Source organism: Halobacillus alkaliphilus (assembly GCF_900113125.1).
GTDB lineage: Bacteria > Bacillota > Bacilli > Bacillales > Halobacillaceae > Halobacillus > Halobacillus alkaliphilus.
On record NZ_FOOG01000020.1, the window covers coordinates 1 to 57,671 of the forward strand.

The 57,671-nt window shown below is 43.3% G+C and carries 50 protein-coding genes and 1 pseudogene (1 of these 51 running past the window's edge); 21 read left to right on the top strand and 30 right to left on the bottom strand.

Annotated elements, in window-relative coordinates:
* Positions 1-305: 305 nt before the first annotated feature.
* Positions 306-1,760: a UDP-N-acetylmuramoyl-L-alanyl-D-glutamate--2,6-diaminopimelate ligase gene (locus BMZ06_RS11570; protein ID WP_089752198.1), complete on the bottom strand. Its 1,455-nt coding sequence runs from the start codon at positions 1,758-1,760 to the stop codon at positions 306-308.
* A 55-nt stretch (positions 1,761-1,815) separates the two neighbouring features.
* Here BMZ06_RS11570 and BMZ06_RS20430 point away from each other — a divergent pair, with 55 nt between their 5' ends.
* Positions 1,816-2,130 (top strand): hypothetical protein, encoded by a 315-nt coding sequence (locus tag BMZ06_RS20430; protein WP_139205825.1) that lies wholly within the window; start codon positions 1,816-1,818, stop codon positions 2,128-2,130.
* Between the two features lie 586 nt (positions 2,131-2,716).
* Here the strand turns inward: BMZ06_RS20430 and BMZ06_RS11575 are convergent.
* Positions 2,717-3,550 (bottom strand): metallophosphoesterase, encoded by an 834-nt coding sequence (locus BMZ06_RS11575; RefSeq protein ID WP_089752199.1) that lies wholly within the window; start codon positions 3,548-3,550, stop codon positions 2,717-2,719.
* A 383-nt stretch (positions 3,551-3,933) separates the two neighbouring features.
* On the opposite strand from BMZ06_RS11575, the gene BMZ06_RS11580 reads away from it, so the two are divergent.
* Positions 3,934-4,725: a low temperature-induced protein gene (locus BMZ06_RS11580; RefSeq protein WP_175477877.1), complete on the top strand. Its 792-nt coding sequence runs from the start codon at positions 3,934-3,936 to the stop codon at positions 4,723-4,725.
* Between the two features lie 192 nt (positions 4,726-4,917).
* Here BMZ06_RS11580 and BMZ06_RS11585 read toward each other — a convergent pair whose 3' ends face one another.
* Positions 4,918-5,631: a WecB/TagA/CpsF family glycosyltransferase gene (locus tag BMZ06_RS11585; RefSeq protein WP_089752200.1), complete on the bottom strand. Its 714-nt coding sequence runs from the start codon at positions 5,629-5,631 to the stop codon at positions 4,918-4,920.
* A 16-nt stretch (positions 5,632-5,647) separates the two neighbouring features.
* Positions 5,648-6,925, bottom strand: coding sequence for a nucleotide sugar dehydrogenase (locus BMZ06_RS11590; protein WP_089752201.1), 1,278 nt, complete (start codon positions 6,923-6,925; stop codon positions 5,648-5,650).
* Positions 6,926-7,457: 532 nt separating this feature from the next.
* Here BMZ06_RS11590 and BMZ06_RS11595 point away from each other — a divergent pair.
* From BMZ06_RS11595 to BMZ06_RS11620, 5 genes are all read left to right on the top strand, one after another.
* Positions 7,458-8,930 carry an O-antigen ligase family protein gene (locus tag BMZ06_RS11595; protein WP_175477878.1) on the top strand — a complete coding sequence of 491 codons (1,473 nt, stop codon included), beginning with the start codon at positions 7,458-7,460 and terminating at the stop codon, positions 8,928-8,930.
* Positions 8,931-9,759: 829 nt separating this feature from the next.
* Entirely contained in the window at positions 9,760-11,283 is a 1,524-nt protein-coding gene (murJ, locus tag BMZ06_RS11605) for a murein biosynthesis integral membrane protein MurJ (protein ID WP_089752204.1), read from the top strand.
* A 25-nt stretch (positions 11,284-11,308) separates the two neighbouring features.
* The gene (locus BMZ06_RS11610; protein WP_089752205.1) at positions 11,309-12,397 is read left to right on the top strand and encodes a glycosyltransferase; all 1,089 of its coding nucleotides are present in this window, start codon (positions 11,309-11,311) and stop codon (positions 12,395-12,397) included.
* A gap of 123 nt (positions 12,398-12,520) precedes the next feature.
* Positions 12,521-13,543 (top strand): GNAT family N-acetyltransferase, encoded by a 1,023-nt coding sequence (locus tag BMZ06_RS11615; RefSeq protein ID WP_089752206.1) that lies wholly within the window; start codon positions 12,521-12,523, stop codon positions 13,541-13,543.
* Between the two features lie 17 nt (positions 13,544-13,560).
* Positions 13,561-14,436 carry a PIG-L deacetylase family protein gene (locus tag BMZ06_RS11620; RefSeq protein WP_089752207.1) on the top strand — a complete coding sequence of 292 codons (876 nt, stop codon included), beginning with the start codon at positions 13,561-13,563 and terminating at the stop codon, positions 14,434-14,436.
* Positions 14,437-14,724: 288 nt separating this feature from the next.
* Here the strand turns inward: BMZ06_RS11620 and BMZ06_RS11625 are convergent, their stop codons facing one another.
* From BMZ06_RS11625 to BMZ06_RS11655, 6 genes are all read right to left on the bottom strand, one after another.
* Positions 14,725-18,141 carry a hypothetical protein gene (locus BMZ06_RS11625; RefSeq protein WP_089752208.1) on the bottom strand — a complete coding sequence of 1,139 codons (3,417 nt, stop codon included), beginning with the start codon at positions 18,139-18,141 and terminating at the stop codon, positions 14,725-14,727.
* 201 nt (positions 18,142-18,342) lie between these two features.
* Complete coding sequence (locus BMZ06_RS11630) at positions 18,343-19,494, bottom strand: amidohydrolase (RefSeq protein ID WP_089752209.1); 1,152 nt, start codon at positions 19,492-19,494, stop codon at positions 18,343-18,345.
* A 741-nt stretch (positions 19,495-20,235) separates the two neighbouring features.
* Complete coding sequence (locus BMZ06_RS11640) at positions 20,236-21,087, bottom strand: amidohydrolase family protein (RefSeq protein ID WP_089752211.1); 852 nt, start codon at positions 21,085-21,087, stop codon at positions 20,236-20,238.
* A gap of 9 nt (positions 21,088-21,096) precedes the next feature.
* Positions 21,097-24,174: a GNAT family N-acetyltransferase gene (locus tag BMZ06_RS11645; RefSeq protein ID WP_089752212.1), complete on the bottom strand. Its 3,078-nt coding sequence runs from the start codon at positions 24,172-24,174 to the stop codon at positions 21,097-21,099.
* A gap of 856 nt (positions 24,175-25,030) precedes the next feature.
* A complete protein-coding gene (chrA, locus tag BMZ06_RS11650; protein ID WP_089752213.1) occupies positions 25,031-26,230 on the bottom strand; it encodes a chromate efflux transporter in 1,200 nt (399 codons plus the stop codon).
* A 15-nt stretch (positions 26,231-26,245) separates the two neighbouring features.
* Positions 26,246-26,551 (bottom strand): PadR family transcriptional regulator, encoded by a 306-nt coding sequence (locus BMZ06_RS11655; RefSeq protein ID WP_089752214.1) that lies wholly within the window; start codon positions 26,549-26,551, stop codon positions 26,246-26,248.
* Between the two features lie 253 nt (positions 26,552-26,804).
* Here BMZ06_RS11655 and BMZ06_RS11660 point away from each other — a divergent pair, with 253 nt between their 5' ends.
* Positions 26,805-28,046 (top strand): MFS transporter, encoded by a 1,242-nt coding sequence (locus BMZ06_RS11660; protein WP_089752215.1) that lies wholly within the window; start codon positions 26,805-26,807, stop codon positions 28,044-28,046.
* A 94-nt stretch (positions 28,047-28,140) separates the two neighbouring features.
* Here BMZ06_RS11660 and BMZ06_RS11665 read toward each other — a convergent pair whose 3' ends face one another.
* Complete coding sequence (locus tag BMZ06_RS11665; RefSeq protein WP_089752216.1) at positions 28,141-29,247, bottom strand: glycosyltransferase family 4 protein; 1,107 nt, start codon at positions 29,245-29,247, stop codon at positions 28,141-28,143.
* 286 nt (positions 29,248-29,533) lie between these two features.
* On the opposite strand from BMZ06_RS11665, the pseudogene BMZ06_RS11670 reads away from it, so the two are divergent.
* The 3 genes and pseudogenes from BMZ06_RS11670 (at position 29,534) to BMZ06_RS11680 (ending at position 32,434) form a co-directional block, all read left to right on the top strand.
* Positions 29,534-30,512, top strand: a pseudogene (locus BMZ06_RS11670) (glycosyltransferase family 2 protein).
* Positions 30,513-30,539: 27 nt separating this feature from the next.
* Positions 30,540-30,956: a GtrA family protein gene (locus BMZ06_RS11675; protein ID WP_089752217.1), complete on the top strand. Its 417-nt coding sequence runs from the start codon at positions 30,540-30,542 to the stop codon at positions 30,954-30,956.
* Positions 30,956-32,434 carry an ArnT family glycosyltransferase gene (locus tag BMZ06_RS11680; RefSeq protein ID WP_089752218.1) on the top strand — a complete coding sequence of 493 codons (1,479 nt, stop codon included), beginning with the start codon at positions 30,956-30,958 and terminating at the stop codon, positions 32,432-32,434. Before BMZ06_RS11675 ends, BMZ06_RS11680 begins: the two co-directional genes overlap by 1 nt.
* A 483-nt stretch (positions 32,435-32,917) precedes the next feature.
* Here the strand turns inward: BMZ06_RS11680 and BMZ06_RS11685 are convergent, their stop codons facing one another.
* From BMZ06_RS11685 to BMZ06_RS11735, 11 genes are all read right to left on the bottom strand, one after another.
* The gene (locus BMZ06_RS11685) at positions 32,918-33,508 is read right to left on the bottom strand and encodes a hypothetical protein (RefSeq protein ID WP_089752219.1); all 591 of its coding nucleotides are present in this window, start codon (positions 33,506-33,508) and stop codon (positions 32,918-32,920) included.
* 17 nt (positions 33,509-33,525) lie between these two features.
* On the bottom strand, positions 33,526-33,678 hold the full coding sequence (locus BMZ06_RS11690) for a DNA-binding anti-repressor SinI (RefSeq protein WP_089752220.1): 153 nt from the start codon (positions 33,676-33,678) through the stop codon (positions 33,526-33,528).
* Positions 33,679-33,912, bottom strand: a complete 234-nt coding sequence (locus tag BMZ06_RS11695) for a helix-turn-helix domain-containing protein (protein WP_089752221.1) — start codon at positions 33,910-33,912, stop codon at positions 33,679-33,681.
* Positions 33,913-34,149: 237 nt separating this feature from the next.
* The gene (locus BMZ06_RS11700; RefSeq protein WP_089752222.1) at positions 34,150-35,355 is read right to left on the bottom strand and encodes an AraC family transcriptional regulator; all 1,206 of its coding nucleotides are present in this window, start codon (positions 35,353-35,355) and stop codon (positions 34,150-34,152) included.
* 83 nt (positions 35,356-35,438) lie between these two features.
* Positions 35,439-35,579 carry an anti-repressor SinI family protein gene (locus BMZ06_RS11705; protein WP_089752223.1) on the bottom strand — a complete coding sequence of 47 codons (141 nt, stop codon included), beginning with the start codon at positions 35,577-35,579 and terminating at the stop codon, positions 35,439-35,441.
* Positions 35,580-35,845: 266 nt separating this feature from the next.
* Entirely contained in the window at positions 35,846-36,304 is a 459-nt protein-coding gene (locus BMZ06_RS11710; RefSeq protein WP_014644718.1) for an IDEAL domain-containing protein, read from the bottom strand.
* Between the two features lie 601 nt (positions 36,305-36,905).
* Positions 36,906-38,612, bottom strand: a complete 1,707-nt coding sequence (locus BMZ06_RS11715; protein WP_089752224.1) for a phospho-sugar mutase — start codon at positions 38,610-38,612, stop codon at positions 36,906-36,908.
* Positions 38,613-38,644: 32 nt separating this feature from the next.
* Complete coding sequence (gene manA / locus BMZ06_RS11720; protein WP_089752247.1) at positions 38,645-39,604, bottom strand: mannose-6-phosphate isomerase, class I; 960 nt, start codon at positions 39,602-39,604, stop codon at positions 38,645-38,647.
* A 190-nt stretch (positions 39,605-39,794) separates the two neighbouring features.
* Positions 39,795-41,201 carry a sucrose-specific PTS transporter subunit IIBC gene (locus BMZ06_RS11725; RefSeq protein ID WP_089752225.1) on the bottom strand — a complete coding sequence of 469 codons (1,407 nt, stop codon included), beginning with the start codon at positions 41,199-41,201 and terminating at the stop codon, positions 39,795-39,797.
* A gap of 177 nt (positions 41,202-41,378) precedes the next feature.
* Positions 41,379-42,368 (bottom strand): LacI family DNA-binding transcriptional regulator, encoded by a 990-nt coding sequence (locus BMZ06_RS11730; RefSeq protein WP_089752226.1) that lies wholly within the window; start codon positions 42,366-42,368, stop codon positions 41,379-41,381.
* A 176-nt stretch (positions 42,369-42,544) separates the two neighbouring features.
* Positions 42,545-42,784, bottom strand: coding sequence for a hypothetical protein (locus tag BMZ06_RS11735; RefSeq protein ID WP_014644723.1), 240 nt, complete (start codon positions 42,782-42,784; stop codon positions 42,545-42,547).
* A 357-nt stretch (positions 42,785-43,141) separates the two neighbouring features.
* On the opposite strand from BMZ06_RS11735, the gene BMZ06_RS11740 reads away from it, so the two are divergent.
* The 4 genes from BMZ06_RS11740 to BMZ06_RS11755 are packed head-to-tail and all read left to right on the top strand — an operon-like array spanning position 43,142 to position 46,774.
* Positions 43,142-44,437, top strand: coding sequence for a homoserine dehydrogenase (locus BMZ06_RS11740; protein WP_089752227.1), 1,296 nt, complete (start codon positions 43,142-43,144; stop codon positions 44,435-44,437).
* A gap of 1 nt (position 44,438) precedes the next feature.
* Entirely contained in the window at positions 44,439-45,494 is a 1,056-nt protein-coding gene (gene thrC / locus BMZ06_RS11745) for a threonine synthase (protein WP_089752228.1), read from the top strand.
* Positions 45,491-46,414: a homoserine kinase gene (gene thrB, locus BMZ06_RS11750; RefSeq protein WP_089752229.1), complete on the top strand. Its 924-nt coding sequence runs from the start codon at positions 45,491-45,493 to the stop codon at positions 46,412-46,414. The genes thrC and thrB overlap by 4 nt, the downstream gene beginning before the upstream one ends.
* Positions 46,415-46,426: 12 nt before the next feature.
* On the top strand, positions 46,427-46,774 hold the full coding sequence (locus BMZ06_RS11755; protein ID WP_089752230.1) for a hypothetical protein: 348 nt from the start codon (positions 46,427-46,429) through the stop codon (positions 46,772-46,774).
* A gap of 356 nt (positions 46,775-47,130) precedes the next feature.
* On the opposite strand, the gene BMZ06_RS11760 is transcribed toward BMZ06_RS11755, so the two are convergent.
* Positions 47,131-47,613, bottom strand: a complete 483-nt coding sequence (locus BMZ06_RS11760) for a VanZ family protein (RefSeq protein WP_089752231.1) — start codon at positions 47,611-47,613, stop codon at positions 47,131-47,133.
* 153 nt (positions 47,614-47,766) lie between these two features.
* Here BMZ06_RS11760 and BMZ06_RS11765 point away from each other — a divergent pair, with 153 nt between their 5' ends.
* On the top strand, positions 47,767-48,141 hold the full coding sequence (locus tag BMZ06_RS11765) for a hypothetical protein (RefSeq protein WP_089752232.1): 375 nt from the start codon (positions 47,767-47,769) through the stop codon (positions 48,139-48,141).
* A gap of 7 nt (positions 48,142-48,148) precedes the next feature.
* On the opposite strand, the gene BMZ06_RS11770 is transcribed toward BMZ06_RS11765, so the two are convergent.
* Entirely contained in the window at positions 48,149-48,673 is a 525-nt protein-coding gene (locus BMZ06_RS11770) for a sigma-70 family RNA polymerase sigma factor (protein WP_089752233.1), read from the bottom strand.
* Between the two features lie 230 nt (positions 48,674-48,903).
* Between BMZ06_RS11770 and BMZ06_RS11775 the strand changes: the two genes are divergently transcribed.
* Both BMZ06_RS11775 and BMZ06_RS20735 read left to right on the top strand, forming a co-directional pair.
* Complete coding sequence (locus tag BMZ06_RS11775; protein WP_089752234.1) at positions 48,904-49,185, top strand: hypothetical protein; 282 nt, start codon at positions 48,904-48,906, stop codon at positions 49,183-49,185.
* Between the two features lie 88 nt (positions 49,186-49,273).
* Entirely contained in the window at positions 49,274-49,444 is a 171-nt protein-coding gene (locus BMZ06_RS20735) for a hypothetical protein (protein ID WP_175477879.1), read from the top strand.
* A gap of 35 nt (positions 49,445-49,479) precedes the next feature.
* On the opposite strand, the gene BMZ06_RS11780 is transcribed toward BMZ06_RS20735, so the two are convergent.
* Complete coding sequence (locus BMZ06_RS11780) at positions 49,480-50,376, bottom strand: AEC family transporter (RefSeq protein WP_089752235.1); 897 nt, start codon at positions 50,374-50,376, stop codon at positions 49,480-49,482.
* Between the two features lie 222 nt (positions 50,377-50,598).
* Here BMZ06_RS11780 and BMZ06_RS11785 point away from each other — a divergent pair, with 222 nt between their 5' ends.
* Positions 50,599-51,156, top strand: a complete 558-nt coding sequence (locus BMZ06_RS11785) for a transposase (RefSeq protein WP_089752236.1) — start codon at positions 50,599-50,601, stop codon at positions 51,154-51,156.
* A gap of 29 nt (positions 51,157-51,185) precedes the next feature.
* Here the strand turns inward: BMZ06_RS11785 and gnd are convergent, their stop codons facing one another.
* Positions 51,186-52,082: a phosphogluconate dehydrogenase (NAD(+)-dependent, decarboxylating) gene (gene gnd, locus BMZ06_RS11790; RefSeq protein ID WP_089752237.1), complete on the bottom strand. Its 897-nt coding sequence runs from the start codon at positions 52,080-52,082 to the stop codon at positions 51,186-51,188.
* Between the two features lie 189 nt (positions 52,083-52,271).
* Here gnd and BMZ06_RS11795 point away from each other — a divergent pair, with 189 nt between their 5' ends.
* On the top strand, positions 52,272-53,129 hold the full coding sequence (locus tag BMZ06_RS11795) for a MurR/RpiR family transcriptional regulator (protein ID WP_089752238.1): 858 nt from the start codon (positions 52,272-52,274) through the stop codon (positions 53,127-53,129).
* Between the two features lie 243 nt (positions 53,130-53,372).
* Here BMZ06_RS11795 and BMZ06_RS11800 read toward each other — a convergent pair whose 3' ends face one another.
* From BMZ06_RS11800 to BMZ06_RS11815, 4 genes are all read right to left on the bottom strand, one after another.
* Positions 53,373-55,031 (bottom strand): sodium:solute symporter family protein, encoded by a 1,659-nt coding sequence (locus BMZ06_RS11800; protein WP_089752239.1) that lies wholly within the window; start codon positions 55,029-55,031, stop codon positions 53,373-53,375.
* 15 nt (positions 55,032-55,046) lie between these two features.
* Positions 55,047-55,349: a DUF4212 domain-containing protein gene (locus tag BMZ06_RS11805; protein ID WP_089752240.1), complete on the bottom strand. Its 303-nt coding sequence runs from the start codon at positions 55,347-55,349 to the stop codon at positions 55,047-55,049.
* A 31-nt stretch (positions 55,350-55,380) separates the two neighbouring features.
* Positions 55,381-55,566, bottom strand: a complete 186-nt coding sequence (locus tag BMZ06_RS11810; RefSeq protein ID WP_089752241.1) for a hypothetical protein — start codon at positions 55,564-55,566, stop codon at positions 55,381-55,383.
* A gap of 314 nt (positions 55,567-55,880) precedes the next feature.
* Positions 55,881-56,735, bottom strand: coding sequence for a peptidoglycan-binding protein (locus tag BMZ06_RS11815; protein WP_089752242.1), 855 nt, complete (start codon positions 56,733-56,735; stop codon positions 55,881-55,883).
* Positions 56,736-56,853: 118 nt separating this feature from the next.
* Here BMZ06_RS11815 and BMZ06_RS11820 point away from each other — a divergent pair, with 118 nt between their 5' ends.
* Positions 56,854-57,671, top strand: partial view of a CHY zinc finger protein gene (locus BMZ06_RS11820; protein ID WP_089752243.1) — the 5' portion only. Its footprint extends 10 nt past the window's final position; only the first 818 of its 828 coding nucleotides appear in the window; it begins with the start codon at positions 56,854-56,856; the stop codon falls past the right edge of the window.

The window sequence follows — 57,671 nt, forward strand, 5'->3', positions numbered from 1 at the left end:
AACATGACAGGTGAGGCCCCGGAAGGCGCCAGCCTGAGGAGACTCAGCGCATGCCCGCGGAAAGCGAGTCGTTCCCTGGAGCCCCTTCTCCACACAATATCTTGAATTCGAGTCTTCAACTACCCGGCCCTATTGTGCAATATGTCTCTTTTGTAAGACCCAAAGCATCATTGAACAGAGTCATCATAAAAACCCCCGATGCTAATTGCAGCTGCTTTTAACAGGAGAGAATTTACCAATGGTTCGCCTCCTCGGTCTCTTCCTTATGGGATCGAGGGAAGCCGGTCGTTTTAACAAGTACTTTTTTAAGGCTGGTAAGATAAACTTTTAACCATATCTTCATCTGATTCCGCAGGCAGGTCATAGCGTTGCTGGTAAGCTTCATTCCCTTTACCCGTGATCAAAACCCAGTCGCCTGCCTCCGCTAATTCCATAGCTTGCTTAATCGCTTTCGTTCGATCCGTTACAATCCGCCCTTTTTCATTGCCATGTTCATTTTGCAAATGCTGCAGCTCTTTTTCCATATCTTCTTTTGAAACGGAATTTAAATCATCGAACGTGAGAATATAGTGATCACTTAATTCAGAGGTGATCGCCATCATCTCGCGTCGTTTCGTCCGGTCCCGGTCTCCTCTAAAGCCAAAGACGTGAATAACTTTCTCAGCCCCGCCTTGTCTAGCAGTGCTTAAGCAGTGAAAGATGGCATCCGGGGTATGAGCATAATCGATGACAAAGTTCACATCGTGGCGAGTAATGATCTGGAAGCGTCCTTTTACCCCTTCAAAATTCTGAATGGAGCTCAGAATCTCTGCCGGCTTCCTTCCCAATACTTTGGCTGCGGCATAAGCCATCGTTACATTGTACATATTGTGAATCCCGTACATATTCGAATCAATTGACGTGACTTCATTCTTTTCCTGAACCTTTACGCGCGGCGGGTTAAAATTCGATTCCACAATACGGAAGTCACTTCCGCTCATTTCTCCTATACGATAAGTGGATGTGCCATCTTCCTTTAAGATATCCGCCAGTTTTTGTCCCCAGGAGTCATCCGTATTAATCACTGCTTTTCCATCACTTTTCAGCAGATCAAATAACATTTTCTTCGCTTCAAAGTACTCTTCCATAGAATCGTGATAATCCAGATGATCATGGGAGAGGTTCGTGAAAAGAGCGAGATCATAAGCTAACCCTTCGACACGATATTGCGTTAAAGCATGAGACGTGACCTCCATAACCACCACGTCATCATTACTCTCCGATAACATCCGGTTAATTTCCAGGGAATTAGGAGTCGTATGTTGAGATGGATAATCCACCCCATTAATTATGTTATGAATCGATCCAAATAAAGCGCACGAATGGCCCAAAGAGGCTAATATATGCTTGACCAGATAACTTGTCGTCGTTTTCCCATTGGTTCCTGTGATCCCGATCAGTGTTTTATTTCGCGAAGGATAATCATAATATTTACTGCTTATGATTCCTAAAGCCTTCCTAGCATTCTTTACTTGTACATAAGGGACCCCTGGATTTTGGAGGTCTGCTTCTCCTATGATGACAGCTGCTCCTTTTTGAATGGCTTCATCTATATAGGTATGTCCATCTTTCAAAAACCCCTTAATGGCTATAAACAAATACCCTTCCTCTATCTGACTGGTATTATCAGCTAAACCGCTGATTTGCATGGTTTCGTCCACATTCTTATTTATAACTTCTGATTTTGATTCAAGTTCATAGACTAATTCCTGGAGTTTCATGATGGCTCTCCTTTATTTATAAAAATCATATTTTTCATGTAAGACTTGGGCCTGATTGGGCGGTAAGCTGTCTCAATTGGGCCGTCCTACACCTCAATTGAGCCGTCCTCTGCCTCAATTGGGCCGTGCTCCACCTCGATTGAGCCGTCCTCTGCTTCGATTGGGCCGTCCTCTGACTCAATTGGGCCGTCCTCTTCCTCGATTGGGCCGTGCTCTGACTCGATTGGGCCGTCCTACACCTCAATTGGGCCGTGCTCTACCTCGATTGGGCCGTGCTCTACCTCAATTGCGCCGTCCTCTGACTCGATTGGGCCGTCCTACACCTCAATTGAGCCGTGCTCTTCCTCAATTGAGCCGTACTCAAACCTAGTTGCGCCGTGCAACATTTAACTTCAACTTTTCCATAGTCTTATTTAATGAAAAGTTTGTGCAGTTTCTGTGCACCTTTCTCCTTTTAGCACAGGAACCATCGTAACAGTCTCGATCATAAGCCTAACAAAAAGACACCCATCCTAAAGACGAGTGTCTTACCCTTGCACCGTATCTTAACATAGATTGTTTCCTATTATACACCAAATATTAACGGAAACGAGTCTCCTTTAAATATATGGGAAAAAAGGCTTTAGGACGGTGACCTATGAAGGAAGCAGAAAGCCCTGCCCCGGATTTAAAAACGGGAAGATGAAACGCTTTTCCTCAAAAATTCGTAATCCTGTTATCAAGAAATAAATTGGAAATAATGAAAAAGGAGCTGAGTACTGTGAGTAAGCAGCGGAAAAACAAAACTCATAAGAGAGATATTTTAGACCTATTATTCACATTAATCCCCGAGCTGATCTTTTTACCGGTTCGAGTCCTCAAGTGGCTGGGGGAAGGTTTCGCGCGAATCGTCATTAAGCTCCTGAACGCCATCTGAATTTCTGAACGTCATTCCACAGTGAAATGACGTTTGGTGATTAGTTTGCTTCATTAGAATCGGAAATGGTAAGCAGGCTCATCTGGCTCTGATTCCAGAACCGTACGGGAGCGATACTCGTTCCCAATCCGCTATCAATATAGAGCGTTGAACCGGAATCTACTTGATAGACTCCTTTCGTTAGTTCCGGAAATAAGCCTTGATCTGGAGCCACTACTGCGCCAATGAATGGGAATCGAACCTGCCCGCCGTGCGTATGACCGCTCAAAATCAAGTCGGCCTGAATGCCGTCGTACTTAGTCACAACGTTTGGAGAATGAGACAGAAGAATCGTATAAGCGTTGTTATCGATCCCCTCAAAGGCTTGTTTCATATTTTCATGGTCTGTGGAACTGTCTGCGATTCCGGCGATGTTAATCGTAGTGTTCTCCCGCTGGAATGTAACATTGGTATTGTCCAGCATTGTAATGTTTCTTTCCCGAAGCCCCTGGAACAATTCTTCTGTCCGATCATTTTCCCATTCGTGGTTGCCCGATACATAATAAATGTCTTTCTGGATGGCTTTCAATTTCTCTGCCAGGTTAAAAACATGTTGTAACTGCTCGGTACTATGGTCGATCAAATCTCCGGTAATGACAATCAGATCAGGGTTCAATTCTTCAGCTGTACGAACCAGTTTTTCATTTTCGTCGCCGAACACCTTATTATGTAAGTCAGTAATTTGTAATATTTCAAGCTCCTCGCCCTCGGGAAGCTCGCTGCTTTCAACGTTTACATGGTTAACTTTAAATACATTGGTATCGTAGATCGCTTTCCCGATCGAGGCAGCACCTAGTAAGATCATCAATGCTAAGAAACCAAGTCGTATTTTCATGGGGCACCTCCTTGCTCTTTTAAGATTCTCTCATACATCAATGAAGAGTTACTACTAAATTTTTCAAATGATAAGAAATTCACACTAATTCTTTTGGTTTACGAATTGGCAGGTTCAGCTAATTTCTGGGTTTTTTCAGTATGGTTCCGATTCTGCCAATCTTTTTTATTTCTCGGAAAATGCTGCCCTGCCAGTCTCCCGCTTTCCTGAGCGAGAAACAGAGGGTTCTTCCTGAATGAGCCTATCCATTCAGTACTCCAAAAAGCCCAACCAAAGCCGTATTCGTCTTTCCTACTAACGGCTTATTTTTCTTTTTTGAAAGCTTACACCACTTCATTTAGGGTATGGAATATTATTGGAAGAAACAAAAGGAGGCACAATTTATGGATAAGAGAATTATAGGCGGCGTATTTAGTAAAGTGGGAAATGCCGAACAAGCGATTACGGATCTTCAATATCACGGATATGGATCCAACGACATATCTGTTTTTGCAAAAGATAAAAGTAAAGTGGCCGTGTTAGAAGATGAGATGGAAACACCCGTACGCTCCAATAAAGGCGGGCGAGGTAAAAACACTGGTAAAGGCGCAGGTTTAGGTGCGGCATCCGGTGGAATACTGGGTGGAATTGGCGGTTTGATTGCTGGATTAGGTCTGCTGGCCATCCCAGGAATCGGTCAGATTGCTGCTGCAGGTCCAATTGCTGCTGCCCTTACCGGTGCAGGAGTAGGTGCCGGCGGCGGTGGGATCGTTGGTGCGCTAGTTGGCGCAGGCATGTCTGAAAAGGATGCCCAGATGTACGAGAACCATCTGAAAGAAGGAAAAGTCATTGTCATTGTTGAAGCCACACAAGGACTTCAAGACAAAGTTTATCGCGCTTTCCTAACCAATAAGACAGAAAATAAAGCGATGTACCCTGAACCTTACAATAATCACAATCATGATGATCACCATGATTCTGCAGATTCTCATCGAAATCATGATGAGCATTCTCACACGAAACACAACCATGAGCATGACACAGCAGTCAATAGCCATGATGACCATTCGGATTCAACCAAGAACCACGGAAACCCGGATGATCCATTTTCCAATGTAAGGACTCAAGAGTCAGAAAAACGTACTCGAACTTCAGAGAGACACCACTCTACTCACTCAGGTAATAAACGCTCCTAATGAAAGCACACTAAAAGCCGGGAACTTCTGCGAATCAGAAGTTCCCGGCTTTTTTATAATGATGCAATTAAATGCTGTGATGGAATCTCATAAAAGAGCTATTGCACAATCGGGAGCTTTTCTGTAGGAGGCTCAAACTAAAGAGTGCTGGATCGTCTAATGATCCAGCACTCTAACGTACGTTTATGCTTTTTACTTCCGCTCTTTCCAGACCTTATAGAGAAACGTCGGGAGTTTAATCTGACGCTTCAGCCTCCACGGTTCTGTAATTAAACGGTACAGCCATTCAATGCCGAATTTCTGGAAGAATCTTGGCGCTCGCTTCACCCGGCCGGAAATAACGTCAAACGAACCACCGACTCCCTGGAATATCCGTACATCCAGGTCCTTCATGTGATCCACAATCCAATATTCCTGCTTCGGACTTCCTAACGCTACAAAAAGAACATCCGGTTTCGCCTCGTTAATCGTCTGGATCACATGCTCCTGATCCTTCTCATAACCATCGAGTACCCCCGCCACTTTAAGGTTAGGATACCTTTTCAGCAGACCGTCTTTCGCTTTTTCAGCTACTCCTGGCTTTGCTCCATAAAGGAACACCGATTTATCATGGGCCGATGCCTGCTCGCACAAGGCAAGAAGCATATCAATGCCGGTCACGCGGCTTGAGATATCCCCCCGGTTCATCTTTGAAGCGAGCAGAACCCCAACCCCATCAGGAATCTGGTACGTAGCCTTATTTAAAAGGTTCTTTAAATTGGGATCCTCTTGAGCCTGCAGAATCTTCTCTGGGTTAATGGCTACAATAAAGGACTGCCTTCTCTGTTCAATATCAGCTATGATGTTTTGCTTGAGTTCCTCGTAAGAATAACTGCTTACGTCGACTCCTAAGAACTGTTCCTTCATGATTTCACCTGGACCCCTATCCGTTTTTTGAATCTCCCAGTCGTTTCGTGAGAAATCCTGCGTCTTTCCATTGGTCTAACGATAGTGCATTTTTCGTATCAAATACAAGTCTACTTCTCATTTTACCTTGTATGTGTGCAGGGTCAAGCTGTTTAAACTCATCGTGGTCTGTGAGAATGACGACAATATCGGCTCCCTCTAGAGCTTCATCCATGCTCTGGGTCTGGTTGGAAGCGACATTTTCTTTAATATGCGGATCGTAGGAGGAGAAGCTGATGCCTCTCTCAACAAGTTCCAGAATTACTTTCAAGGATGGGCTTTCACGCTGGTCATCGATATTCGCTTTGAAAGAAAGTCCAAACAGAGCCACTTTTGGATCTTGAATGTGCTGCTCTTTCAGGAATGATTCGATTTCTCCAGCTGTATATACCGGCATATGATCATTCGTATTACGGGACAGCTGTATGATCTTCGAAAGATCAGGCTGAATTTCGGCCAGGAACCATGGATCCACGGCGATACAATGGCCGCCGACTCCTGGGCCAGGCGTATGAATATTTACCCGCGGGTGATAATTGGCCAGTTTAATGGCTTCCCATGAATTCACGCCGATTTGATCACTGATTAAGGCCAGCTCATTCGCAAAAGCGATATTCACATCGCGGTACGTGTTTTCAATTACTTTGGCCATTTCTGCCGTAGTGGCATCGGTTAAATGGATATTTCCTTTTACAAAGGACAGGTACAAGTCCTTTGTCATCTCGGAAGACTTCTCATTGATGCCCCCGACAATGCGGTCATTATCCACCAGTTCCTGAAATACTTTGCCTGGGATAACACGCTCAGGCGAATGAGAGACGAATAACTCTTCTCCTATAGTAAGTCCCGTTTCTTCCAATACAGGAAGCATAACGTCTTCTACCGTTCTTGGCGGAACCGTTGATTCTAAAATGACAAGATTCCCTTCCTTTACAAACGGTACAATTGATTCAGTAGCTTTCTTTACGTAATCAAGATTCGCCGTTTTGTCCTCACGAATAGGAGAAGGAACCGCGATGACGAATACATCCGCTTCCGTCGGTTCGAGAGAGGCCGTGAATTTTCCGCTGTCTACTGCTTCTTCCAGCCGCTCCTGCAGACCATTTTCTTCTATATGAAGCTGTTTGGCATTCACCATCTCTACAGCTTTCCGATTTACATCGACACCATGAACCTGGTGACCGTTAATCGCAAACATAACTGATGTAGGCAGGCCGATATAACCAAGCCCAACGACACAGAGTGACTTCTTCATAACCATACTCCCTTTCTCTATCTGAACCATTCCTATTAATATCGTCTTTTATGCGGACGATATTGATGGGGTGTTTTTTTCATTTATCTGCTTATTCCTTTTTAAGAAATAAGGTTGATTTAAAATCCAGGCTGCCTGCTAAATTAATTTATGTATGCCGTTCGGATCGTCATAAAAAAATCCCCGCAAGCGGGCACACTCTATATAGTTCGGTTTCGTTCATACATTTATGACGTTCGGGGAATGCTTTTCCTTTACAGGGCATTTTTAAACATGATATATCCTGATGCAAGCGTTAGATTAAAAGCAAGTTTCTCAACTTCTTATTGTACCTTATTTCTGCTTGGTAAGCTATTATGATCATTTCTTCACATGAATTTATTATACGGCTTTGCGACCTGTACATTCAACTTCTATTACATTCTTATCAATCTTGTAACCATCCCAGATGACGCATAGACAGTCGATTAGTAATGGTTTATACTTCAATATGTCATATCATAGAATATTCCAAACATTGAGGTGGTCACCTTTGCCTAAAATTTTACATAAAGATTTTTACACGAAATTATTACTCTTATTCATTATTTTTCAACCTGCATTAGACATTCTTACGTTCTTATCCATTCGCTGGACAGACTCCAGTTTAACCATCGGTATTGTAGTGCGTGTGCTATTCATGGTCCTTTCCTTATGGTTTATTCTGTTCGGCAATTCGAGCCGGTATAAGAAACCGATCATTCTTTATTTAGCTGCCCTCGCCGCTGCTTTTGGATTTGGACTCGTGTACAATTATTTCGCCAAACCTATTTTTGATCCATTTACAGAACTGCAATTTGTAGCTAAAACCGCTTATTTCTCAATTATGCTAGGCTCTTATTTGCTGCTATTCACAACCATTGAGAAGGTTTCCACCGTTCGTCTTAGAATTCTCCGGGCGATTTCAGCGGCTATGCTGATCGTTTCCATTTCTTTGCTAGTGGCGATCTTAACAGGAACTTCAACGGAAACTTACGAGTGGAATAAGTTTGGCTATAAAGGCTGGTTCTTTGCCGGAAATGAACTGGGTTCGATCGTCTCGATCAGTTTCCCTCTTGTTTACCTTTACGCTTTGTATAAAATTGAAAGATTTAAGAACTCTTACCTTTTTATACCTGTTATGCTGCTTGCCATCGTCTCGATTCTGATTGGAACCAAAGTCCCTTATTTTGCCGTACTTATGGCAGCGGTGATTGTGTTCTTTAGCTACCTTATTTATTGGCTTATTCAATGGAAAAAGAAACAAAATGATTCCTTACTCACGCTGCGCCTTGTGCTTTCTTTCTGTTTCCTGCTTCTGTTTGTAGCTGTTTCCCCTTTTTCTCCCGCGTTCTCTAACGTAGCTGGAGATATTGGAGCCATTGAGGAAAAAACAGCGGAACAAGAAAAGGATAAACCATCGGATACCGGGGATCAGGATCCGGGAGATAAAGAAAGTGAAGGCTCTTCAGAGAGTGATCAAGCTAAACAGGAAGAAGAAGAGAAAGCAAAGCTAATGGATTCGCCGATTCTCGTCATCCTTTTAAGCGCCCGTAATTTATATTTCGCCGAACTCTATCAAGATTATACGAACGCGGACATCGTCCAGAAAACATTTGGCATGGGGTATGCCGGGAACTATACAGCCATGGAAGACAGGAAGTTAATCGAGATGGATTTCTTTGATTTATTCTTCTCTTATGGAATCTTAGGTTTTACCTTAATCCTTCTGCCATTCCTATTTATTATCGGTCTGTTTATTAAGCTGTTGTTCCAGGTCCCAGGCAGGCTGCTGCATCCGGAAAACCTGCTGATTCTCTTATCAATCGGGTTTGGTGCCGGCATCGCCTTTATCGCCGGCCATGTGCTATATGCTCCGGCTGTCAGCATTTATCTGGCTGTGTCTATGTCTCTTCTCATCATCAATATGTTAAAAATGCAAAATGATCACCGGGAAGCGAAAAAACTCGCCTCCTCATCCAAATAGCTTTACCCCGCCGGACATCCTCCTGCTCTACTAAGCAAAGGATGTCCGGTTTTTAGATCATAAACTCTTTTAAAGTTTATTGTTGATTTTTCAGAAGAGTCCAGTTATACAGTCGAGCCCAAGTGTTGAAGACTCGACTTCGAGGCAACCCGGGTCTGTTGCCAAAATATAGCCGGGGGCGGCTACGGAAACAACTCGCTTTCCTACGGGGGAACTGGCAAGCCTCCTCGGTCGCTGTCACTCCCTGTGGGGTCTCGCCTAGCTCCTTCTCCCGTGGGAGTCTCGTCATTTCCTTCGCCACCCCAACCATGAGAGAAGAACAGCCCCTCCTATAGGAGAAGTCAGCATCCAGCATCCGGCATCAGCCTTAAGACCTTCTATAGCAAGGTTCTCATACACCTGGACACACTAGAAACTTAACGGTGCATTTCACGTTTCCTTTTTCATGGAGCAGGCGTGTTCGTAAAGGATTTCGAGCTCTATATATCGCAAGGTCCGGAGGGATGTTAAGCCCGAGGAAGCTCACCACAAGGGATGTTCGAACGACCCTGTATCGTGCAGGGTCGCGGAAAGCGAGTTGTTCCCTGGAGCCCCTTTCTCCATCCAATATAATGAAACTGAGTATCCAACAACCCAACCCGTTCGTGAAATATTTTAAAAATAATCTATTAAGCTTTACCTGACTAAAACATAGAATAGCGGGTTTCTTTCTCTATCCCCCATCTAAATGAAGAATGCGAAAGAATTATGGTAAAATAAAAAGATATGATTTATAGTTGAAATCGTCGAACATCGTAGATTCAAAGTCTAGTCGAAAGAGGTATATCAATTGAAATCAAAACTAGGACTGGCAAGTATACTCTTCATTGGAGCTACACTGCTCCTCAAAGTGTCCGGACTCATACGAGATATGGTGATCGCTTATTACTTCGGGGACAGCTATGTTGCCGATGCGTATCTCGCCGCATTCATTATCCCGAATATGCTGATTTTATTTATGACCAATGGCATGAAAAATGCTCTAGTACCCACCTATATTCAGTCGCTTGAGAAAAATCGCGGCAAAACATACTTAGGACAAGTCTTTAAAGGAACGCTTGTGCTCGCATTCATTCTATCCATTATCGGCATGGCACTCGCTCCGTTCCTGATTCCGCTTCTGTATCCGGAATTCAGTCCCGAGGCAACACAGATTGCCACATGGGTGACGATTATCTTTTTCTCCTGTATTGCCTTTGTAGGCATGAACTCGGTGCTTGAGGCTTTATTCGATGCGGAGAACAAATTTTCCTTATCGATCGTCTCCCAGATTATCGTTATTTTGAGCTCTATCCTGGCTGCCTTTTTATTTGCCAACCAGATCGGAGCCTACTCCCTTGCGCTTGGTTATCTGGCCGGAACGATTCTGTCGCTCATCTTCAAGCTTTACCTTGTGGTTCCGCGGAAGGTCATGGATGTAAAGCAGAAAATTGAATGGCCGGAAGTGAAGCAGTTTTACTGGATCTTTCTTCCTGTCGGTTTGACTGTGGCTGTCGGCCAGGTCAACTTGATGGTTGGTGCGATCTTTGCCTCCGGACAGGGAGAAGGGGCCGTTACGTATATTAACTACGCGAAGAATCTCGTGCACATGCCTCAGGCCATTTTCGGAGTAACGATTGCGACTATTATCTTTCCAATGCTGTCAAAAGCCATTACGAAAGATGATACGCCGCAGTTTAAGAAAGGGATTGAAAAAGGACTCACCACGATGTATCTCGTCCTGCTCCCTTCTGTGATCGGGATGATGCTATTAATGCCGAATCTCATCGAGCTCCTTTACGAACGCGGGGCTTTTAGCAATGAAGCGACGCAGGCCACGACAAATGTCGCCTACCTGTACTTCGGTTCTGTCATCTTTTTCAGCTTGAACAACGTCATTAATAAAGGATTCTACACGATGAATAAAGGTCACCTTATCTTATTCATCAGTATCGGGTCGATTCTGATTAACGTTTTATTCAACTTTTTGTTCGCTTCATGGCTTGGCTATTTAGGCATTCCGCTCGCCGCTTCTCTAATGGCCCTGTTTTATACCGGTGCCTGTCTGATCATTTTTGTGCGATTGGTCGGAGGGATTGATTTTAAATACCTCGCCGTTGATTATGGCAAAATCAGCTTCGCCGTTATCATCATGAGCGGAGCGGTTATTGGAATCCAGCAGCTAATCGGAGGGCTTCCGAACCTCGTTCAGATCATCATCGTTGCGATTGTCGGTGCTGTCGTTTTTGCAGGTGCAAGCTTTATCATGAAAATCAATGCTTTCTTATTCTTACTCAACAACGTCCGGAAACGAGGAAAGAAATCAGAAGCCTGACCGGTCATGGAGAAAGGAGTTTCTTATGAAGAAACGCGTACTCGTTATCAGTAATATGTATCCAAGTAAGCTCAATCCTACTTACGGAATATTTGTGAAGAATCAGGTCGAGGCTCTACGTGAGAAGGGACTGGACATGGATATTGCCGTAAATAAGGATAACCGCGGCGGCAAGAGGAACTTGATTATGAAGTATGGAACGTGGCTGCTCCGCATTTTAACCAAGCTGATTACAAACGGCCGTAAGTATGACGTTGTGCATGCCCACTATATTTTTCCGAGCGGCTTGCCGGCCTTACTTTTTAAAAAGCTGTTCAAAAGCAAGATGATCGTGACGTCGCACGGCGGAGATCTCGATCAGATGGCGAAAAAGAATAAATGGATCGCGTCGATGACGAAGTACATTCTGAAGCAGGCAGATCATGTGATTGTTGTTGGAGAAGCTTTAAAGCGGGAGGTCGTCGGTCAGTACGGGGTATCCCCGGAACGCGTCTCTCTTATTAACATGGGTGTCGACCGGAAGCTTTTTGCCCCGAGAGGTTCGGAGCTGATGAAGCAGGAGTTAAATCTGAGCCCGGATCATTTCCACCTGCTGTTTGTGGGAAATTTGATTAAAGCTAAAGGACTGACAGAGCTCCTGGAAGCCTTCCAGTCTCTTAACGAAGAGCGTCGGAATCTGGAGCTTCATATTATAGGAAGTATGAAGGACGCAGGGTATTTATCCGAACTGAAGGAAAGCGTTCAGCCGGACAACCAAGAGGTGGTTCATTTTCACGGCGTTAAGGACCAGGAAAACCTGGCGAAATGGATGGCTGCTGCTGATTTGTTCGTGCTCCCCTCTTACATCGAAGGATTTGGACTGGTTGCGCTGGAAGCCATGTCCTGTCATACCCCTGTCGTCGCTTCAAATGTAGGCGGTTTGTCTTATCTCTTAAGTGATGAAGCAGGCGTACTCGTTAAACCTGAAGATGCCGCTGCTCTGCGTGACGGGATCGACGAGGTCATTGCCGATCCTGAACAGCGTGTTGCCATGATTCAAAAAGGGGAACAGATCGCTGAAGAGAATAACGAGGAAATCCTGATCAAACGGATTATCGATATCTATAACCAATAAGAACCTCAGAAACTCAAATCATCGTTAAGAGGATTTGAGTTTTCTGTTAGGAGGATACGGTATTTCCCTTTTATTTGATATAATTTATATAGGAACCCCAAAGTGCAGAAAGGAAACATTTACATGACCGTTAGGAAATACCACCCGAAAGACCTGAATCAGATCCAATCCCTTTTCCAAAAAACGTTCAAGCAGGAACGTTCTTATGAGTTATGGAATTGGAAATTTAAACAAAACCCAAAATCAGAATCTCCCTTTATTCTGGTCTGGGAAGAGAACGATACGATTCAAGGGCATATCAGTTTATGGGTGACCGAGGCTTATCTATCCGGTGAAAAATCAACCATCGGCCTGCGTGTCGATACGATGGTTGATCCAGATGCACGCGGAAAAGGCATCTATAAACAACTGAATGAAGCCCTTCTGACCGAAGCGAGCGATGCAGGAATTGATTACATGTACGGTTTCCCCGCTCCAAAAGCGAAGGAATTATTTATCCGATACACAGATGCAGTCCATATGACGGACATGCCTCGCTGGATGTACGTTCAGCGGCCTGTCTCCGTGCTCGCCTCTAAATTCGCGCCGCTGAAACTGCTCAAGCCCCTTGACCTGGCGTATGCGAAATGGAAAAACCCGTATAAGCCAACCTCTTCTTCGCTTCATTGGAAAAACATCTTGGAGTGTGGTCCGGAATTTGACGATCTGGCACGGGAAACACGCCACATCGCCCCGGCTCTTGTAGTAAGAGATGCCGCTTATTTGAATTGGCGCTACCTGTCCCATCCCGAAAACGAATATGAAATTCATGCGGTGTATCACGAAGAAATACTCCAGGGGTACGTGGTCACTAAAATAACGACGAGCAGCGGATTTAAAAATGGGTTCATTGTCGATATGCTTGCGAATGATGAAGAGATTTGGGAAGCGCTGCTTCAGAAAAGCTTTGATGTGCTCAAACAGTCCGATGTGATTCAGACATGGGCACTCGCCCACACCCCTCTCGCTGCCCATCTGAAGAACAATGGATTTACTCATAAAGACAGCCCGATGCCTTTAGTAGGTAAAGAGATCAATGAATCCCTCCGCTTCTTAAATCAATCGAGCAAGTGGTACATTACCTCTGGCGATGTGGATTCGTATTAAAGAAGGAGATTTAATGTATGAAGCGACAATTACTCAAACTAGCGCGGCCAGTTCTATCTCCCGCGAATCATATGGTCATCAGCCGCTATTATAAAGCCGACAGACCATTGAACGATGTATCCGAACAGCGCGTGCTGCTGTTGGCACCGCATGTGGATGATGAAACGATTGGAGCAGGCGGCACGTTAATGAAACATGCAGCAGGTGGAGCAGAGACGCACGTAGCTTTCTTAACAGACGGCTCTGGAAGCCAAAGTAAGGGCGCAGCCGATGAGTTAGTGGCCGCCCGTAAAAAGGAAGCACGGAAAGTAAAGGAACTGCTTAACCTTACTTCCATCGACTTCTTCGATGAAAAAGATGGACAGCTGACGAGTGACAAACGGACAAGAGCATGGATCAAAGCGAAGATTGAAACAGTCCAGCCGGAAGTGATCTATGCCCCCGTATTCGTTGACTGTCATGCGGATCACATCGCCACCGCCCAGCTCGTACGTGATACTCTTGAGGAAATGGAACGCGAAAACATTACGATCCGTCTGTATGAAATTAATACATTGCTGCCTAAGGAAGAAGTGAACTGCATCGTGGATATCTCTCCATATGTCAGCCGGAAGAAGGAAGCGATTGACGTTTTCCAATCCCAGGCCATCGATTTTGACGGCTTTCAGAGACTGGAGAAGTTGAAGCGTCATTTAGTAGCCGGTTCGGTACAAGCTGTCGAAACTTTCCTTGAATTAACACCAGCAGAGCTTCGCAGCCGCTTCGACCAGGTTCAGGGTAAATATACGTACAGCGAACATTTCAAACAGGTGAACAAAGAAGTAACCCTGCTTTATGCGATGTACAAGAATTTAACTTTCAAGCGGAAGGTGTATGAAGAAAGCCGTAAATAATTCAGACAGCTCACACTTAATTTTTTTCGTAAATGAATCAGGGAGAGTCCCAGCTGCTCCTAAAAAAGAAATGTCCAGTCAAATTAAGCTGGACGTTTCTTTTCTTTAGGAGATCCCGTTTACGCAAATCTCTATTAGTATGACCGCTTGTCTATGGGCTGTTTTTCCTCGGTATTATTTTTTCGACGGTAAAATAGCCCACAATTCCGAGAAGGGTAGGCAGATTGGAAACACCGTCCCCTTGCACCCCTCTACACCATCGATCATTTACTAGAGAGCTTCTTCCCTTTAATCCCACTTCTTCAATGCTGTCCACAACCGTTTTAACTTTCTGTCTACAGGTTTACGATCATCGGATTGCTGTTTCTGCCATTCATTATAGCTTGCTATCCCTATGAGGATAAGCCCTGCGAGCAGCAGGTACACCCACCACGGAAGATTGCCCCAGTAGGGTCTGGTTTGGTAAAGAACATTGAAAATCAGCACACCCATGCCGACGAAAAAGTAAGATTTGATTCGGAACTGCATGCCGGCAATCATCGATAGGAGCGATAAACCGCCGAGGATCCACGCATCCCAGATTGTATGACTCTCGATGCCGTCGACGACTAAATAAGCAGCAATCAGAAGGAGAACCGCAAGCTGCACATGATTCAGAATCCCGGAGTACTCCCGCCAGGTTTTTCTTCGCAGTAAGAAAAGGACACCAAGAACAGGAAGCACTTGCAGTTCAGCTTCGATTAAGTCAGGAATCAGAGCATGATAATCCAGCAATACGATAATATACCCGGCATATAAACACCCGGCCCCCACTGTAATGAACGATTTGCCAAGCAGTGGTTCCTCCCATTTTTTAGCATTCAAAAGGAACCAGATACTCACTAACAGCACGGGCAGCACCCGGATCCAGACGTTCTCATCCACCATGGTCGTCAGATTCAAATAGCCAATATAGAAGAGCGCTGTCCAGGTATAGGCATCGGCTTCTATTTTCGGACCGATCAATAAACGATGGAAATAGCGACCGGCCGCAAGCAGAATACCGATACTCATCATCATCACCATAACGAACGCTGAACGCTCCCAATCAGGGCTGACCTCATTCAATAGCGCCAAACCGAGTAACAAGGGAATAAATCGGGCGAGCGACCATTTTCTGCGATGCATAAAGAAAAGAATCAAAATAACGTACCCAACTGCAAGAAGCCATTCATACGGCACCCACGGTTCCAATCTATTGATTAACAGAGACAATCCGAAAATGGAAAAAGGAATGAGATACCATTCCATCCTTTTCTTCCATATGGCTAGTACACCCATCCAGATTCCTGCGATGGCTATACTGGTCACAAGCCAGGCATATGTTTCGGTAACCGCATCCCACCAGCCAAAGTAGCCAGGGACCGTCCACACCGCAAAAAACAGCGTCGTCAAAGCTGCATAAAGCATCAGCTTGATTTCCCATTCCCGAGAGGATGTTAATGAGCTGTATACGTATAGACTAAGGGGGATAACCAGTACCCAGGGATACATCGCTTCCCCGCCCAGTGAATTGAGCAGGAAAAGGGCGATCAGCAGCGGCTGAACGGAATGAGCAAGCCAATAAAAATAAGGCTGTCTTTTTTCCCATTTACCAAGTCTCACATCTCCAAGAAAGACGAGTAGAGCAGGTGCGAGAATCATATAAGTAAAAAATGAAGCAAACGAATCGAACGAAATTGGATTTAGTAAAGAGATGTAAAAAGCTAGTATCGTAACAGACACGAACAGCCAGAGAAATGCTCTTTTAGCATGAAGAACCATCCATACCATCATGCCTATACCGACGATCAGAATCAAAGGACGGATTAAAACAGGATCCACCCGGGAATTGCCTGCCAGGGTCACCATAGCCAGTACATAAGAACCTTGTCCGGTGTAAAAACTGGCTTCGGAAAGCTCTCCATCACGGAATTTCTTCCATAACAGATGGACGATCACAAGTAAGATTCCCGTGACGGCCAAATGAAATGGAAAAGCTAAACCTTCTTGATAAGCAGGAAACCAGCCAATGAGTGGTTCATATAAAATTGCCGATGAAATAAACAAAGCCACTGGATGCACCCATACCGCTGTTTCTCCCATGTCCATGTGGCTGTACTTTCTTTTCAGAGGATAAGCAAGGCCACTGATCATCAGGAACATAAACGAGCTATAGGCCAGACGTTCATCATACACGCTGTACCAAATACAGCCCGCCATTACGACTATCGATGTATAGATCGTACTCGTATCAATAACCCGAAGCCAGCGCAGGTTCGTCCATAACCCAATATAAAGAAGAGACACAGCTGCCCCGATAAACAGGAATAGAAATAGCGGACCAATCTCCGTCATTTCCCATAGCTGCCAAAGAGTGATAAAGAAAAACACAGGAGTCATGTATTGGAAAACCACGTAGGTGTTCAGATTCGAGAGCACAAGGTAATTGACGGTAATGAGGGCGTAAGCGATCAGCAAGAGCCATGAACCCTCTTCGCCTCTCAACACGATACTTTCATAGCTAATATAAACAAACGCACAAAAGGAGACGATCCCGCTCGTGTAACGAAACACTTTTTCGACGAAATGATGATTTTTAAAGGCATAAGCAAATCCTAAGTAAACCAGCCCAACCACCGCGTACACGGTAAGATCGACAGACTGAAGAGGTGAATTCTCCACCAGCTGATAGATGGCGTACACGACCATCACCGAAAAAACGAATTGGTACTCTTTCGTTTGATAGATGAACACCATCGCCATATAGATGCTCGCCGTCAGGAGCAGATTGAAGCTGTAAAAGACTTCACTCTCATAGAAAAACAGCATGAGCACGGTAGAAAGGACTAAGTTCAGCTGCGCATAAAGCGGCAACTCTTTTATAAATAACGACCATCTCTCTGAATCCTTGAACCCAATATAACCACCAAGCAGCATCACATTGAAAAGCATCAAACCCATATAGAACGCGTCCATTGATAGAGGAAGGGCGCCAAGACTGAATCCTGCCGATAGAGATAAAAAGACAAAGGAGATCCATACATATAAGCGTGACTTATGTACAATGGCATGCCTGATGTATAACGGCAATGGAAGCAGTGTACCGAGCAGACCTAAGAGGTATCTGCCCTCCCCGAATAGGGATAGATAGTCACCTAACAATCCAAAGAATCCAATCGCCACAATCGCAATTGGGATCAGCAGACTTCCTAACGTTAGAAACGCAAAAGCTGTCTTCTGGATGTTCAGAAACTTCCCTGTTCCGTAACTCAAACCATGAAAAAATAAGGAGACGAAGAAGATGGATAAAACTTTCATCCCTGCCCCCATCTGATCCCACTGGCTTGTGGCGACAATCAACCCTGTGATCAAAAGAAGGGAAACACCAAGGATAAGTGACCACGTAATATTGCGTTCGCGAATTTCTTCTTTGGATTTCGTCTTCTTCTCTTTCTTCGGTTTCGCAGGAGGATTCTGCTCTGCGAAAGAATCGTGGTTAGGCGTTGTCTCTGCAGCTGCGTGAAGCTCCTTATGTTCTTCTTCCCGCTTCTTATCTTGTCTATATGTATGGTCAGCCTCTAACACTTTATGGTAGGCTTCATCGGTTAAATATCCATTGTTATGTAAATGCTCAAGCTGCATTTTGAACACTTGCCGCTTCTCTTCTTCTGGTAAATGGGCCAAAATTCTCCCTCCCTCACGAAATTCTACCTACTTGTAAGGGTAAACTTGCCCATGTTTGTTTTCAACCTTTTCTTGGAAAATAATAATAAAGGGTAAATCTCACGATCATTCTTCGGATATAATAAAAAACCGATCCCACCTCAGGTCATCCATAATTTGGATGACCTGAGGTGGGATCGGTTTCAAACTTGTTTGTTCCTCTTATATAGGCGATTCTTCTTTATAAACCATTTTACCATCCACGAAAGTCATTACTGCACGGCCTTTCCCCTCAATTGGGTGGCTGTCCCAGAGGACAAGATCTGCGTCTTTACCTTCCTCAATACTTCCTACTCGATCTGCGACTCCTAACACTTCTGCCGCCCGAATCGTTACACCGGCCAATGCGACATGAGCATCCAACCCGGCCTTCACGGCAAGCTGTGTTGAGGTTTGAAGCTGTCCAATAGGAATAACGGGATGATCGGTAATGATTGCAAAAGGAACTCCATGATCGTCAAGCATAGCATATGTGTTCCACGAAATATTTCCTAGTTCTACTTTTTTTCGGCTGGATAATGTAGGTCCTACTGAGAATTTATAGCGCTCTTTATACTTTTCAAGGTACGGAGCAATTTTATGTCCTTCTGTGACATGCTCGACATGCAGGTCAATCTCAAATTCATTGGCGATCCTTATGGCCGTCATAATATCATCAGCACGATGAGCATGTACACAAATAGGAAGCCGACGTGCAAGCACTTTTCCGATTGCTTCCAGACGCAAATCACGAGGCTGCTCTGTTTTTAAATAATGGGAAGCCTTAACGAAACTTTCACGGATCATTGCAGCTACCCCCATCCTTGTGACTGGCGCTCGTCCTTGTTGGCCATGGAATTTCTTTGGATTTTCTCCTAAGGCCATCTTCAATCCTGCTTCTTCTTTCATCACTATTTCCTCAACGATGGACTCTGGCTTCACTTTTATAATCGTAGTCAAGCCGCCGATTACATTCGCACTCCCGGGTAAAACTTGCGCAGTTGTAATGCCTGCTTGCACAGCATCGTGAAATCCTTGATCACTCGGATTCACTCCATCAATCGCACGCAGGTGCGGGGTCATCGCTTCAGAGGTTTCATTAAAGTCCGCACCTTCCCAACCATATCCTTCTTCATCGATACCTAAATGTGTATGGGCATCGATCCAGCCAGGAGTAAGCACCCTGCCTCTTCCTTCTATTACTTCCTCACAACCGGAGACATCTATAAGATTACTTCCGATTTGTTTAATCTTTCCTTGATCTATAATCAAAGTGCCTTCATTAATAGGAGGACCGGTGACTGGAATGATGGTAACATTTTGTATGGCGAGCATTAACTTCTCCTCCTTATTTCTCGTTTATATAATTATAGACTGATTTAATAACTCTGTTTTCATAACCACAACTCTTCTTCTACTATAGAGAAGATTATCGAAAAAATAAAATTCTTAAAAGACTGTTCCTTCCTTCACCGCATCAATCATTCATAGTAGCGTTCAATCAAAACAAAAATGCCAGAATCTCTTTGAAGATTCTGGCACCCATCTCTCATAAATTGTCTTTACCAACTTTATGAACATAATCGTTTTGAGCCATTTCACGTTCAGCGGTCTGCCTGGCTAGTAATTATTTCGCCTGGTTATAAGAAAGACCAGAGTTCGCGTTCTGACGTTTCACCTCATCAATATCCGTACCTGAACTAGTGACGTTTTTCTGCCCGTAATCAGGATCCATGGACTTTGCCATAAGGATCACCTCCTGTTATTAACGTTCTCCTCTCAACTGTTTTTATTCATCAGTAACATGACCTTAAACAGCAGGACATTGGTTATATAACTGAATTGATTTTTTACAGATAAGCTCCCGTTTGTTGAAGACTCCGTTTCGAGATAAATTAAGTCCATTTCCAAAAAAAGTGGGGTGGCTACGGAAAGCGAATCATCCCCTAAAAGATCTTCACTGTGAAACAATATCTCGAAACTGAGCCTTATACAATCCTGCGCGATAGTTTAATCAGCGTTGGCTACGGGTATAAAAAAATCCCTCCACGAATTACGTCGCGGAGAGACCTTTTTTCATTTTAAATGGTTGAGCCTCGGAAAGACCCGCAGCGCATTGTTGTAGAATACATCCTCTACATGCCTGGAAGGTATAAAGTCACCGATGAACTCTGCATATCCTTTAATCGGGACGAGCGGCCAATCCGTTCCGAAAAGTAATTTTTCATAATGCCCGCAAAACGTTAAGGCATGGCGTACGTGGTCGAAATAATTACCTTTCAACTTCCCGGCAAGGGTTTCGTTTGTGCCCACGACCCAGCCCGACAAATCCGCAAATAAATTCGGATTTTTATAAACCAATTCTGCTCCGGTCAGGACCCAGGGATCGCCTAAATGCGCCATTACAAAATTTACATCGCGCCGCAGCACAGCCACCTCATCAAGCGTCAGCGGATGTGCATATTTTAATAACCCCCGTTCCGAATACGTATCGCCCGTATGAAACACCACCGGCACGTCATAAGCCGCGGCCAAATCATAGACCGGCTGATATACATTGTCATAGGCATAGTACGGGTAGTAACCCAGATATATTTTCACTCCTGCGACCTGCCGCTTCTTAAGCTCATTTTCCAGAGCATCCAGCCCCGACTTCCCTAATTGGTAAGGGTTGATTCCAGGACAGGCGGCCACGTTTCCCGGAAGCTCTTTTTCTAAATCCAGCCCCATGGGAGAGTCGGCATGATGGTCTGGAAACCCCATTTCCGTTGTTTCCGTCACGCCCATCCCAACCGCAACCTCAACGTTTCCCTCTTCCATTTCCTTTTGCAGGCCTTTTCCTGAATAATCGACGCGCGACAGTTCGTTCGCGGTATGATGGAACGTTTCGATATCTGAAAAGTGAATATGTGCGTCAATAATCTTCATAAAAAACTCCTATTTAAACATTATTCCATGAAACGGATGGTTTAGTTTGTCATACGTCTCTTCTCCCAAGAAGAGGATGGTCGGCTCTACTTGGGTTAGTTCTCCTGATCCAGCCGCCCACTCCTGGACCGATTCCACCATAAAAACTTCCTGGTTCATATACGTGCCCGCTGTCTGTCTGGTATTCGGATGGATCAGCGTCGCCTTTTCCTTCCGATCATCGGAACCGATCTGAACAAAAGGTGTGTCATTCAATTCATACTCTTCGACACCGGCATAATACGTGTGAAACAGACCGTTGTTCGGCTGAACGGCATAGCAGGATTTCAAATCTTCCGCTGGTTTGAAAAAAGCTTCCAGGCTGAGTTTTTCACCAAAAAACGTCCGGTTTGCTCCCTGGTGAATTTCTGCGTAAAAAACAGCAACCGGTACTTCTGGCAGCGTCAGGGCGTATTGGTACAGGACGACCCCTTTCATTTCCTCATGCTCTGTGAAGGCCGTCTTCAGACAGATCCCTGTCCAGTCATGACCGTACTGATCTTTTTTCGTTACCGCACTAATCGATGTTCGCTCCTTCAGCATCGAATACGGACTAACGTTTTGCATCGCATAACGGATACCGCCTCCCCATGGGTTCCACCATGCTTTCGGCCCAGCTTCCGGATAGCAGTGGTGCAGCGTTTCTCTGCCGTTGTACTTAATGGAATAGACCCCCGGGTAATAAGAGGCTGAGGCCCGGAAGGCAATCGTTCCATTATCAACCGTCCAAATGTCCTCCTCGGTTGAAACCTCCACAGGCTCTGTTCCTTTTACAACATGAAGGGCGTGGAGATCAGCCTTCCTTCCTGGACTCCGGAACTGACCCGTGAGCGTTTTTAAGCCAGGAGTATGGTACACAAGCGGGTAAGTTACTTTCGTTGATGCCTCTTCTTTTCCAATTTCTTTTTCAAAAGTATCCTCTTCAGAATGAACGGTTAAACGGCCTTGCAGGTAGGAAGACAGCCTCGAACGAAAAGCGACGTCTACCTTTTCCCCTTTTTCTGAAGCGAATCCATCGTTTTCTACTTCCAATCCATAGAGAGGGAGTTCTTCGAGGTTCTTCGTTTCGTATCCTGCTGCTAACTCGCGCCACTGCCGCCAGTTTGGTACGGTATTTATGCCGATTTGAATCGGTCCGAGCGATTGAAGCTTTCCTGGTTCGAGGGTGCCAATAGAGTACATCACCCCAAATCGCCAATCATCACGTTTGCCGACAGCATCTTCCTGCCAAGCCAGCCCCGCCGTATCTCCTGAAGCAGAAGAAGTAAACAGCCATCTTTCAGATAGATCTCCGCTGTGAATGGTGCCAATAAACGGAATGTCTGCTTCATTTCCAATTAACACCCCATTTTTCATCGGCATCGCCATTCCTTTTAACGGGATAATAATCGGCTGAAGAAACGCAAGATCGCTCTTTTCCTCTGGTCCATGATTGATCAGTTCATGCGTAATCTCGACCAGCCCATCGCCGTAAATCTTATAGTAGGTGTTAAGAATAACCGAAGAAAAAACATGTGACGCAAGGCTCGTTTTCAGAACAAATGCTTCCTGAAGTTCAATATGTTCAACCGAAGTCGCAGATGTTTTTGACAATTCATCATTAAACGGCTTCCCAAGCTTCGGGGTCATGATGGTGAGCGGATCTTCCTTCGCTCTTAAAGAACCACCCTTTACGGCATTATTTCTTTTTTCAATTTTTACATAGTGAGGACCATTGTAACCGTACCAATGCTCTTCTGTCTGACCGCCGAATTTGGCCCCGTATCCCGGGAACGCCAGCGTAAGACGTGTGTGGAAAGAAGTGGTCCTCCCGTCCTTCCGCCGCACCTTAACTTCAACTTGTTCGTCTAAAAAGCCGTGCTTGCGCAGCTCGCCAGTGAGCGGAATAGACAGGCGTCCTTTCGCATCCACCTGCGCCTGCACCTGAGGTTCTTCCCACTGAATAATTTTATTGGCGGGAAGTTTCACGATCCAGGAGGAAGTCGTATCCAGCTGGCTCTCCAAATCAAGTTGCAGCGTCCCTTTATGATGAACTCTCCAGTTCTTGTTCAATGAACGAAGGTGAAGTTTTCCTGGTTGAATAGGAAAAACCCCCATTCGAAGAGGGAGAACTGATTGATTGATGGTAATATCCACTCCTATCACCGGATGAGTTTTCCATGGATTCGGCTCCACTTCCGGCATATGAAGCTGAACCGGAAATTCCCCGTTCCACTCGCCCCGCACTTCAAACGTTTCCTCCACCTCATGCTTGACCACGGCCGATGAGCTGCCGGAAATTGAAACTTGAAAAGGCGTCTCTGTTTTATTGATGATCCGATAACTCGCGTAATGGGGTTCCTTTTCCAACAGTTTAAAGTGGGGAAGATTCATTTCCACCATCAGATCCTGCGTCTCGATCCTCCTTATTCTTCTTCCCGTTCGTTCGAATTGAATGGTGACAAACTCGCCTCCCGCTTCCCATTTATACTCAAATACCGTATGATCCTGAGCCTTGAAACCATCCGGCTTGATTTCAATGACCCGCTGACTCGTGGTGTACCAGTTATGCTTTTCGAAAAATGGCCGCAGCCACTCGATCTGCAGCACCATGGGCATGAAGTTCATTAAGTGGGTGGCGTCATCACGCTCTTCCCAAAAGAATCCACACTTTTTATAAAGAGGAACAGCCTTCGTATTTCCCGGCCACGTAAACAAATCCAATCTCGGCCAGCCTAATTCGACCGTTTTATCTAAAGCTGTGAGAAGGAGGCGTTTTCCAATCTTCAATCCCTGGTATTCGGGATGAACATTGATCAGTGGAATATAAAGCGCACCTTCGTCCTCCCGATATTCGGAAAGACCACAATAACCGACCACCTCGTCGCCTATAATAGCTAGAAATAGGTAAAGATTGGTCGACTTCGCTTCCGTATCGATAATATCCTGCGCCGTTGATACGGAATCATCTCCACCCCAGTTTTCGCTGCTTTCATTCCACATCTTTGCCACGGCTTGTGCGTAACCATCGTGATACTCGACTATTTTCACTTGCTCTAATGTTTTCATCCTTTTACCTCCATGATCCGTATTCAGCCAGTCTGCTTCACCTTAACTGCATCTGAAATACCACTGACAATCCTAATCATCGTCAACGCCTCCTCTCTGCTTATGTACTGGAAAATTTATTCATATTCATTCATAGTTTAAGGTGAGCGGCATGCAAAGTAAAGAATATTCTGAACAGCTTTTTATTATTCAGGACTTAAAAATCCCCTCACCGTTAAGGATGAGGGGAAGTAAAACGCGTTGTTGATTTTTATACTAACTTTATTCCACAATTCGGTCGGATAGTTGAAGATTCAGTTTCGAGATAATTCGGGACTGTTACCATAAAAGAGGAAGAGTTGGTGAGGAAATAACTCGCTTTCCTGTGGGGGAACGGCGAGCCTCCTCGGTTGTTATCACTCCCTGTGGGGTCTCTCCTAGTTCCTTCTCCCACGGGAGTCTCGTCATTTCCCCACCAACTCAATCTTAGGAGAAAAACGGCCCCTTCTAGAAGGGATAACGCTCTCCTTTTTAATCGGTATTAATTGCTTCTATAATAGGCTAATTCCCATTGTTATAGCTTAGTAATTGTCTCAAAAACACAGCTCTTTTTTCTCATCAAGCAGCGCTGTCTTAAGTGGTTTCGAGCGTCTGATTCGGCAAGGTCCGGAGGGGGACGATGTAGACTCCTGCGGGATAAACATGATCGGTGAGATCCCGCAGGGTGTTAAGCCCGAGGAAGCTCAGCACATGCCCGCGGAAAGCGAAATCGTCCCCCGCAGGACCTTCCGCTCAACAAATATCTCGAAACTGAGTCTTACAGTAGCGGGAGCTTTTCTGGAAGACTCGAACTGAAGTTTTTAACAAAGTCTGATTCTTAGAAACCTAATAGGTTGAGGAGGTAGCCTCCGAGGACACCGAGTATAACAATCAGCCAGGCCGGGACTTTCCAGATATTAAGTAAAGCAAATAAAATAGTCCCTAAGGCAAAATCAGCACCATCAAAGATGGAACTTTTAACAACAGGATCATAGAATGCGGCTAATAGAATTCCAACGACGCTCGCATTCACTCCCATCAGGATCCCCTGGAAAGAAGCACGCTTGCGCAATTCACTCAGGAAAGGCAAAGCTCCAATTATAAGCAGAAAAGAAGGCAGGAAAATACCTATGGTAGCAACGACTGCTCCTGCGACTCCTTCCATCATTGTTCCGAGGTAGCTTGAAAAAGTAAACAGGGGACCTGGAACGGCCTGCGCCATACCATAACCAGCCAGGAACTCATCAGGCGACAGCAGCCCCACCGGGACCAGCTCTCTTTCAATCATAGGTAACACAACATGGCCGCCTCCAAAAACCAAGGAACCTACTCGGAAGAAAATATCAAAAATATTGAGCAAAGAGTTGTTCACTACGCTCGTTATGATCGGAAGTGAAACTAACGAAATTCCTAAAATGGTTAAGGAAAGGATTCCGGTTTTTTTAGATATATTAACAGCGAAAGGTTCAATATTTGATTCTGCTTTATCTTTAAACCAGGAAAGTCCAAGAAGTCCCGCAGCTAAGATAATGACGATTTGTATCCAGGCAGAAGGGTACAGCAGCATAACTAAGGCAGCGACAATTGCAATAGCCTTTCTGCTTTTATCCGGGGTCAACTTCTGACCAAGTCCGATAAGAGCATGCAGGACGACGGCTGCCGCCACCACTTTCAGGCTATGAATAAATCCTGCGTCAGCCAGGGAGAAATTTTGATAAAGTAAAGCGAATACGACCAGTACAATAACGGAAGGAAGAGTGAAGCCAATAAAGGATGTAATCCCTCCCAGTATTCCTCCACGTAAAATTCCAATCGAGATGCCGACCTGACTGCTTGCCGGTCCGGGTAGGAATTGGCATAACGCAATCAGATCCGCATAGGTTTTGTCATTTAACCACTTTCGCCGGTCGATGTACTCATCTTTAAAATATGCCAGGTGGGCTACAGGCCCTCCAAATGAGGTCAAGCCCAGTTTCGTAGATGTAAATAATATTTCTAATAGGATTTGTAGAGTGGTTTTATTCTGTTTTTGACTCAATTTGTTCACCTCATATCATTTAATTTCTTTAAAGAGTTCATAAGCTTTAGCCCGGGCTTCCTGGAGGACAGCGTCCCCCTTATCTGTAATGCGGTAATATTTGCGTATCTTTCCATTCACATTGACATCTTCTCTATCCAGAAGCTGGTCTTTCTCCATATTGTGAAGAATGGGATAAAGGGTGCCGGCACTTATTTCGTACCCATGCTCATGCAGCTCCTCAAGCATCCAGGACCCGTAAATAGCTTCTTCTTTGGCGTGATGCAAAATATGAATTTGTATAAAACCTAAGAAAAGTTTCCTTACTACTTTATTATCCAAATATCTGCCCTCCTTATTAAGCTCTTCAATATCGAAAATCAATATTGACTTTCGATAAGATTATATACGAAACGATTTGATTGAACAACACTTCCTAAAATAATTTACATGATCTTAATAAACTTCGTTCTAAATTCCTTCCCCAAGTCTATGCACCCCACTTCCCTTGAGCTCATTCATCATGCTATTATTCAGACATTGTCAGACGTATTTATATGTTGAGAAGTGCGAGATGTAAAAGAGGTGAAAAACAGTGGATAACCATTCAAATAAAACTCAGTCAGGGATTAAAGAAAATATCCTTCCATTCTTTTTATTAGTCCTAATCAATTTGTTTGTAGGTTCTATGGTAGGACTGGAAAGAACAATCCTGCCCATATTAGGGGAGGAGAGCTTCGGTATAGCATCTGCAAGTGCCGCTCTTTCCTTTATTGTCAGCTTTGGCTTTTCAAAAGCCATTGTAAACTTTTTCGCAGGTAACCTTGCCGATCGAATCGGTAGAAAAAGAGTCCTTCTCATCGGCTGGGCGATAGGGTTAACCGTTCCTCTACTCGTTATTTTTGCTCATGCATGGTGGGTAGTCGTCGCTGCTAATATCCTTTTAGGTATGAATCAGGCACTGACCTGGTCCATGACCGTTAACATGAAAGTAGATCTTGCCAAACCAGATCAGAGAGGGCTTGCCGTAGGATTTAATGAATTTGCCGGTTACCTGGGTGTAGCTTTAATGGCTGCCATCTCCGGTTATGTTGCTTCTTCCTACTCTCTTAGTCCAGAGCCGTTTTATATAGGAATCGGACTGGTGATCATTGGTTTCCTTTTATCGCTGATGGTTCAAGATACTGAGCAGCATGTAAAAATGCAGGCCAGGCAGCAGAATGAGGAATCAGGCAGCCTATCCACTAAGGAAGTTTTCAAACGAACGACGTGGAAAAACCGTAATTTATCCAGCAGCAGCTTTGCCGGTTTAACGACGAATTTCAAAGATGGTATGGCCTGGGGTCTTTTTCCGATTTTCTTTGCCTCGGGCGGATTGAGTGTGGGACAAATTGGCACAGTGGTTGCCCTGTACCCGGCAGCATGGGGATTCTTCCAGCTGTTCACAGGTCTCTGGAGTGACCGGATTGGACGAAGAAAACTCATCGTTACCGGAATGTTTGTCCAAGCTCTGGCCTTATGGTTTATCCTGCTTGTGGATACCTACCCTTTATGGATCCTCGGGGCCATCTTACTTGGGATAGGTACGGCACTCGTTTACCCTACCATTCTCGCATCGATTAGTGATGTCGCTCATCCTGAATGGAGAGCCACTTCAATGGGAGTATACCGCTTTTGGCGGGACAGCGGATACGCTTTTGGAGCCCTGACAGCAGGCATCATTGCCGATGCTTTATCCGTTAACTGGGCGATTGGACTTGTAGGAGCCCTGCCTTTTCTTTCCGGTTTGATATCTATGATCAGGCTGGAAGAAACATTAAATAAAAAGCCTCAATAATCGTACGGAATGGATGAACATTCATAACCCGTATTTTCCCAGTAAAAAAACCAGAAAGCCCCGATTCCTCTGAATGGAATCGGGGCTTTCTGGTTTAAGCTTCTTCACGTTCTTTATTTTTATCTTTATCCTTATTCTTCTTGTCATTTTTAGAAAAGAAATCGATCACTGGTCGTTTTCCGCGGTACACCACTCCTGTCATTTCCGCAAATAAGTGAAGCAGGACTAAGAGTACAAACGTAATGATCAGCGAGATCCCAATCGATGTAAGGGAGAATAAAATGGCCAGTAAACCGAACAGGGCACTGAATCCATAAATAATTAACACCGTCGCGCGGTGGCTGAAGCCTGCCGCCAGGATTTGATAATGAATGTGCTTATTGTCCGGCATCATGATCTTCTGTTTATTGATAAGACGTCTCATGATGGAGAAGAGTGTATCAAAAACAGGAATCGCAAGGACAATAATCGGAATGACGAAGCTGAATAATGTCACGTTTTTAAAGAGTCCTACCATAGATATAACCGCCATGGAATACCCGAGAAACAGAGAGCCGGTATCTCCCATGTAAATCTTGGCAGGATAAAAGTTGTGGAAAAGGAAGCCGATGTTACTTCCAATTAGCACGATGCATAAATAAACGATTGTAATCTGTGGTTCAATCGCCAGCGCCATCACAGCAATACTAATCAGGGAAATCGTCGAAACACCAGTGGCAAGACCATCCAGTCCATCTATCAGGTTGATGGCATTAGTAATTCCAATAATCCAGAAAAATGTGAACAGAATACTGATCGGTTCATTTAATGAGATCATTCCTAATAAAGGAACACTTAGGATATCAACTTTTAACCCCGATAGAATCAATATACCGGCAGCGGAAACTTGTCCAGCCAGTTTAAAAATCGGGCGGATTTGATAGCGGTCATCGAGAAGACCGGTTAAGACAATAATCGTCGCACCGATACTGATCGAAAGAAAGTAAGGGGTATCCGGTCTAATATACAGCATTCCCGCTACTACGCCGCCAAAAATGGCCAGACCGCCCATACGCGGGGTAATTTCTGTATGGATCTTCCTGAGTTCAGGATAATCCATCATTTTCCACTTTACGGCTAGTTTCATAACTGGAAATACGAGCAGGTAGCTCACTGCCATGGATAGGCCGATCGCTATTATCATATCAACATATATATTCATAGAAATCCTCACTTGTGTTTAATTAATTCAAGGGTGCATCGTTCACATTATACCATAGGCTGCCAAATAATTTGTCGGACTTTGGCTTCAGATTTGATTTAGCCGTTAAATCTTCCCTCCTATTCCTTATAGCTAAAAATTTATACCAAAATTTAGCGTTTATGTTAAAATGTTCTCATGCTTAAATTATATAGCCATTTATTACTATTGCGGTAAGGTATATCCTTGCCGCTTCATTATGGGTGAAATATACAAGTATCCATGGTTCAGAAGGGAAGGTATTCTATTGAAGACAATATCAATTTTGATCCCCGCTTATAATGAAGAAGAGTCTATTTCTTATCTTTATGAGAGGGTTTTAAACGTTGTAGCTAATCTAAGGAACTATCAATTTGAATTATTATTCGTGAATGATGGAAGTAGCGAACAAACTTTATCTATTATAAAGCAATTGCGTACAAAAGATCATCGCATTTCTTACGTAGATCTGTCCAGAAACTTTGGGAAAGAAATCGCTATGATAGCAGGACTAGACCATGCTAAAGGCGATGCAGTAGTCATTCTGGATGCTGATTTACAGGATCCGCCTGAACTCATACCTGAATTAGTAAGCTACTGGGAAGAAGGTTACGATGATGTTTATGCTAAACGACGTTCTCGCAAAGGAGAAAGCTGGTTAAAAAAGACAACCTCCGCCACGTTTTATAAAATTCTTAAAAAAATCAGCCAAGTTCCTATACAAGAGGATACAGGAGACTTTAGACTATTGGATCGTCGCTGTGTGGAAGCTATTAAACAATTAAGAGAATCACAGAGATACACGAAAGGAATGTTCAGTTGGGTAGGTTATCACAAGAAAGAAGTTTTATTCGACAGAGATCCAAGAGTATCAGGTAAAACAAAATGGAATTACAGAAAACTTGTAGACCTTGCCATTGAAGGAGTTAACGTTTACCACTGCGCCTCTAAGGCTATCTTCATTAATGGGGATTACTGTCTCTTTCATAGCATTTATATATATGCTTTACATCATCTTAAAAACTCTTGTTTACGGTGAGTCAGTAGCTGGTTACCCTTCTCTCATGAGTGCTGTGCTTTTTATTGGAGGTATTCAATTAACGGTACTGGGTATTATAGGTGAGTACTTGGGAAGAGTTTTCAATGAAACAAAGAAACGACCACTTTATTTTATCAATGAGTACAATCACGAAAAAGCCATGAACGTTTTTGAATATGAAAAAAGCTATGAACACTCTAATTACTAAAAAATATTATAAAGGATAATTATATTTATGAATAACAAAGATTCAAAGATAGAAATAATTTCTTACTTATTTTTTGGCGGTCTAACCACTCTTGTTAATATAATTACATTTTTTATATTAAATAGTTTACTAGGGACTGATTATAAACTAGCCACGTCAATCGCATGGATACTTTCGGTAATTTTTGCTTTTATAACAAACAAGCGATTTGTCTTTAAAAGTGAAAATTCCAGTTCCCAAGAAATTCTTCCATTCCTTACTTTTCGAATCATGTCCTATTTAATGGATATAGGTTTAATGATCATTCTAATAGAAGTCATTCACTTTCATCCTCTTATCTCAAAAATTTTAGTGAATGTGCTGGTAGTTTTATTTAACTATATAGCAAGTAAGTATTTTGTGTTTAACCGCAAAACGTATTCCAGCATGGAGGGGGGAAAATAGTGGTCCATTTTAATAAGTATTTAAGAGTATTCTGTATGATATTTATTCTTATCGTTGGGGCTGTTTATTTTGGGTATGGTTCCTATGCCAACTGGATTGAGCTTGTCGAAAATTATACATATCCCTTAATGTATATTGTGTTATTAGGCTTAGTTGTAGCAGCTGCTATTTATTTTTTAGCTAGATTACCGATATCTAACAAACTGTTCTTAATTGGGACGCTAGTAGTAGCTTTTCTTGTAAGGCTAGGGTGGGTTTTATATGCATCCACTGATCCTATATCGGATTTTTTATTGCTAAACAACGCAGCAGTTTCAGCATCTAATGGAGACTTTAGTTTCTCAGAAGATACCTACTTTACAAAATGGGTCTATCAAATAGGTTTCGTTATGTATCAAGCTTTAGTTATTACTCTTTTTGGCGAAGATATTTTCGTTTTACAGTTCTTGAATATATTATATAGCGTAGGTTTAGTGTGGCTTATTTATCTTATTGCAAAAGAATTATTTAATGAAATAGCAGGAAGGATTGCTGGAGTCATATACAGTCTTTATGTGCCAGCAATTATTATGACTTCAGTACTAACCAATCAGATTCTGGCGACACTGTTATTTTATGCAGGGGCTTATCTGCTAGTTAAGCATTTCAACACACATAATTGGACATGGATATTCGTGGGGGTTTTGTTCGCTTTCGGCAATATAATTCGCCCTCTAGGGTCATTTGTATTGTTGGCAGCCGGCTTATTTATATTTGTCGTGTTTATTTTAGGCGTTAAACGTAAAACAGCACTTATAACATCTGGCAAATTGGCTGGAACAGTAATGGTTTATATGCTTCTGTTAACTATAGTGAATCAATCCCTAATAATGGCTGGAGTTACCAACTATCCTTTAGAGAACAGAGATCCACACTGGAAGTTTGTATTAGGATTAAATCATGAAACTAATGGAAGTTATTCAGGTAAAGATTCTGAAGCTTTAAAAGGACTTGAATTGCAAGAACGTTTAGAGAAAGAAGAAGAAATGATTCAGAATCGGTTGGCCGATAAAAGCGAACTACTCCAGCTTTTCAAGGAAAAGTTTGAAGATATGTGGGGAAGTCGTGATGCCTCAATCTTTTGGAGTTATAAAATTGAAAATGAGAATTCTAAAGAGAATGTGTCAGAGCTTCTTTATCGATTTGATAAACTAATTTATGTACCGCTTTTCTTGTTCGGCTTATTGTCTATAGTGATTCTAGCCAGGAACTTGCTAAAGGATAATGATCATCATTCGGCTAAGGCTCTCTATTTTGTCTTATTTATCATAGGTTATGCAATGATTCATCTCTTGATTGAAATACAAACAAGGTACAGGCTAGTTATGGTCCCGAGTTTGGTTATTATCCAAAGTTTAGGTGTTTACACTTGCTGCCATTTAATCACATCTTCTCTAAGAAAAAAGAAATTCGAAAAAATCTTAGAAAAAACGTCCTGAACTTGGTTCAGGACGTTTTTTATATCAATATATTTTTATTTATCTTTGGAGCTGCTGGATTAATTGTTCAATAACGTCCTGAGAAGAAAGGACTTCCGAAGTTTCGGAGCGCTGGATGATATCCTGCAGCACCTCTTTTAAATTTTCCATTCGTCTCACCTTTTCTATCGTTTAGTATCTTACTATTCTATTTACTTATATCTTCGATTAAAAACATCTTTTTTTGAGGGGGCTTGGCTCTTAATCGACACTTAATCAAGAGTTTTCTCCCTTTAGTTTCATCAATTTCAAATTTTCAACAAATAATGTATGTTTTCTTCCAATCTACCATCTTATCATATAGCAATCTTCGTCATTTGAATAGTGTTTTTTTCAAAAATATTTTAAAAATTTATAATAGTATATGAATGGTTATTCAATCGGTGAAGTGAATGTGTCAAATTATGACAAAAGCCTACTTCTTTAATAAGAAAATAGGCTTTGTCAATTATAATACTTGGGGAACTCGTCTCCCCTGTTCTGGACGGCCCAGTTCCTCTGTTGAAACTTTAAGGCGTAGCCTTGACGCTCAAAGCGGTGGATGCTCTTTTGAATAGTTTCGATTCCTTCCTTGTGATGACTAAACAAAATGACGACAGGATGTAAGAGCGAGTCATAGAAGAACACGGGATTCAAGCTGCGGTGGACTTGTCCAAAGCTCCATTCCTTAAACAAATCAAGGTTCCTGACCAATGAATCATCTAAAATGGACGCTTCACTCAGGCAGCTTCCTTTTTTAGTGTAGTCAGATAGATGGTGGTAACAAGAGGCAGCTTGGACATAGGAGAGAGGGGAGCCGTCTCCTCCCACGGCTTCCATAGCGTCCTGCTTTAGCCCGCGATCAGCGGTCCTCGCATAAACCACTCCCTGCTGACTAATCACCTGCCAGCCACCTTTTACGATCAGCTGGGAATATTGTTGGACAAGCACGCTTATATCACGAACGGCACCTGATTCATGCCTATACTCTGGAAGCCCTTTAACAACAACATTCTTTTTAGCCGCTCCCCTGGTAAATAGGACTTTTCCTCTCACAATCTTTCCCTCCCGCCTCAAAGGAGTAGTTTTTTCTGTTCTAAAAAACGTTTAATTTCTTCTAAGGTTAACCCCATTTTTTTAGCTTGCATGATAAGCTCAAGCCAATCTTTATCCATCTGCGCCGTAATCTGTCCAGTCATCTCAGAGCCACAACTTTCTACACCCATTCACTTTTCGTTCTTTTCTGATTCGTCTCCCCAACGATAGGGCAGCAATTCCTCAAGCGGTACTTCCAGTGTCCTTGCGAGCTTACTCATAACAATGAGCGATGGATTTTTCTGAACCCCTCGTTCAATGTTACTAATATACGATTTGGATACTTTGGACAGTTTTGCAAACTCATTCACCGATAAACCCTTTCCAATCCGAAGAGCCCGAATCTTTTCCCCTATAGTAGCCAATGGCCTCTATCCCCTTTTCCATGTCAAAATTTATCTAAATCTTGCCCATAACGTTCTTTTTTATATTCATTTTGTTCTTTATAAAGAATATTATAAAACGACTCTATTAAAAAGAAAACCGCCAAAATTCACAATAGAGAACAACTACGTTCGCTACACTCTTGTTTTCTCCAAATATCTCCAAATATTTTCTATTTTAAGAACAAAAAAGCCGGCTGTTCTATAGCTCAACCGGCTTCACTCTTCCATAATATGATGTTTTTTGCGAAATTCATTTGGTCCGATACCTTCTATTTTTTTGAAAACTCTTGTGAAATAGCTCTGACTATTAAACCCAAGCTTCAAACTAATGTCCAGCAAAGTAAAATCAGAAATGCTCAGCATCTCTTTCGCTTCTTTCACCCGCTCAACATTAATAAATTGCGATATCGAAATTCCTGTTTCTTTCTTGAATACTCCCGACAAATAATTAGGATGGACATTCATCGCAGCTGCGATATCCTGCAGGGAAAGGGCTTCACTTAAGTTCTGGAATATATAGCGCTTGGACCGCTCGACTAAAGGAGAGTGCACCGGTGCTTCCTGCGCTCGCTGCAAACGGGCCATGAAGCTTTGGATAACATTCTCTTCTAATTCCTGAAGTTCTTCCGTAGTATTTTTCGTTTCTAAGTAGTTCATAAAGAACTCGCTGAGGGACATCACTTCGTCCAGCTGTGCTCCCCCTGCCAGGCACATTTGATTCAATTCCCCTATCAGACGGATCAGTTGATTTTTTTCAAGTCTCACTGCATTCGAATGACTGGGGGATGAGAACAATTGCTTCCTCCACTCCCGATAGATGTCCAGTGCCTCCGAATGGCCTAGTTTGAATAACTGTGTAAAACGTTCCTGAAGCTGATAGTTGTTGTTCGGCGAAGTTTCGTTGATGAGATAATGTTCATACACCTTCTGGATAGGCGAATGTTTTCTTTCACGATGTCCTTCTTGCTTCTCGGAGAGAATTCGTATGAGAATTCTCTCCATGGACAACATCTGCATAGGGTTCAGAACTGGTAATTGATCATAGTAATTTAGTAATCTTTCCGTCTTAACTTTACAGTTTGATTCTGCTTTTATAAAACCATCAATTTCTTTTTTTCCAATCTCTTTATGTAAAAAGGGACCAAATACGATATCTACTGGTTCTTCTTGCCCGATTTTCATAGAATACAAGAAAATACTCTGTCCAAATTCATCTGAGAATTTTTCTAAGGTGTTGGGACTTTTCCTGATGGTTTCTAAAAAAGGGAAGAAGCTTTTTTTCATGAAATCCGGCGGCTGATGAAAACTGTCGGGAAATTGAAAAGTTAATTTCCGTTTATGATTCAAAAGCAGCACAGGGACTTGCAGTGCAATCGAACAGTCCTTCAATAAGTGGGTAAGCTCATGATGGGAAATAGCCATACAGATACCCCCAAGATTAATCCTTTTTTACTATTATACCTGAATCCAAAAAAATAGCACCCCTAAATGATTAGGCGGTGCGTCTATTCTAATGAATTCCTCTTATTAGAGGAACTTTTAATATAATCTCTTACTTCTTCGATTGTCAGCCCCATGGCCTTTGCCTGCTTTAATAAATGTACCCAATCCTCATCTAATTTACTGATACTCGGCAGCGTTCTCATCTCTCTAAACCTCCCCAAAATCCTCTAGGTTTTCTGTTTAAAGATTCTCTATTTTTTATCTATTAAAGAATCTTCCTTCATCTGGAAATGTATTATTATTATAACCGATATTCTGAAAGGGATTTTGAACATATTTAACTATTTTTTAAATATAAACATTTAATTTTAGAATATTTCTAATAAAAGAATGTAGTAAATTGTAATTTATAGTTATTAAACAAACAAAAACCGATATGAACGGTCATATCGGTTTTGTTTGTTCTATTTTAAGAATACATACGGTTCCATGTAGTCGTCAGCACCCGGAAGGTATCGCGGTCTTCCGAATCAATTGCCTGATCGATCAAACGCCTGAGATTATTCTTTTCGAGCTCCAAAATCACTTCATTCGTTTCATTTTCTTCCGGTTTTGTAAGTTCTACTTCTTCCTTTTCATAGTAAGGTGCGACGATGGAATGAAGATGCTGTAGAAAATCCGGCAGCTGCAGAAGATCGGCCACCGATACATACACTATATTTTTACCACGTTGAAATACGAAAATATCAAATACATTATGAACACGCTTACGTTGACGGTCAATGATAATTTCTCTGGATTCCATAGGAACGAATTGATAGAGTTCATTGTCAATAAATAATGAAAAGTACTGGTAGGCTAGCACAACTCGGATAAAGCGCTTATCTTCCTTCACGTAATACGGTTTCAACATTTTAATATTTAACACAGTGCCCACCCCTTTAATTTAATCTGAATTTTCAGTATTTTATTCTATTATCGCTGATTTGTCAACAAATTGAAAGTCTTTTATCTTGAATACATGGTTTAATTTCAAATATTTCTCAAAACTACTTCCCTGACGTGATGGGAAACGTGGCTCTTTCACTATAAATTTTAATTTTTTATAATGGCTCTATTAAACATTTTTATTATTTTTTTCCAATCAAATGAGTGTATTGTGTAATACTCAGTTTTGAGATAATGGATGGAGAAATGAGCTCCAGGGAATGACTCGCTTTCCTATGGCCCTGCGTCTTTCAGGGCCATAGGAAAGTGTTCAAATTTGGAGTCACCCCGAAAGACACGACCAGCATAAGCCGACCAAGGATGGTAGTTTTTCCGTCCGTTGATGAGCAGCTTATGCCTTGAGTGTCCGGATGATGGAACAAGACGCATTATTTTCCCGCCATCCCTTATCCATTTAACGTAACGGAACCAGTTGTCTTGAAACTGAGTCTTCCATTATCGGGAGCTAACCGAGAATATAATAGAGCCTTTAGGTAACTAAAAAAGTCCCAGCTTTCCATATGGAAAGCTGGGACTCTTAGTTAAATCAATGCATGCAAACGGTCATTTACGGTTTCTTTTAATGCTTCAAGGATCTTCTCGCTATCTTTTCGGGAACCGGATTTGGCTCCATAATAAAATTTGATTTTCGGCTCTGTGCCAGATGGACGTAAACAGAACCAGCAGTCGTCTTCGAGAATAAACTTCAGCACATTCGATGTTGGAAGTTCAATTTCCTCTGTCGCGCCTCCCTCTACGTAATGACGAGTCATTGTAGAATAATCCTCAACAGCGACTACTTTCTTTCCTCCTGCTTCTGTAATACCTGCGTCACGGAAATCTTCCATAATAGTCTTGATTTTATCCGCTCCTGATTTTCCTTCAAGCTTCACGGACTGAAGATCTTCAAGGAAGTAACCATGCTTCTGATAAAGCTCTTCGAGGGCATCCAACAAGGTTTTGCCCTGATTCTTATAATAAGCGCCGACTTCTGCTATAAGAATCGCTGCCTGTACGGCGTCTTTATCACGTGCAAATGGTTTAACTAAATAACCATAACTCTCTTCATATCCGAACATGAACTCATATTCTCCGCTCTGTTCGTATTCTTTAATTTTTTCACCAATAAATTTAAAGCCTGTCAGTGTATCAAGCGTGCCGATGTTATGAGCATCCGCGATGACACGGCCGAATTCAGAGGTCACAATGGTCTTAATCAGAAGTCCATTGTCTGGTACATCAGGAGAATGCTCTAAAATGTAATCAAGCATAAGAGCACCAGTCTGGTTTCCGGTTAACACCTGATATTCACCGTTTTTATCGGGTACAGCCGCTCCCATGCGGTCCGCATCAGGGTCGGTCGCAAGCAGTAAGTCTGCTCCTACAGCTTTTCCTTGTTCAATCGCCATAGCAAAAGCCTGATGTTCCTCCGGATTCGGAGAAGCAACCGTCGAGAATTCAGGATCCGGCTGCGCCTGCTCTTCTACAATATGAACGGAAGAAAAACCGCTCTGCTCCAGTCCTTTTTGCACGAGATCACGTGCTGTCCCGTGAAGAGGCGTGAACACCAGCGAGATATCTTTTTTAATATCCGGCTGAATCGTTACGGATTTAAGCTGCTCTAAATATTCGGCATCTACTTTTTCATCGATCCAGTGGAGCAGACCGTCCTCTTCCAGCTGCTTCTGATCGGCTGCATCTACATTCAGTTCGTTTTCTACTTTATTGACAAACCCGATCATGGATTCAGCCTGAAGAGGAGGAAGCTGGCCGCCGTCCTCGTTATAGGCTTTGAAACCATTGTATTCTGGCGGGTTATGGCTTGCCGTGACTACCACTCCTGCTGCGGTCTTTAAATGACGCACAGCGAACGAAAGCTCCGGCGTCGGGCGTAAGGAAGTGAATACGTATGAAGGGATACCGTGGTAGCCGAGCACGCGGGCTGTCTCCACTGCAAATTCTTTGGACATATAACGGGAGTCATAAGCAATAGCTACGCCGCGGTTCGAAAGTCCCTGGTCATTCACATACGTAGCGAGACCTTCGGCAGCTCTTCTGATCGTATAGATGTTCATCCGGTTCGTACCAGGTCCAAGCTTACCGCGCATTCCGCCCGTACCAAACTCGAGGTTCTTATAAAAAGCGTCTTCTAAAGACTGCTCGTCATCTTCAATCTCTTTTAATTGCGACGATAACTTTTCGTCCATCTCTTTAAATTCTCTCCAGCGATCGTACTCATTTTTCCACATCCATCCATCACTCCTCTTGTAGTTTATAATGATTATGACTTATTGGAACGGGAGACGATTAAAGAAGCATTTCCTTTCAATTCGAATGTGTCTACCGTAGCAGGGATAATAAAATGATCCCCTTTTGAAAACGAATAAGTCTCCTGGTTAATCCTCACTTCTCCAGTTCCCTGGAGAGCACTTATTAACAAATAAGGATTGGGTTTCAGCTCCCCGCTTTCCCCTTCCAATTGCCAATGAAAAACAGAAAAATACTCTTCTTCTACCAAGGTTTCCTGCCTAAGGTCTGACTGAACTGCATCTGATCGATCGATGTAGGGATCTTTATGTGGAACCGTTATCACTTCCAGTGACTTATCCAGGTGCAGTTCCCGCTTCTCCCCATCGTTTCCGACGCGATCATAGTCATAGACCCGATACGTGATATCCGAACTCTGCTGGGTTTCAAGAATCTGAATGCCAGCGCCAATCGCGTGGATCGTTCCACTTGGTACAAAAAAGAAATCCCCAGGCTGAACAGGAACCCGCCTAAGCAGCCTCTCCCATTCTTCATTCTCCACCAAATCCTGTAATTCCTTTTTATTCGAGGCTTGATGACCAAAAATAATTTCAGAGCCTTCTTTAGAGTCAATCACATACCAGCATTCGGTTTTTCCGTAATTTTTTCCTTCAACTTCGCGCGCATATGTATCATCTGGGTGGACTTGAACAGACAAGTCCTTCGCAGCATCCAGAATTTTCACTAACAATGGAAATTCTTCTCCTTCTTCATGAGCGAACAATTCACGATGTTCTTCCCATGCTTTAGCCAGGTTATGTCCAGCCAGCGGTCCATTCTGAATCGTGTTCGAACCATTCGTATGTCCAGAAATGCACCAGGCTTCTCCTGTCTGATCTGAAGGTATATCGTACTGAAAAATCTCTTTAAGGCCCGTTCCGCCCCAAAGTCGTTCTTTGAATTCAGGCTTTAAAAAGATAGGTTCCTTATACATGTGCTGCTCACCTCTTTCTATCATGATTGCCCCTTTATTATATCACACTGCCTGACATAAAAAGACAAAAAACAGACCAGGCCAACTGGAAAATACTGTTTGACCTGGTCCTCTAGTTATTTCCATATTCTCTACCCATTCCTGGTAATACTTGTGGACCTGAGGTAGAAATAATAGGGATAAATGGTTATTATTTGTTTTTATCAAGCATGCCGTCTTCGTAACCGAAAGCCCATGTCAGTCCGAAGGCTACTCCAATAGCAATACCGTTTGCGATGATGTAATTGGCAAATGGAATCAGACCGTCCAGGTATAGAAGCATACCAGGAATTACGGTGATCGCCATTCCAGTTCCAGCAAGTCCCATGAGGGAAGCGAAGAAACCGCCGGCAGCTCCACCAATCAGACCCATGACAAATGGTTTCATGTAACGCAAGTTAACACCGAAAATGGCAGGCTCTGTGATTCCAAGGAACGCTGAAAGCGCAGATGGAAGTGCGAGAGCTTTCATTTTCTTCTGTTTTGATTTCAATCCAACCGCAAGTGCTGCGGCACCTTGAGCAGCGATACCTGCTGAGATAAGCGGGTTGAACGGGTTCTCGCCTAAACGCTCAAGCAATTGAATCTCAAGCAGGTTGAAGATGTGGTGCACCCCTGTAATAACGATCACCTGGTGCAATCCACCGATGATCAGGCCACTAAGTCCTAGTGGAAGATCCAGCACAACACGTGTAGCAGAGAAAATACCGTTTTCTACAACGTGGAAAATTGGTCCAATGATAAACAATGCTGCCGTAATCATAATTAATAGAACTAAAAATGGTGTAAGAATTAAATCCAGAGACTCCGGTATTTTCTTCCTTAAAGCTTTCTCAAGCTTCGCTCCTAATATACCTGTAATAAAGGCAGGAAGCACAGAAGCCTGATAACCAACTACTGGAATAAAGCCGAAGAACATGATTGGTTCGACTTCACCGCCGCCAATATCCCAGGCGTTCGGAAGTGCAGGTGATACGAGCATTAATCCTATTACTATACCGAGCAGCGGACTGCCCCCAAACACTTTAAACGTAGACCAGGCGACGAGTGCCGGCAGGAATATAAAAGCGGTATCCGTCAGAATCTGCGTAAATAGAATAAAGTTTTCTGAGATATCTTCAGGAGCCAGTCCAAATAGTCCTAAAATCTGCGGCTGAGTAACAAGTCCGCGAAGACCCATGAATAGACCTGTGGCAACAAGCACCGGGATAATCGGAACAAACACATCACCGAATGTACGGATCCAGCGCTGTAACCAGTTCCCCTGCTTCTTCGTCTCTTCTTTCATTTCTGATTTCGTGGTTCCTTCAACATTCAGCTTGGTAACCTCTTCGTAAATTCGGTTAACCGTACCAGTTCCAAAGATAACTTGCAGCTGTCCAGAGTTGTAAAAAGCACCTTTTACTTTGTCGATCTCTTCAATTGCAGAAATATCAGCTTTCTCTTTGTCGTGCAGCATAATCCGAAGGCGGGTGGCACAGTGAGCTACTGAAGCGATGTTTCCTTCGCCTCCGGCAGCCTCAATGACGTCTTTTGCGATTTGAGAATTCTCGGCCATTTTAAAAACCCCTTTCTTGTAATAGCATTGGCATGTAATCGATTACACATTTCATAAAAAAATATAAAACATTCAATAATTTCGTCAAATAAGCGCGTCGCATTCCGTATTTCTATAAGGAAGAAATTGTGTTCCTGAAATGTGTGAACGATTACATGATTGCGTTTTCAATTAGAACTATACACTATCTCGTAAAATTAGTCTATACGTTAGCTCAAATTTCTCCTCAACTTTTTCATTTTTTAATTTAGCCAGTAATAGTTCAGCCGCCTGTTGACCTGCTTTCTTATTAAAATAATCGATCGTAGTCAGGGAAGGGCTTACATATTGAGACAAGCTGGAAGCTCCTATTCCGACGACAGCCATGTCTTCAGGAATACGGTAGCCTTGCTCCTTTAAGTATTCCATAGCCCCGATAGCCATTCGGTCGGTAACGGCATATACCGCTCTTGGCCTGTTTTTACCGCTTGCTCGTAAAATCTTTTTCATCTCTTCATAACCGGAATCAATTGAAAAATCCCCTGTTCCCATCCAATGGTCTTTGATCACTCCGCCTTCTCTTTCCATTACATCGCGGAAAGCCTGTTCTCGCATAATCCCCACAGAAGGGTCATCCCGGCTCACACCAATAAAAGCTATTTTATGATGCCCTTTATGAATCAGCATATTCGTTAGATCTGCTGATGCATGGTAATCATCATAGACAAGAGACGTTACTTCAGGAAGATCCTGACCGATCGCAAGGAATGGAAGGTCCACATCACGAATGGTTTGAATTAGTTCATCATTCACATTAGTCGCAAGCAGAATAATTCCGTCCACGTGTCTGCTCTTTAGTAAACGGATGTATTCAATCTCTTTTTTCTTGTCCAGTTCTGTATCCGTCAACAGAATTTGAAAGCCTTCTTTAGCTAACACTTCATTAATGCCATTCACTACACGAGTGGATGTTTCCGTGCTTAGACGCGGCAGAATTACACCAATAACGCCTGAACGCTTTGTCCGCAGCGATTTCGCTGATTGATTAGGCATATAACCGGTCTCTTCTACAATTTTCATAATTCTTTTTCGAGCCTCTTCACTTACGTACCCACTATTGTTCAAAGCTCTGGAAACGGTAGTCCGGGAAACGTTAGCCCTTTTTGCGATGTCATTGATTGTTGTCATAGGTTTCATCCTCCATGGAATCCTTTTCACATCATATCGTATTGAAAAAATTGGGCATTGTCTAGCTTTTGGTAAAAATTTCTGTTCTGCTGTACTGACACTCCAAAATTCTTCCACTAAAAAAGACCCTGGAATTTACAGGATTCCAGAGTCAAATACTTGTATGTAACCACTGCTCAGCTGCCAAGAAGCTCAAGAAAGCGCTGGCGGATCGTACGGTACATATACGTATCCTTATTCATATCCGTTATAATGGAGTAAAAGGCCGTCTCTGCTTTATAGACCGCCTGCTTCCCTTCATCCTTGAATTCTTCCATCTTCCCTTCCACTCCCATCTCTCTGATGATTTGATCGATGACGGCATCATACTTCCTTAATGAATCAGGAAGCGGACCGGAATATAAACTGTCCATCATTGCTGCCCTTCCCCCTTTTTATTTTGTAGGTACAATTATTTATATTTTATTTGTCAAAATAAGTCAAGATACTAAAAATTAATACAATAGTTTCATTTTTGTCATTTTATGTCGAATAATTAATCATATTTAATATTTATAGATTTTTTCCTATAAATTATCCTGTTTTATTCACTTTCAACTAATAAAAATAGCAAAATACATTTAATGTAAAAATTTAATAAAAAGTAGAATTCCTATCTTTTATAAAAATTTGAATCGTCTGAGAATTCGCTCTTGTACTCGTCTCCCCTTTCCGTTACAATGTCCTTTATATAAAGAATAATGTATATTTCAAGTGGACAAGGAGTGTGAACGATGAAAAATACCATTACCGTAGGGTTATTAGGTTTAGGGACTGTAGGAAGTGGAGTAATTGAAATTCTTCATGACCATAAGGAGCGTATTCAGCACAGAACGGGGTGCGAAGTTACGATTAAATCCGTATTGGTCAATAATGTGGAGAAGCCTCGAGAGCTTCCTGACGGCTCCACGAACCTGACCGATCGATACGAAGATATTACCCGCGACCCAGAAATCGATGTAGTTGTAGAGGTGATGGGTGGAATCGATCACACGTTAACCATATTATTAGAAGCGATTCAGCACGGGAAACATGTGGTGACAGCCAACAAGGATTTAATCGCCCAGCATGGAGCCGAGCTTTTTGCTGCCTGTCAGGAAAGTGGCAGTGATCTTTATTATGAAGCCAGTGTAGCTGCAGGGGTACCGATTATCCGTTCCATTATGGACGGCTTATCCTCGGACCGCATTACAAAAATGATGGGCATTGTTAATGGGACAACCAACTATATCATGACGAAAATGTCCCAGGACGGAGCTGACTTTGACAGTATATTAAAGGAAGCGCAGGATCTTGGTTTTGCCGAAGCCGATCCAACAGCCGATGTCGATGGTCTGGATGCGGCCAGGAAGATGACCATTCTTTCCATCTTAGGATTCTCTATGCCGTTTAATCTGGAAGATGTAGAAGTCAAAGGAATCCGCGGTTTATCTCTATCCGATATTCAATATGCGGAAGAACTTGGCTATCGCATTAAATTAATTGGCATTGCTGAGAATGATGTAAATGGCGTTTCTGTAAGCGTGGAACCAACTTTCCTTCCTGCAGAGCATCCACTCTCCTCCGTAAACGATGAATTTAATGCGGTTTATGTGTACGGCGATGCCGTAGGAGAAACCATGTTCTATGGCCCTGGAGCCGGAAAGCTTCCAACCGCTACAGCCGTCGTATCCGATTTAATTGCTGTGTTAAAAAATATCCGCTTAGGTACAACAGGTACGGCGTACGTGCAGCCGCAATTCCCTAAGCAGGTTATGCCGAAGGATCAGCAGATGACAAAGAAATATATCCGTCTGCACGTACTTGATCAAACAGGCATGTTAATGGAAATAACGAAGATTTTCGCACAGTACAATATTTCGTTCGATCAAATCATCCAGCGTTCCTATGAAGAAGATGGAGAGCGTGAGCTGATGATGGTCACACATCAAGTTAGTGAAGAAGACTTTTCCCAGGCGATGAAGGAAATTGAAACACATCATTCCGTGAAAAGTGTTGAAAGTATTTTCCGAGTGGAAGGAGGCAGCTGAGATGTGGCAAGGATTGCTTCATCATTATCGTGAATTTCTTCCCGTAACCGACCAGACACCGAATCTGTCTTTACAGGAAGGCAATACTCCCCTTTTGTCCATACCGACGATTTCAAAGGAGTATGGAATTGAAGGATATGTAAAAATCGAAGGCGCCAATCCGACTGGTTCGTTTAAGGACCGCGGAATGGTAATGGCGATGGCGAAAGCGATTGAAGAAGGATCGAAAGCTGTCATCTGCGCATCAACCGGCAATACTTCTGCCTCTGCGGCAGCCTTTGCCGCCCGCGCCGGCCTCCGTTGCATCGTGGTCATCCCTGATGGCAAAATCGCTCAGGGTAAACTCGCCCAGGCCGTCATGTATGGCGCTGAGATTTTTTCCATTAAAGGAAACTTTGATCAGGCGTTGAAGATGGTAAGAGAAATCGCTGAACGTGAACCGGTAACGCTTGTAAATTCCTTGAACCCTTACCGGATTGAAGGTCAGAAAACCGCTGCCTTTGAAGTATGTGATGTATTAGGCGAAGCGCCTGATATTCTATCGATTCCAGTGGGTAACGCAGGAAATATTACTGCTTACTGGCGCGGCTTTCAGGAATACCACGAAAAATATGGCCATCAGCTGCCGAAGATGATGGGCTTTGAAGCAAGTGGTGCAGCAGCTATCGTCCGCAACCAGGTGATTGAAGATCCAGAAACGCTGGCAACAGCGATTCGGATTGGCAATCCCGCAAGCTGGGAAAAAGCGATTGCTGCAAAAGAACAATCTGGCGGCTTAATTGACGAAGTAACCGATGATGAAATTGTAGAAGCGTATCAACTTCTGGCTCAAAAAGAAGGAGTATTTGCTGAACCTGCTTCTTGTGCGTCGATTGCAGGTATGCTTAAGAAAGTGAAGAGTGGCGAGATTCCCCAAGGATCGAAAGTAGTTCACGTTCTCACTGGGAACGGGCTCAAGGATCCAGCGGCCGCAATTGATACCAGTCCGGTCAAACCCACGGTCATTGAAAATGATATCGACCAGTTTGCCGAGGCAATCTCAGGAGTACGCTCATGAGTACATTTCAAATCCGGGTACCCGCAACTTCCGCTAATCTAGGGCCAGGATTTGACTCCATCGGCATTGCTCTTTCCAAATATGTGACGCTCCAATGCCAGCCTGCAGATAAATGGTCGTTCGGAGTGCCTGAGGAGGACCAGCCTCATATCCCATCCGGAAAAGATAATTTAATTTATATGACCGCCATCTATACAGCAACGGCTTACGGATATGAAGAACTGCCGCCGTACCATGTGGATTTGATCAATGATGTACCGATCGCCCGTGGTCTTGGCAGTTCCTCAACAGCCGTGGTAGGTGGAATTGAACTCGCGAACCAGATTCTGAACCTTAAGCTTAGCCGTTATGAGAAATTGCAGCTTGCCTGCGCCATTGAAGGCCACCCGGATAATGTCGCCCCGGCCATCTACGGGGGGATTATGGTTTCAAGCTATGACGGGGACCATTTAGATTTTGTCCACTTCACCAAAGGACTCGAGGACCTGATCTGGCTTGCCATCATTCCCGATTTCCATCTGGAAACGGAAAAAGCACGCAGCCTGCTGCCTCAGGAAATCAGCTACAAACAGGGCGTTCACGCCAGTGGTACAGCCAATGTACTCGTGGCAGCTCTTGCTGAACAAAACTGGGAACTGGCTGGGAAAATGATGATGAAAGATCAGTGGCATCAGCCTTACCGGAAGGAGTTAATTCCTGATTTTGATGCGATAGCCGTCAAAGTGAAGGAACTGAATGCAGCCGGAATGTATATTAGCGGTGCTGGTCCAACCATGATTGCTTTATTTGAACAGTTAAGTGAACAGAAACTTGTTCTTCTCCAGAAAGAACTTCCTGCCTATCAAGTGGAAGCTTTACAAGTAGATAGCCACGGATTGGAAGTGACTTCTCACAGTCTTCCAAGTGGACACGCTAAGTAAAAGATCCCGGTGATGGTTAAATCACCGGGATCTTCTGTGTTTGTTAGATTGTTTGAAGGAATGCTTTTGGATTTTTATAAGAGATCTATTAAACAAACGAGCCGGATTGTTGAAGACTCAGTTTCAAGATATTGTGTGGAAAAAGGGGCTCCAGGGAACGGCTCCCTTTCCGCGGCCCTGCACGACGCAGGGTCGTTCGACGTTGCCACAGGACGTGGCGATCTTAGTCGAACATCCCTTGTGGTGAGTCTCCTCAGGCTGGCGCCTTCCGGGGCCTCACCTGTCATGTTCATCCCGCAGGAGATTCGCCGTTCCCTTCCGCCCCTTGCGATCATGGAGCGCTCGAAATTCTCTGCATAAACGCCTTTCAATGAACCAGGATCATCTATGATCCATAGTGGTTTTTACGTGTGTTTACGTGTAGGAACCCTGTTATATAAGCAATTGAGGCAGATGCAGCATGGTTCCTTTCTGCTATAGCAGGGTCCGTTCGCAGCATTATAGTTGGGTTGGTGGGGAAATGATGAGACTCCCATGGGAGAAGGAGCTAAGCGAGACCCCACAGGGAGTGTTAACGACTGAGGAGGCTTGCCAGTTCCCCCACAGGAAAGCGAGTTATTTCCCCACCAACCCTTATCCATCTAACGTAACGGACCCAATTTATCTCGAAACTGAGTCTTCAAATATCGGGAGCTTATCTTTACTATCACGTAGATTTAACGGAATTTTTTATAGAAGATAGATAATAGAACTACACCTGTCAGAGCCCCGGCTGTATCGATCATTACATCTCCTATGTATGGAGTACGGTTCGGAGTTAGGGATTGGTGAAATTCATCAAATGCTGCATAGCCGACGGTTATAACAAGCGCGTACAGAAGTTCCTTGCCAAACGGGAGACGCCATCTTTGGTGGATGGCTTTCCATAAAGTTACCATCAGCAAAAAGAACATGCCGAAGTGAGCGGACTTCCGGATAAAAAATTCAATAACACCATCGATCCCTTGCGCTTCTACACTGACTTCTTCCCCGTGGTAAGTTATGTGAATATGTTCCGCTACAGGCTTCAGCCATTCAATTGGAATCCATTGATTCATCGCCGGTTTAATATTTTGCTCTTCATATGGCTGAGAAGAAAAGATAAATAATATAATCATAATTATAATAGGCAATAGTTGATAAATGGTATTTTTAAACATATCATTACCCTTCCTGTTATCATTTGTACCTTTCTATACTAATAGTTTACTATACCATTCACTATTAAAAACATTAGTTAATATTTCACACTATTAATAATCGATAATTTTGTATACAATATATTTGTAGATTAGAAAAAAGGGGATTTTTATATGGCGAAGAGAAGCAAACAATATGATTACGACCTGAGTGAAGTAAAGCGTTTAATCGGTGAAACGGATAAAAACTATCGCGAAATCTCCGCTGAGACTGGCTGCCCTTATGCTAGTGTGGTCTACCATGGGCGCAAAATACGCGGTCGAGTAAACCGAATGCATAACCAGCAGGACAGTGAAGAGAAGGAGAACATCGTCCTTCCTATTACGGAAGAAACTGAAGAGACACCTACAATGATGTCTGGCGGGACAGCATTAAGTATCTCTCGAAATGACGTACACATTCAAGATGCCGAGCTGGAAGCTGCTAAAATGATTAAAGCAGCGAAAGCATTAGGATTAAGTAAAATCAATATAACCATAGAAAAATAATCTTCCGTTAGGCCCTGGAGTATTTCTCCAGGGCTTTTCTATTGAATATTGAACTGTTTTCCAGTCTCTTCCTGGCATGCCGTCCCCAATTCTTTACCGCATCTCTTGTCACTCCCTCTCTGGCGGCAATTTGGTCCACAGAGAAATCATGGATAATCGAATAATAGATCCATTTCCACTGATTATCGGTAAGGAGCGCTCGAATACTTTTCCATAGATACGGATCGAGCACTACATCCTCCACTTGATAGAGCTGCATATGGATTACATGATCCTGAAACCGTTCTTCAGCTTCCACCGTCCGATTATCTTTTCTTATTTTATCGATTAGGGCATTATGAATTTTCCAATTGATATATGAACTGAGTGTACCCGCATTTTCATCATATGTATCGTGGGCCTGCCACAAGGCATAAAGCCCCTCAGCGAAAAAATCACCATTACGGTCGATAATATTCAGTTTTCTAATATGGTAATAGATTAATCGTTTATATTCGTCCACTACTTCTGCAAAATCATGATTCTTAATCATGGATGGCACCCGCTTTCGATTTTTAATTTCACAATTATAATCGAGAGAAAATTAGATTTTGGTGTCATTTTTTTGCAAAGTTTTTTAATTTTGGACATAAATAGAGTTTAAAAATTGATTTTTCACTCTTAATATTTATGAATTGCAAACTTCTTCTAAAGCATTCCTATGTTTATGTTTTACCTAATTAGGCAATTGAATAGCTAAATGATAATTACGGAGGCGTTATTTTGAATTCGCCACGGTCTTTATATCCTCTAGTTCGCATCTGGCTGGATGAGACCCCCACTACCTTCATGCATGCCTTTTTTGAAAAGCTTGCTTATGAGTGGATTGTAGAAATTGTGAATCCTTATCCCTTGCCACTTATGGAAAACAAAGAATACGTCATGTATTTATCTTTTGAAATGGACGATGGAACGACGCATTCTTCACTGGCGATCCAGTCTTATACGATGGAACAAGGAAATGAGTTTACTGTCTACCGCTTTTTTATGTACCCTCATCTCTAAAACCACCTCGATTATCCAGGGCACTTTTTTTCAAACGTTTATCTAATGTTATACTGAAGGAGACGTCTTTGAAGAAAGGAAGAGACCTGTGTCTTATCTATTGTTTACCTTGTTCTTTGTCGGCTACTTACTCGTTGGTACTTTCACCAATCTGGTGGAGCTTTCCTCTTTTGCGACGGTTATATCGGTAGCCTTAATTTGTACAAATTTGTATTTGTTCATTAAATCCAGAAAGAACACAAATAAAGAAGAAACATAAACAAAAAGTCCCGCCAGCAAGTGGCAGGACTTTTTTTACGTTAATATGGTGAGGGTAATTGGAATGGTCACCACACTTAGCAGTGTTGTAATTAAGGTAATGCTTGAAACGAGTTCGGGCTTCGAGTCAAACTGCACAGCATACATTGTGGTCGTGGCTGCTGAGGGCATAGCTGCCGAAACGATAAGTACGCTTGCCATCATGTCATTCATAGGCAGAATGACCGTTAGGGCCCAGGCAATCAGCGGAGAACCCGCTAATCTTAGCACAGCCGCATACGAAATTTTACTCCAGTCTAAATTTTTAACGGTTATGTTCGCAAGCTGCATACCCAGGAGAATCATAATGGACGGGATCGTCGCGTCCCCCACCAGCTGGATGCTGGACATGAGATTATCCGACACTGGGATCGATGCATATTTAAATAGCAGCGCAATCCAGACGGCATGCGTCGGTGGCATTTTAAGGACGGTTTTGAGAGCCATCCCAATACCGGCTCCGCCTTTTGCCGCATAATAGACACCAAAGAAATTCATGACAATCTGCTGGAGAACCATAAACGACACGGAATAAACGAAGCCGGCTTCTCCAAAAGCGAACAGGACAATCGGAGCTCCGTAATTCCCCGCATTCATAAACGCGGTGGAAAGAATCACTCCACTTTCCGTAGGGGTATCAAAGTTGAACACCTTGGCAGCGATTTTGTTCAGAACCAATATGGAGAACAATAATAAAACAGAAAAGATGACCATCATTAAATAACTTTGATTAAATTCTGCTTCATAAAAGGTTTTGAATACCAGGCAGGGAAGCATGATATATAGGGTTACGGTAGATATCGATTTAATTTCTAAATGTAAGATTTTCTGTAAGGCGTATCCTGCGAAAAATACGAGAATGACGGGTAGAACCACCTGGAAGAATATCGTCATTTTTCAACCTCCTGCTACGACAAAACTAGATTACAATTTAATTAGTTTACCAGAAAAATAGTAGATTCCATAACCTTAAGATTAACCAAAACCTGTCACCTCAGGTCATCCATAATCTGGATGACCTGAGGTGACAGGTTTTTACATTTCGTGGAAGAAGGATTATTTCATAGGTACAGCGAATAACAAGTATTGGAACTATAATTGAAAGGAAGAGATTTTATGCCAAACCCTAAACGAATCTGGTATCCCCGTGCTTGTTTTCACATTACAGCGCGCGGCAACAGAAAAACGGATATCTTTTATGAACCGAGTGATCGCTATCGTTACTTACAGTTCTTAACAGAAGCTAAGCAGAGTTACCCTTTTAAAATCCACGCTTACTGTCTGATGACCAATCACATCCACCTGCTGGTTGAAACCATTAACCATCCTCCTGGTACGTTCATGAAAGACGTACACTCCAAATATGCCATGTACTTTAATAAAAAATATGACTATGTGGGTCATCTTTTTCAAGGTCCTTATAAAGCGGATCTTCAAGGAGATGTAAACGCCCTTCTTCAAGTAAGCCGGTACATTCACTTAAATCCATGTCGGGCTTTAATTACGTCAAAACCAGAAACATACAAATGGAGCAGTTATCCCCACTACCTATCTCTTCTGCCGTTCCCTTCTTCTATTGTTACCACTTCCACTATTCTCTCCTATTTCAAAAGTCCTGAAGAATACGCCTTCTTTGTGAATCTCGCAAATAAAACCACCTCAGGTCATCCATAATCTGGATGACCTGAGGTGGAAGAAATAGGTTATTTTTTGACGACGGCGTGGCCTCCGAATTCGTTTCTCAGCGCTGCAACAACTTTGCCTGAGAAGGTATCGTCTTCCTGCGAACGATAACGAGTCATAAGAGACATAGCGATGACCGGTGCTGCCATTTCATATTCAATGGCTGTTTCCAGTGTCCATTTTCCTTCACCGGAAGAGTTCATAACTCCGCGAATATCCTCAAGTTTCGCATCCTTCGAGAACGCACTTTCCATGAGTTCGATTAACCAGGAGCGGATAACAGACCCATTATTCCAAACCTTGGATACCGCTTCGTAATCATAATCAAAAGGACTTTTCTCCAGAATCTCATAGCCTTCTGCTATGGATTGCATCATTCCATATTCAATACCGTTGTGGACCATTTTCAGGAAGTGGCCACTAGCGGCACGTCCTGCATAGTGGTAACCGTTCTCGACAGATGTATCCGCAAAAATCGGCTCGATCTCTTTAAACTGCTCTTCGTCTCCGCCGATCATAAAGCAGCCGCCGTGACGGGCTCCTTCTGTACCGCCGCTTGTTCCTACATCAAAGAAGAACATGTCCTTCTCTTTAAACTGTTCCGCGCGACGCAAGCTGTCTTTATAATTCGAGTTTCCTCCATCAATGACACGATCACCTGCTTCAAGTAAACCAGAAAGCTCATCCAGAACAGATTGAGTAATTTCTCCTGCTGGAACCATGACCCACACCGTGCGAGGTGCTTCCAGATTTTCAACTAACTCTTTCAAACTGTGTGCAGGAACCGCTCCCGCATTGGCAATTTCTTTTATTTGATCAGCGTTCACATCATTCGCTACTACTTCATGTCCATGATCCATCAGGTTCAACCCCAGGTTGTAACCCATTTTTCCAAGACCTATTAATCCAATTTTCATTGTTTTACCCCTTTCTTTATCACGCGCAATTTTCTTCCTGAAAATTTTTTTCTATAATTAAGATTATACAATAATATTTTTTTAACACAATGGGGTTTCTGAAAAATATTTTACATCTCATAACTTTATTTTGAAATTTTTTTCATTTACAATGGAGATAATAAAAGATGCAGGACAGGAGGAACAGTTATGGCAGACGCCCCAACCAAACACGTAATCAATCGAATACGTTCATCATATAGTCAATTTAGCGAGAAAGAAAAATTAATTGCCGATTACATTTTAGAAAACAGGGATCAAATTGTGCATTCGACGATTAATCAAGTAGCGGATGACCTTATGGTCGCTGATGCAACCGTTTTCAGATTTTGTAAAAGACTCGGCTTCAAAGGCTACCAGGCGATGAAAATTGCACTTGCCTCAGAAACCGTGAATCCCATTCAGGATATACATGAAACTATTACAGAAAACGATACAGATCTTGAAATCACTGAAAAAGTGTTTCAGGCTAATATCCGCGCACTGGAAGCCTCTCGCGACATTCAGAATCACGAAACGCTGGCCCAGGCTATGGAAGATCTGCTTTCAGCTGAGCGTGTCTTTTTTTATGGCAGCGGCGGCTCAGGCATTCTTGCGATGGATGCGCATCATAAGTTTTTACGCACAGGTATGGAAACCCACGCTTATACAGACTCTCACCTGCAGTTAATGTCGGCTTCACAGCTAAGAGAAGGTGATTTAGCGGTCGTGATCTCGCATACAGGGTCTAATAAAGATATCCTGGATATTGTGGATGTCGCCAAATCAAATGGCGCACGTGTGATGGCCATTACGAACTTTGCTAAATCCCCTTTAACTAAATCGGTCGATTTAAGTCTCTATACGGTTGCCCAAGAAACAGAATTCCGTTCCGAAGCGCTGGCTTCAAGAATCGCCGGTTTGACGCTGATCGACTCCCTGTTTGTCAATTACAGCATCAAGAAGAAAGAACAAGCAAAAGCATCCACCCAGAAAATGAGAAACGCTATCTCCAGAAAGCGAATGTAAATCAACTGCTGCGACTCCACTTTATATACGGGAATGTTTACCAATATATGTATGACCTGAGGTGGAAGGATGTGGATGGACCAAGGTACATTGAATAGGATGAATCCTTATTTTTATAACGGGTTCTGCTCCCCAACTTTCATAACAACGCTAATCCCTTAATGGAAAATAAATCCACCTCAGGTCATCCAGAATCTGGATGACCTGAGGTGGAACTTTCTTCCTTACTCCTTATTCCTTATGTTATTTGGCGTCTTTGATCCAGGCTTCTCCGTCTTTATATTGGATTTGCTCTGGGTAATGCATATCCTGAACTTCCTCCTGGAGTTTCTGAGAAGGTGGAGGCGTCAATAGCGATACTACAATGTTTGTGATCAGGGCAGCCGAGGCGCCAAACACTCCAGCTCCTGTATCAATAATTCCGAGAATCGTGAAACCTCCATATTTGGCAGCGAAAATGTAACCAAGCGTGACTGACAGCCCTACGAGCATGCCCGCTACTACACCTGGCCCATTAGCCCGCTTCCACCATACCCCGAGTATAAGTGCCGGGAAAAACGACCCGGAAGCAAGCGCAAAGGCCCAGGCTACAATTTGGGTAATCGCTCCTGGCGGATTCAGTGCGACTAGACCTGCCACTATTGTAGCGGCCACAATAGAGATCCGCCCGACAGCAAGCCGCTTCTGCTCGGTCGCTTTTGGATTAATGGAACGATAATAAATATCGTGAGACAAAGCGGCTGAAATGGCGATCATCAGTCCACCCGCAGTTGATAGAGCAGCCGCCATAGCACCTGCCGCCATAAGACCGATGACGAAGATTCCCAGGTCTGCAATTTCCGGTGTCGCCATGACGACAATATCATTACTAATGACAAGCTCCGACCACTGCAGAACTCCGTCACTGTTGCCGTCCGCAAGCGACAGCCGTCCTGTATCCACCCAGGCTTCGGTCCACCCCGGCAGATTAGTAAGAGATGATCCAGCCACTTCGGTCATTAAAATAAACCGGGAAAAGGCCGCGTAAGCAGGAGCAGACAAGTAAAGCAATCCTATAAATAGCAGTGCCCATGCTCCGCTCCAGCGAGCCGCTTTCATGGTAGCAACCGTGTAAAACCGGACAATAACGTGAGGCAGACCAGCTGTACCGGCCATCAGCGTAAACATGAGAGCCATAAACTGCCACTTCGTCGCTTCTGTAAAAGGAACCACATACTCAGAAATACCGAGTTCCTGATCCAGCACCCTCATTTCCGAAATAACATCCCCGTAGGAAAGCCATGGAATCGGGTTTTGCGTGAGCTGCATCGACATAAAAATAACCGGGATTAAGTAAGCGATAATCAACACTATGTACTGTGCGACCTGCGTCCATGTGATCCCTTTCATTCCACCTAAAGCTGAATAAAAAGCAATGAGAACCACACCAATCAGCGTTCCGATTACCGTGTTGACTTCAAGCAGCCGCCCAATGACTACACCTGACCCGGAGAGCTGACCAACGGAGTACGTGAAGCTGATAATAATTGTTGCGACAGCGGCAATCAGCCGGGCCGCATTACTTTTATAACGATCCCCAATGAATTCGGGCACCGTATAGCGTCCAAATTTTCTCAACTGCGGTGCCAATAGGAAGGTTAACAGCAGATACCCGCCTGTCCACCCCATTATGTAAGCCAGACCATCATAACCGAGCACCATTACCGTACCCGCCATTCCAATGAATGAAGCTGCACTCATCCAATCGGCGCCAATCGCCATTCCGTTAAACACAGGAGGTACACCGCGTCCTGCTACGTAAAAGTCCGAGGTGGCCCGTGCCATATTAAATACGGCAATCCCTATATATAGTCCGAACGTTGCTAAGATTAAAATTAGAGATACTACAAATTGTTCGTTCATCCTTCTACCCCTTCCCTATTGATTCGCTGCCTGGTCTTCGTCCTGGCTGCTCACATGCTTAGGATTGATGCCGTATTTCCGATCAACAACGTCACTTATAATGGCATTAACAAATAACAAAGCAATGAATGTAACTACTGCTCCCTGAGCTCCCATGTAGTAAGGGAGTGGAATCCCCATTACGTTAAAGGACGAAAGCTGCTGGGTAAAGAGAACGACTCCATAGGAAACGGACACTCCAATCAATAAATAAATAATAACCAAAATCGTTCGTAAACGTACATAAGACTTTGCTTTAGCCGGATCCATTTTTCTCAAGTGATTTCACCTCCTTTCACGTTTCTCTGTCTCAGCCTCTTAAATTAAAAATAAACTGCACCGTTTCCCAAAAAGGGAGAGGCACCATCACAATCTTCACAACTGCGATCACAATAATGGAAGCAATCGGTAAGACAAACAAGACGGGACGCTTCTTTTTTAAAGCCATCACCACAGAAAGAATTGTAATCAAAGCTAATATAATTGGGATTACCACATTTGTTCCTCCTTCAATATGTAAGCGGTATCATAATTAACCTTAAAAAAGACCTTTCAACCTTAATTTGAAAAGTTTGAATAAACTGAATATTATAAGTGATATTATTCTAAATATATCCATTAATGTCAACCAGTCAGAAGGAAATTTCCAAGAAGATACTAACCGTTTAGTAGTGGAAACAGGGAAATTGTCCGTTCCTGCATAGGAAAAGAATAAATTTTTGTAAACCTCCCAATAGAACAGGAAACGAAAAAAGAGGATAAAAATTCCACCTCAGGTCATCCAGATTATGGATGACCTGAGGTGGAAGGTTATGGAAACATTCTTCGCCAGGTTGCGGGGCCTGTTATGCCGTCAACTTGAAGTTTGTGCTTCGTTTGAAATTTGCGGACAGAAGATTCAGTCTGTCTTCCGTAACTTCCATCCACATCTATACCGAGCACTCTCTGAATTTGTCTGACATACTTGCCTGATCTACCTCTTTTCAACGGAAGCCCCGGATAGCCGCTTGTCTTTAAAGCGCGCCACGTCTCACTCCCTACTACGCCATCAACACGAAGCAGCCAGTCTCTTTGAAGCTCTTTCACAGCAAATTCTGTACGTGGTCCAAAATGTCCATCAGCCCCTGTATTCCCCAATTGATATCCCCGGTCCATTAGTACGATTTGTACCTCTTTCACTGAAGAACCGCTCATCCCTCTTCTCAATACGCTCCCTGTAACTGAAGCAGTACCCGGCACGAGTTCCAAATGCGGATAGTCAGGGAAAGACTTCCAATCTCCGCCCCAGGAAAACCCAAGGCTTTTAGCAATGGACGCTGCCTGCCTCCACTTTTCGTCCACCGTCCACAATGCTTTCGTACCATCCTCCGAAACAATGAAATAATCAATCGCCCAGCCTTTATTGTGATTGCTCTTTCCTGGCTGAGCTTTCGTTACAATTTTCCCTGGTTTTCCGTATTTCTCCCCCTGCCATACGTAATTCGGACGGCCCTGCCCGTAAAGCCTGGCCTGGTCCTCCATTGACCGAAAACCCGAAGATATTTGAACTGGAATTCTTTTTTTATAAGATAGTTCGATGAACTCCAGAGCACGCTTTCTCACTTCCGTCTGTACGTTACCCATGTTGCGAATACTGCGTTCCTTAAGCTTCTGAACCTCTATCATATGATCTCCTCCTCCCTTTACTAATCGTCTGGCTCGTTGATTACGTGTCATGTTTTTGGAAATGAACGATACACATATAAAAAAGGCACGTCCTCATCTTAAGAAAGGATGCGATACTATGCTATGTCCCTCCTGTCATTGTGAACAAGCAGCCGGGAACTTCTGCTCGGTCTGTGGAAGCTCTTTTCGCGAGTCGGAAACGTATGATGATGCAATTTATGAGGTTATTCCTGTCGCTGAATCCTATGCTCCTGCAGAAAGCGCCCTATTAACCCGCGTTTCCAGAAACGCGAACGAACCGAAACGGCTCAGTGGCTACACGGACTATTTTCAACGGATTATTAAAAACCCCTCGCAGGCTTTAGCATCCGATCATGATCACTTTTACTATGGAATGCTATCGATTGGAATTTACATGGCAACTTTTGCGTTAAGTTTCTATTTTCTTGCTAACAAAATTTACACCGCAATGCTTGGCGGGCTCTCGACCCTATTTTCTGAACAAGGCAGTCAACAGGCTCTCCCTTTTATTAATTTTACCTCATCCATCTTCTTTTTCGTGCTCTTATTCGTCGGCTCAGCAGTCGTCTGTATGTACACGGCGAATCTGTTGATAGGTAAAGGCATGTCCTTTAAGCGGCTCATAGCCCAGTACGGAAGTGTAGTACTTCCTTTTTCCTGTCTAAACTTGCTCGCCGTCATATTCGGGCTGGCAGGCTATACCACACTTACCTTATTCACGGCGGGATTATCTTTATTCTTCACCATCTCTATCCTTCCTGCCCTCTTTATCTATCATCATGGGCTGCGCCGGACGGCATCCACCCGCTCATTCTACTGGAGCATAGGAACATCTGCTGTCTCCATGATTATGTCTTATTTAATTGTCCGTACCTTTGTATTAGAATTTCTAAGCCAAATAGTAGATGTTGGAGG

Excerpts from the sequence above, each read along its gene's own strand:
- BMZ06_RS11570 (WP_089752198.1), bottom strand. The coding sequence starts at position 1,760 with ATGAAACTCCAGGAATTAGTCTATGAACTTGAATCAAAATCAGAAGTT.
- BMZ06_RS11575 (WP_089752199.1), bottom strand. The coding sequence starts at position 3,550 with ATGAAAATACGACTTGGTTTCTTAGCATTGATGATCTTACTAGGTGCT.
- BMZ06_RS11580 (WP_175477877.1), top strand. The coding sequence starts at position 3,934 with ATGGATAAGAGAATTATAGGCGGCGTATTTAGTAAAGTGGGAAATGCC.
- BMZ06_RS11585 (WP_089752200.1), bottom strand. The coding sequence starts at position 5,631 with ATGAAGGAACAGTTCTTAGGAGTCGACGTAAGCAGTTATTCTTACGAG.
- BMZ06_RS11590 (WP_089752201.1), bottom strand. The coding sequence starts at position 6,925 with ATGAAGAAGTCACTCTGTGTCGTTGGGCTTGGTTATATCGGCCTGCCT.
- BMZ06_RS11610 (WP_089752205.1), top strand. The coding sequence starts at position 11,309 with ATGAAGAAACGCGTACTCGTTATCAGTAATATGTATCCAAGTAAGCTC.
- BMZ06_RS11615 (WP_089752206.1), top strand. The coding sequence starts at position 12,521 with ATGACCGTTAGGAAATACCACCCGAAAGACCTGAATCAGATCCAATCC.
- BMZ06_RS11620 (WP_089752207.1), top strand. The coding sequence starts at position 13,561 with ATGAAGCGACAATTACTCAAACTAGCGCGGCCAGTTCTATCTCCCGCG.
- BMZ06_RS11630 (WP_089752209.1), bottom strand. The coding sequence starts at position 19,494 with ATGCTCGCCATACAAAATGTTACCATCATTCCAGTCACCGGTCCTCCT.
- BMZ06_RS11640 (WP_089752211.1), bottom strand. The coding sequence starts at position 21,087 with ATGAAGATTATTGACGCACATATTCACTTTTCAGATATCGAAACGTTC.
- BMZ06_RS11645 (WP_089752212.1), bottom strand. The coding sequence starts at position 24,174 with ATGAAAACATTAGAGCAAGTGAAAATAGTCGAGTATCACGATGGTTAC.
- BMZ06_RS11665 (WP_089752216.1), bottom strand. The coding sequence starts at position 29,247 with ATGAATATATATGTTGATATGATAATAGCGATCGGCCTATCCATGGCA.
- BMZ06_RS11675 (WP_089752217.1), top strand. The coding sequence starts at position 30,540 with ATGAATAACAAAGATTCAAAGATAGAAATAATTTCTTACTTATTTTTT.
- BMZ06_RS11690 (WP_089752220.1), bottom strand. The coding sequence starts at position 33,678 with ATGGGTGTAGAAAGTTGTGGCTCTGAGATGACTGGACAGATTACGGCG.
- BMZ06_RS11700 (WP_089752222.1), bottom strand. The coding sequence starts at position 35,355 with ATGGCTATTTCCCATCATGAGCTTACCCACTTATTGAAGGACTGTTCG.
- BMZ06_RS11705 (WP_089752223.1), bottom strand. The coding sequence starts at position 35,579 with ATGAGAACGCTGCCGAGTATCAGTAAATTAGATGAGGATTGGGTACAT.
- BMZ06_RS11715 (WP_089752224.1), bottom strand. The coding sequence starts at position 38,612 with ATGTGGAAAAATGAGTACGATCGCTGGAGAGAATTTAAAGAGATGGAC.
- manA (WP_089752247.1), bottom strand. The coding sequence starts at position 39,604 with ATGTATAAGGAACCTATCTTTTTAAAGCCTGAATTCAAAGAACGACTT.
- BMZ06_RS11725 (WP_089752225.1), bottom strand. The coding sequence starts at position 41,201 with ATGGCCGAGAATTCTCAAATCGCAAAAGACGTCATTGAGGCTGCCGGA.
- BMZ06_RS11730 (WP_089752226.1), bottom strand. The coding sequence starts at position 42,368 with ATGACAACAATCAATGACATCGCAAAAAGGGCTAACGTTTCCCGGACT.
- BMZ06_RS11735 (WP_014644723.1), bottom strand. The coding sequence starts at position 42,784 with ATGATGGACAGTTTATATTCCGGTCCGCTTCCTGATTCATTAAGGAAG.
- BMZ06_RS11740 (WP_089752227.1), top strand. The coding sequence starts at position 43,142 with ATGAAAAATACCATTACCGTAGGGTTATTAGGTTTAGGGACTGTAGGA.
- thrC (WP_089752228.1), top strand. The coding sequence starts at position 44,439 with ATGTGGCAAGGATTGCTTCATCATTATCGTGAATTTCTTCCCGTAACC.
- thrB (WP_089752229.1), top strand. The coding sequence starts at position 45,491 with ATGAGTACATTTCAAATCCGGGTACCCGCAACTTCCGCTAATCTAGGG.
- BMZ06_RS11755 (WP_089752230.1), top strand. The coding sequence starts at position 46,427 with ATGGTTAAATCACCGGGATCTTCTGTGTTTGTTAGATTGTTTGAAGGA.
- BMZ06_RS11760 (WP_089752231.1), bottom strand. The coding sequence starts at position 47,613 with ATGTTTAAAAATACCATTTATCAACTATTGCCTATTATAATTATGATT.
- BMZ06_RS11765 (WP_089752232.1), top strand. The coding sequence starts at position 47,767 with ATGGCGAAGAGAAGCAAACAATATGATTACGACCTGAGTGAAGTAAAG.
- BMZ06_RS11770 (WP_089752233.1), bottom strand. The coding sequence starts at position 48,673 with ATGATTAAGAATCATGATTTTGCAGAAGTAGTGGACGAATATAAACGA.
- BMZ06_RS11780 (WP_089752235.1), bottom strand. The coding sequence starts at position 50,376 with ATGACGATATTCTTCCAGGTGGTTCTACCCGTCATTCTCGTATTTTTC.
- BMZ06_RS11785 (WP_089752236.1), top strand. The coding sequence starts at position 50,599 with ATGCCAAACCCTAAACGAATCTGGTATCCCCGTGCTTGTTTTCACATT.
- gnd (WP_089752237.1), bottom strand. The coding sequence starts at position 52,082 with ATGAAAATTGGATTAATAGGTCTTGGAAAAATGGGTTACAACCTGGGG.
- BMZ06_RS11795 (WP_089752238.1), top strand. The coding sequence starts at position 52,272 with ATGGCAGACGCCCCAACCAAACACGTAATCAATCGAATACGTTCATCA.
- BMZ06_RS11800 (WP_089752239.1), bottom strand. The coding sequence starts at position 55,031 with ATGAACGAACAATTTGTAGTATCTCTAATTTTAATCTTAGCAACGTTC.
- BMZ06_RS11815 (WP_089752242.1), bottom strand. The coding sequence starts at position 56,735 with ATGATAGAGGTTCAGAAGCTTAAGGAACGCAGTATTCGCAACATGGGT.